Below are 56009 nucleotides of genomic sequence, written 5' to 3' on the forward strand. Positions count from 1 at the left end.
GCCGAACGCGGCATCAGCCAGCGTCCGAAAGCCAGGAAGGCCGCCCGGTCCTCCGGCGCGCCGCTCTCGATCGGCAATGTCCCGACAAGCTCTGGTTTCTTGTTCTCGGCCGCCCATACCACCACGCGCTGATCGCGGGAATGGAGCAGCGCCTCCGACCGCTGCAGCGCGGCATTGACGTCGGCGATGCGGGTCCTGAGCTCGGCATTTTCCGCCGAGGTGCGCGCCCTTTCGCGGATCAGAAAGATGGCCGACAGCAATGCCGCCCCCATGACGCCGACGAACATGGCGAGTTGCATGACCTCGACCGTGCTTACCGACAGCCCGGCCTTTTGCGCCACGCGGGTTTGGGCATGTGCAGTAAAGCCAAGCAGCGGACCAACCAGCGCGGAAGAAGCAAGCAGCACCCCGACACGGCTGCCGGCACGCCATAAAAGGCTGCCGCCTCTGGCAGCGGAGCCCGTGATCGAATCGTTATGGCCGCCGGAAACGGCCTGTCCCGCGCAAGGCGGGTTATCCCCCGGCATGTCTTGGTCCTCTTCGCCGCCTGAATGCAAGACCGCCCTGATGCGTGCGCCCGGGCCTCGTCCCCGGACCGCGAATCAGCACCATAGCGCTTGCGCGAATCGGCGTGAAGAATCAATCAGCGCAAAAATAAAGCCGGGCGAAAAGTCAATCGCCCGGCTCCAATATCTAGTAGCAAGTTTCGCCGTGGTTAATAGCGGTAGTGTTCCGGCTTGAACGGTCCCTGCGGAGTGACGCCGATATAGGCGGCCTGTTCGCCGGACAGTTCGGTCAGGCGGGCACCGAGCTTGTCGAGATGCAGGCGCGCGACCTTTTCGTCGAGATGCTTCGGCAGGACATAGACCTGGTTTTCGTACTGACCGGGCTTGGTGTACAGCTCGATCTGGGCCAACACCTGGTTGGTGAAGGACGCCGACATGACGAAGCTCGGGTGGCCGGTGGCGTTGCCGAGGTTGAGCAGACGGCCTTCCGACAAAAGGATCATCCGCTTGCCGTCCGGGAAGGTGATCATATCCACCTGCGGCTTGATGTTGGTCCATTTCAGGTTGCGCAGCGACGCCACCTGGATCTCGTTGTCGAAGTGACCGATGTTGCCGACGATCACCATGTCCTTCATCAGGCGCATGTGGTCGAGGGTAACGACGTCCTTGTTGCCGGTGGTGGTGATGACGATGTCGGCCGTCGGTGCCGCGTCTTCGAGCGTGACCACCTCGAAACCATCCATCGCCGCCTGCAGCGCGCAGATCGGATCGACCTCGGTGACCTTGACGCGGGCGCCGGCGCCCTTGAGCGAAGCCGACGAGCCCTTGCCGACGTCGCCATAGCCGCAGACGACCGCGACCTTGCCGGCCATCATCGTGTCGGTGCCGCGGCGAATGCCGTCGACAAGCGATTCCTTGCAGCCATATTTGTTGTCGAATTTCGACTTGGTGACGGAATCATTGACGTTGATCGCCGGGAACGGCAGCAGGCCTTTTTTCTGCAACTGATAGAGCCGGTTGACGCCGGTCGTCGTCTCTTCGGTGACGCCGCGGATCGCTTCCTTCTGCTTGGTGAAGAAGCCGGGCGATGCCTGCATGCGCTTCTTGATCTGGGCAAACAGGATTTCTTCCTCTTCGCTGCCCGGATTGGACAGCACATCCTCGCCGGCCTCGGCGCGGGCGCCGATCAGGATGTACATGGTGGCATCGCCACCGTCGTCGAGGATCATGTTGGAGGTGCCGCCATCGGCCCACTGGAAGATCTTGTCGGTGTAGACCCAATAATCCTCCAGCGTCTCGCCCTTGACGGCAAACACCGGAATTCCGGCCTCGGCAATGGCCGCGGCAGCGTGGTCCTGGGTCGAGAAGATGTTGCAGGAAGCCCAGCGGATATCGGCGCCGAGCGCCTTAAGCGTTTCGATCAGCACCGCCGTCTGGATGGTCATGTGCAGCGAGCCGGTGATGCGCGCGCCCTTGAGCGGCTTTTTGTCACCGAATTCCTCGCGGCAGGCCATCAGGCCCGGCATTTCGGTTTCGGCGATCTCGATCTCCTTGCGGCCCCAGCCGGCAAGCGCGATGTCTGCGACCACATAGTCCTTGCTACCCGTCATGGCAGTGCTCCGATGCGAATTGATTGCGGGACGCGCCCGCCCCGAAGGCGTGCCGGAGGGCGCGAGTTGCCGGCCTGACTAGCAGATCGAGAGTCGGACGACAATGGGATATAAAGAAATCTTTATCCGTGCATGTCTTAAGCGGCGACCAACACGTCAGCATTCCTCGCCAAAACGGGAAGCAACCAGTTGCTCCAGCGCATCGATGACCTCTTCGGCCTCCGGGCCGGTGGCGGTGACGCGGATCGAATAACCGGGGCTCGCCGCCAGCATCATCAGGCCCATGATCGAGGTGCCGCCGACCTTGACCCCGTCCTTCTCGACCTGGACCGTGGCGTTGAAGCCGCTGGCAATTTGAACGAACTTGGCAGAGGCGCGCGCGTGCAGGCCGCGCTGGTTGACGATCGGAAAGTCGCGAACGATCTTGTCCTTTTCCGGCAACAGCGCACTCATTTACTGCTCAGGAGCTGACTGGCGACGTTGATGTATTTGCGGCCGGCAGCCTGCGCCTCATCCAGCGCGGCCGTCATGTTGTCGCCTTTGCGAACGCTGGACAGCTTGATCAGCATCGGCAGGTTCATGCCGGCAATGACCTCGATACGGCCGGATTCCATCACTGAAATGGCGAGGTTGGAGGGCGTGCCGCCGAACATGTCGGTCAAAACGATGACGCCTGATCCCGTATCGACGCGGCCGACTGCGTCGATAATGTCGCGGCGGCGCTGTTCCATATCGTCGTCGGCACCGATCGCCACGGTCTCGAAATTGTCTTGTGGCCCAACGACATGTTCCACCGCATTGCGGAACTCGGCGGCCAGTTGACCGTGCGTTACAAGCACGAGTCCGATCATTCTTTGGTGGCTCCCGTCATGGCCGCTTCACAGGCGCATTTTATGCTCGCCGACCGTTCCAGGTGGCGGGAGCGCTATCTTGTCGACGCAAGGCCCGTTGACAAGCCCAAAATTGCGCCGGCCCAGGCCAATTTGACGCATTGCAGCAAAAAATCGAAATCGGATCACAGGAAAGGCGCAATCGACAGGCGCGACATCACTGCCGGCAAGGCCGCCGCGACATTGCGCCCGGCAAGATCGATGCGCGGCACTGGTACGCCGAAAACGGGTTCGCTGCAGTCTTCCTGGAAGCGGGCCATTTTGCCGGCTGGCACCAGCCGGATAACGAGGTCGATCACGCAGCTTGGCTCGAACTGTATCGGCTTGGGGCCGAATCCCGGCACCTCGACGAGGCCGGCTATGCTGGCTGGTGCGCGGCAGACCAGCCGCCCCTCGCAATCGGCGGCATAGAGCTGGTCATCGCCGATCAGCCGGGAAAACAGCCCGCGCTGGCTGCAATGATCGATCAAGGCGAGCGCCAGCGTCGTCTTGCCCAAGCCGGACGGTCCGGTGATGAGAATGCCGCGATCACCTATCAGGATCGCGGTGCCGTGAATATTTTCAGGCTGCACAATAGGACCAGGCGTGATTGGAATTCATCCGTCAGCCTTCGGCCGGCAGCGTCACCACGAAGCGCGCGCCCTTGATCTCGCCGGGCTTGGTGCCCGGAATGTTCTCGGCGCTCAGCGTGCCGCCATGGGCTTCGACGATCTGCCTGGATATCGACAGGCCAAGGCCCGAGTTCTGACCGAACGCCTCGCCGGCCGGCCGATCGGTATAGAACCGCTCGAAAATGCGATCGATGTTATCGGCCCGGATGCCGGGCCCATTGTCGTCGACGGTGACGATGTTGAACTTGCCGGCGCGCGCCAGCGATATGGTGATGTGGCCACGTTCTTCGGGGACGAAAGAGCGGGCATTCTCGATCAGGTTGGTGATCACCTGGCCGATCCTCAGATCATGGCCGACGACGAAGTAGCCTTTCACGCCCTGCGGCAGTTTGGCGACCTTGAATTCGATCTCGACCGCCTTCTTGTTGCGCGTGGCCTCGCGCGAGACGGCGACCAGATCGGTGATGAACTTCTTCAGATCGACGGTTCCCGCGTCTTCCCGCGCCAGTTCGGCATCGAGACGGGAGGCATCGGAAATATCGGTGATCAAGCGGTCAAGCCGCCTCACATCGTGCTGGATGATATCCATCAGCCGGCTACGCGAATTGTCGTTCCTGGCCAGCGGCAATGTTTCCACCGCGCTGCGCAGCGAGGTGAGCGGGTTCTTCAACTCGTGCGAGACATCCGCGGCAAAACTTTCGATCGCCTCGATGCGGGCGTAGAGTGCATTGGTCATGTCGCGCACGGCGATCGACAGATTGCCGATCTCGTCCTGGCGGTCGGAGAAGTCGGGGATTTCCTCACGGTTCTTGACGCCGCGGCGAACCCTGACCGCCGCCGCCGAAAGCCGGCGCAGCGGGTTGGCGATGGTGGAGGCCAGCAGCATCGACAGGATGGCGGTAACCAGGGCGGCAATGCCGAACACGCGCAGGATCGCCTTGCGCTCGGCCGCGACGATCTTGTCGATGTCGCCGCCTTCGGTCGACAGCATCAGCACGCCGAGAACGGCACGGAAGCGCTGGATCGGCACCGCCACTGAAACGATCTGCTCGCCCTGCTCCGAGATCCGCACGATCGTCGACGGACTGCCGGTAAGCGCCTTGACCACTTCCGGAAACGCGGCACCGTTGCCACCCGGCTGCTCGCGATAGACCGGCAGCTGCTTGTTGCGGAAGAAATCAAAGACGAATTTCTGGATGCGCTCCAGAAGGTCCGGCTGCTCCTCTTCGACCGGCGGCAGGTCGTAGCGAAGGATCTGGCCGCGCGAATAGAGATGGCGGGAATCGAGCAGCAGGTTGGCGTCGCGGTCGTAAATGCGGGCGCGTGTGCGCGTCGGCGAGATCAATCGCCTGAGCACCGGCGCCACGCGCTCCGGATTGATCGGGAAATCGAGGTTGTCGAGCTGGTCGGAGCCGGGGCCGAGGCTTTCGCCGGCCTGCAACTCGAGCAGCTTCTCCGGATCGATGCTGATCGAATCGGTCTCGACCGTCGCCGAGGCGGCGATCGCGCCGGCGATGATCTCGCCTTGAGTCATCAGGCTCTCGACACGGGCGTCGATCAGCCCGTCGCGAAAGGTGTTGAGATAGAGAATGCCGGTGACCAGGACCGCAAGGCCGGCAAGGTTGAGAAAGAGGATGCGCCGCGTCAAGCTGGAAAAGATGTGATGGCCGAGAAACCGGCGCATCGGCACCGTAATTTTCGACACGAAGGCGGGCAGAATCCGCGGCGGGCGCCTGGCGGCGCCCGACCGTCTCACTCGCTCAACTTGCACTGCCATCGAATAGCAGCCCCCGCTCAGTCTTTAGTTTGATGCATGCCGTTGCCCCAAAACCGGGACCACTTTTGGGCGACATGCATTAGCGTTTTGATGCATGTCGTTGTCCCAAAAACCGGGACCACTTTTGGGCGACATGCATTAACTCATGCTTCGCGGAACCGATACCCGACTCCGTAAAGGGTTTCGATCATTTCGAAGTCATCATCGACGGCCTTGAACTTTTTGCGCAGCCGCTTGATGTGACTGTCGATGGTGCGATCATCGACATACACCTGCTCATCATAAGCCGAATCCATCAGCGCATCACGGCTTTTTACGACGCCCGGACGTTGGGCCAGCGAATGCAGGATGAGGAACTCGGTGACGGTAAGCGTCACCGGCTCGCCCTTCCAGGTGCAGGTGTGGCGCTCCTGGTCCATGACAAGCTGGCCGCGCTCAAGCGACCGAGCCTGCTGGTTGGGCGCCTTGGCCGCCGCCTCGCGGGTGCTGGCGCGGCGCAGCACGGCGCGGACGCGTTCGACCAGAAGACGCTGCGAGAAGGGTTTGCGGATGAAGTCGTCGGCGCCCATCTTGAGGCCGAACAGTTCATCGATCTCATCGTCCTTGGAGGTCAGGAAGATTACCGGCAGGTCGGATTTCTGACGCATCCGGCGCAGCAGCTCCATGCCGTCCATGCGCGGCATCTTGATGTCGAGGATGGCGAGGTTCGGCGGGCGCGCCGCCAGTCCCTCCAGCGCCGACGCCCCATCCGTGTAGGTTTCGACCCGATAACCCTCGGATTCGAGGGCGATCGAAACCGAAGTCAGAATGTTGCGATCGTCGTCGACAAGCGCGATTGTTGCCATTTCAAGCGGCTCCCTCATGAGCTGTCCCTTCTTTCGTCGAGAAGGGGCTTTTGCAGGACAAATTAGGTACAAAATGTGGCATAGGTTCTATCCGCTGTCACGCGCGGCATGCCGGCGGCCACAATTGTACCTCGATATGGATTGGACGAATGAACATCGCCAATCCTTTGGGCAACCATCGGTGTTTTTGCACATATAAACGATTTAAACAACTTTCAAAATATTTAAATCGATTAATGATTTGATATCATTCGCCTTTTCTGGTTTTGACGTTTTTAGCTCCTGCAATGGGGGTTCCGGAATTCGCCGGTAAAGACGCGGTAAATCGAAGAGGGGACACCCATGTCGGAAGCCGGCAAACGCAATCCTGCATGTGCAATCGATCGGATCGGCCTGAGAACCACCGGCGTGGCGCGCTATAATTTCGGCGCGGCCGCGCTCTACGAAGAGGCAATCCGCCGTGGCGAGGCCCGACTCACCGCGCATGGCGCGCTTGCCGCCGAGACCGGGCAGCACACCGGCCGCTCGCCCAGGGACAAATTCGTGGTGCACGACGAAAGCACGGCGCCGCATGTATGGTGGGACAACAACAAGGCGATTTCGCCAGGACAGTTCGATACGCTGCTTGCCGATTTTCGCGCCCATGCGGCTGAAAAGGACCTTTATGTGCAGGACCTGATCGGCGGTGCCGACGAGGAGCTGAAGCTGCCAACCAGGGTGATCACGGAGCTTGCCTGGCACTCCTTGTTCATCCGCAATCTGCTCATTCGACCGGCAGCCGCCGAACTCGAGCATTTCATGCCCGATTTGACGATCATCGACCTGCCGTCGTTCCGCGCCGATCCCGCCCGCCACGGCACGCGCGGCGAAACGGTGATTGCCGTCGATCTTTCGCGCATGATCGTGTTGATTGGCGGTACCTCCTATGCCGGCGAGATGAAGAAGTCGGTGTTCACCGTGCTCAACTATCTGCTGCCGACAAAAGGCGTGATGCCGATGCATTGCTCGGCCAATGAAGGGCCGGCCGGCGACGCGGCCGTTTTCTTCGGCCTTTCCGGGACCGGCAAGACGACGTTGTCGGCCGATCCGTCGCGCACGCTGGTCGGCGATGACGAGCATGGCTGGGGACCGCACGGCATCTTCAATTTCGAAGGCGGCTGCTATGCCAAGACGATCAAGCTTTCGGCCGAAGCCGAGCCGGAGATCTTCGCCACCACCCAGCGCTTCGGCACGGTGCTGGAGAATGTGGCGCTCGACGCCGGTCGCGTGCCGGATTTCGACGACGGCGGGCTGACCGAAAACACGCGCTGCGCCTACCCGCTCCACTTCATCCCCAACGCCAGCAAGACGGGGCGCGCCAGCCACCCGAAAAACATCATCATGCTGACCGCCGATGCATTCGGTGTGATGCCGCCGATCGCGCGGCTGACCCCGGCGCAGGCTATGTACCATTTCCTCTCCGGCTATACCGCCAAGGTGGCGGGGACCGAGAAGGGCGTTACCGAACCCGAAGCGACATTTTCGACATGCTTCGGCGCACCGTTCATGCCGCGGCATCCATCGGAATACGGCAATCTGCTGCGCGAGCTCATCGCACACCACGGTGTCGATTGCTGGCTGGTCAATACCGGCTGGACCGGCGGCGCCTACGGCACCGGCAAGCGGATGCCGATCAAGGCAACGCGGGCGCTGCTTGCGGCAGCGCTCGACGGCTCGCTGAAAGCGGCCGACTTCCGGACCGACGCCAATTTCGGTTTCGACGTACCGGTGACGGTTGCCGGCGTCGACCGCGCCATTCTCGACCCGAGATCGACCTGGATCGACAAGCCCGCCTATGACCGGCAGGCGGCAAGGCTGGTCGGCATGTTCGTCGACAATTTCGAAAAGTTCGAGGCCCATGTCGACGCCACCGTGCTCGGCGCTGCACCACGCATGCAGGTAGCGGCTGAATAGCCGTCGCCCCTGGTGATGCTTCAAGGCCCGGCTTCGATCGGGCCTTTTCTTTTTTCGCCTGCCGCGCCATGACTGCGGCATGAACGCCGACGACAAGATCATCATCACCGACGATGCGGTGATTAATCCGGGCGACCTGCACGAGGACTTCATCCGTTCGTCGGGCCCGGGCGGCCAGAACGTCAACAAGGTGGCGACGGCGGTGCAATTGCGATTCGATGCCGCCAATGCTCCAGGCCTGTCGGAGCGTGTGCGCGAACGGACCATCAAGCTCGCCGGCCAGCGCGCCACCAAGGACGGCGTCATCGTCATCGAAGCCGGACGCTTCCGCACCCAGGAGCAGAACCGGGCGGACGCCCGGGCGCGGCTGACGGCACTGGTCGCCAAGGCCGCCGAACCACCACCACCGCCGCGCAAGAAGACAAGGCCGTCCAAGGGCGCGGTCGAAAGACGGCTGAAGACCAAGGCCGGGCGCGGTTCGATCAAGAAACTGCGCGGCCGGGTCGGGGATGACTGACAGCCGAAGCGGCTTCGGATTCCAGATCGCCGGTTAAAGCGCGCAGCCACCGTCGGAGGCGGCTTTCGGGGTCACCGTTTTCGTTTGACGGTGGCATTCTGATTTCTCCAGACCAACGGATCAAGCGACGCGATGCTCGTACTGCCCAAAGGCGTCCGCCATATGCCCGGCTACCTGTCGCGCGCCATGCAGGAAGTGCTGGTGGAAGACATCAGGCAGGTCGTGCAGGAGGCCCCACTGTTCGTGCCGGCGATGCCGCGCACCGGCAAGGAGATGAGCGTGCGCATGACCAATTGCGGCCCGCTTGGCTGGGTCACAGACAAGGAGCAGGGCTATCGCTACCAGCCGACTCACCCCGTGACCGGAAGGCCGTGGCCGCCGATCCCGGAGATGCTGCTCGAACTGTGGCGGGACGTAGCTGCCTATGCGCACCCGCCAGAGGCGTGCCTGGTCAATTTCTATTCGCAGGATGCCAAGATGGGTCTTCACCAGGACCGCGACGAGAGCGATTTCTCCGCGCCTGTCGTGTCGGTGTCGCTCGGTGACGACTGCCTGTTCCGGGTCGGCCAGACGACGCGCGACGGCGCCACCAAATCGTTCAGATTGAAGAGCGGCGACGTCGTCGTGCTTGGCGGCGAAGGGCGGCTCTGCTTTCACGGCGTCGACCGTATCTACCCGTCGACGTCGGCATTGCTCAGGAGTGGCGGCCGCATCAATCTGACGCTGCGACGGGTGACGATGCCGAAATAGGCTGTTCGGGTGGCCGGTGGCCCGGGCGGACATAATCGTCGCGCAGATAGATGCGCTCGGTCTCGTCCTCGACGAGAATGCGGTAGTGCGCCAGGACGGCGTCAAAGCCAAAACGCCCCATCAGTTGGCTTGTCCACATTGTGTTGTTTTTCTTGAAAACGACGATATCCGGGCGCAGACGCGCGAACTCTTCGCGTTTGCTTTCGACGTAGCGCGCCATGATGGCTTGGTAACGCATGGCTTCGGCGGTGTCACCCGAGAGAGCTGCCTGCCGGGACAGGGAAAGTGCGAACGCTCCAAGCCAATCGCTGACGTGGGTCGAAACGAAATGCCCATCGATCATACGGTTCAAGGGATGTCCCGAGGAAATGTCCGAACTGACCAACGCCACGGTCGGCCGATCGGTGGCGGCGCGAATGGCGGCAACCAGCGCCGGCCCTGGTTTCTGGGTGCTCCAGTACGGCAAGAAAGCGATTGCCACCGCCGCCAGGGCCCAAGCTCGCAAAGGAGCCGTCACGAACGCCAACAGCTTCGACGGCTGCTGCACGATCCTGGGCACCGCCAGCAGGCAGAAAATAGCTGCCACAGCGCAAAAGATCGCGGGATAGGCGTGATAAGACCAGCCTTTCGCTTGGTAGAACAGGGGAAACATGCCGGCGATCGATGCCGCCAACGCTACCGCCGCCAGCTCTGGAAACCGCATGGCAGGCCACAGCCGCCAGATCAGGAAGACAAGGAAACACCACGAGAAACCGTAGCCGATCACAATCGGCCAAAAGATGCCGATCTTTCCATAAACATCGGCCAAGAGGGGATAGATATCGCGCATGAATTCCGGATGGATCAGCGTGACCGTGCTGAGATAGACAACGCAGATGCCGCCAATGACCCAGTGTTCCAGGGCGAAGATCGATTTCAGACTGCGCCGGCGCACTGCAACGACCAGCGCCGGCGCCAACACCATGATCGCATAGTAGGGCTTGACCAGCAGCAGAATGCTGCCCGACAGGCCGGCGAGTAAGGCAAGCCGCGGGCCTGGTTGGGCAGCTGCATCTCTGCGCGCGCGCCAGGCATGAAGCGCCAGCAGCGGGATGAAAAGCGCCATGCCGATATGCTCCCGCTCGCTGAAGGCGTTGCCGGGGAAGATCACCAACATTGCGCAAAACGCCGGCCCCAGTGCAAACAATGATGCAGTTTCGGTGAAACCCGCACGCTTGACGATCACGCCCGAGAGCGAAAGTCCGATAAGCACGGCAAGGTATGTCCAGGCCTCAACCAGGATTTCCGGCGCGGCGCCCAGCAATCTGGCCGCAGCCACTGGCGGCAGATAGAGCCAGACGCTGAATGGGGGATTGGTCTCGTAGATTTGCGAGTAAAGCCGCTCACCGGACAGCATCCGCTCGCAGACCGTGATCAGCCAGCTAGTATCGGAAACAGTCCCCCAACGCCGCTGCCAGACGATCGAGAAGACGGTGACGGCGGCAATGGCTAGGACATTGCGGCTAGGAAGCAGCGACGCTGCGATATCCCGGCCGCGCCAGCGGCTCAAGCCGCCAATGTCGTTCGAGACGCTCATGATGTTGCACCGACGCTCTCGAGATCGAGCCATATGTCGTCGAGCGGAGCGATTGGATCCAGCCCTGCCATGGTTTCCGAAAGCCTCTGCTCAATCGGTCTGGAGCGGCGCGGGCGCCGCGTAACGAAGATAGACAGTAATTTCCGGCTCGGCGTGCAGCAGACGATAGCCGGCCAAGGCGGCCTGGATCCGCTTGTCCTGCAGCATCAGGGCAGTCCACGCGGGCGAGCCTGACAGCACGATATCGGGCTTCTTCGCTGATACCTCGGCGGCGTATTCGCCGATCACCCGATCGCGGATGCTTTCAAGTTCCCGTCTCCGTTCGAGATCGCTGGTGACGCGGGCGAGCGTGTCCGCGTTGGAGACCGTCCAGGCGCTCGGATGGCGTGATATGAACCTGCCGCCGACCAGCCTGGCGAGGGGATGGGCAACCTGCATCTGGTCGGCAATCGACATGATGGTCGGGGTTTCGACCGTCGAGCGGATCGCGGCGACAGACCGGGCGATCGGGCCGTCGTCCGTCGTCAGCGCCGCGTACTGTGCCCTGACCGCTATTTGCAGCACCAGCACGCAACCGAAGATCAGGGCGGCCTTACGAACGAAGCCTGCACTGCGGAATGTGCCGAACCGCACAAGCTGGATGCCAAATGCAAGTGCTGCAACAACGACCATCGGCAACGCGTGATTGGGCCAACCCTTGCCCATGATGATGAAGGCCGGAATGAACCCCAGTGCGGTCAGAAGCGGAATCCTGACGTCCCAGCTCGTCTGTCTCAGGCCGCCGGCCACAAGCACGGTGGCGGCGGCCAGAAGCAGCACCACTTTTGGCCAGTTTGCCAGCATATCGGCGGAAGAGGCCCTCAACGGAAGATAGACCTCCCTGACCAAGGGCAGGACGTCGTAGACGTAAGCGCGGTCGAAGAGCGCGATGGACGCGACATAGGCGGCCACGATCGCAGCGCCAAGCACGTTCTCCACGACGAAGAGCGGTTTCAGCGACCGCCTTTCAACCGCAAGACAGAGTGACGGCAACATGAAGGCCAGCGCAAAATGGGGCGGCTTGACGATGACCACGACCGCCGCGCCGAAGCCCGCGACCATGTGCTCCAGGCGCGAGCCCGCGCTGAAATCCGGGGTCCGCTGACGTGTGCATTGCAACGCCAGCCAAGGCAAAATGGCAATCAATGCGAAGTGCTCGCGTTGGCCGAATTGATCCGGCATGAAACAGAGGATCAAAAACAGGGCCGCCGCTGCCGCCCACAGCGCATGGGGCTGCCGGTAGACCGGTTCATCGCGCGCGAGAATGCGGACGAAAACGAAAAGACTGGCCAGGCTCAGGCAAACGACGCCAAGCGTCAGCCAGAATTCCGCACGTATGCCAGTGAGCTTTTCCAGCAGCATGAACGGCATGTAGAGCCAGATCGAGAAAGGTGGGTTGGTCTCCACGATGTCCGTGTTGAGCCGCTCCCCGCCAAGCAGGCGGTCGCAGACGACCAGAAGCCACGACACGTCGACATTGGCCGGAATTGCAACGGTCGATAGCCAGACGGCGTATGTGACGACCAGGCTGGCCAGCAGCAACGGAGCACCCGCTACGCCCGCAAACGGCGCGAAGCGGTTGGCGCCGGCCAGCAGTTCACTGAGCGATCGCGCGCTAGAAACCACGAAACACCCAGCGCCCGAGGACGACATAGTTGATGACCGGCACGGCAATGCAGGTAAGCAGGATCGGGACTGCGGCAGGGACGCCGAGCATCTGGGTCAAAAGCCCCGGCAGGGCGATCGCGACAGCGAGGCCGGAAGCGGTGAGCAGGAGAAAGCGGGGCAGTTCCATCGCGTGGCTGCCGCCCGAGGTGAAGGTGAAATATTTATGTCCGGTGTAGGAGAACAGCGCGGCAACGGCGTAGGCCGCAAACGATGTGAGCGCCGCCGGCAGGGCCGCCGTTGCCTGCCCACGCGACAGTAGGAAAGCACAAACGGCATAGATCAGCGTCGACGCAATGCCAATTAGCGCAAAGCGCGATAGTCGACGATACGAGCCGGTGCCCATTACGCGGTCAAGCTGCCAATTTCTCGTCGAGGCGACCGGTTTCGACGCGTCGTCCTTGCGGAATACCGCCAGCAGCGAAACACCGAAGGGCAGGCTTGCATTTGGTATGATGCGGCCTTCCGCCGAAAACACTGCCTTCATCGCCGCATTCAGTGGTTTCGGCGGCGTGGCATGGCCGGCTGGCAAGGCCGACTTGCGCAACCTGTCCACCAGCCGTGCCAGCGCCGCTACAGGAAAGAGTGCGGCATTTGTGTAGCTCAGCCGGTCGATCGTGAAACCAGCCCTTTCAATTCGTTCACGCAGCAGATTGCGTGAATAGCGCCGCATATGATGCAGCCCCACATCATGCGTGCTCCACAACCATTGGTGTGCGGGCACCGTAAGGATGACGCTGCCGGCTGGTTTCAGCATCTGGCGGATCGCCGCAAGCGACGCCTCGTCTTCGGCGACATGTTCCAGCACGTCGAACAGGCAAACCAGGTCGCAGCTTTGCGGCGCGACAGGAATGTTGTCCGGCAGATGTCCGGCAAGGAAGTCGCGGCCGGTCTTTTCCCAGGCAATCCTGCGCGCGAGATCGCTCATCTCGACTGCCGTCACGGCGCCGAACTGCTCCAGCATCCTGATGTTGCCGCCGGTGCCGGCGCCGATCTCGACGATGCGCGCCTTTTCGGGCAGGTCGATGCTGCGAATGACCGCCTCTGCGATGGCGCGACGCCCGCAGAACCACCAATGCTCGTCTTCGGTGGCGGCCATCTGTCGGTAGGCGTCGAGCTCCATCAGCTCATTCCCTCATATTTGCGGCGCACAATGTAGATCGGACGCTGCTTGATCTCCGCGTAGACCCTGCCGAGGTACTGTCCGATGATGCCGATGCCGAGTAACTGGATGCCGCCAAGGAAAAGAACACTGACCAGCAGCGAGGCGTAGCCGGGAACATCAACGCCAAAGATCATTGTCTTGGCGACGATCAGCAGGCCGTAGAGGAACGACAGTGCGGAAATCGTTGCGCCGACATAGGTCCAGATTTCAAGCGGAGCGGTGGAGAAGCTGGTAATGCCTTCGAGCGCGAAGTTCCACAGCTTCCAGCCGGAGAATTTCGACTGGCCGGCGATGCGCTGATCGCGGACATATTCGACGCTTGCGGTGCGGAACCCGACCCAGGCGAACAGGCCCTTCATGAAACGACGGCGTTCGGGCAAAGACCGCAGCGCCTGGATGACCTGACGGTCGATCAAACGGAAGTCGCCGACATCGTGCGGGATCTTCTGCTGCGCGATCCAGTTGTGAACGCGGTAGAACATCGAGGCGGAGCGCTGCTTGAGAAAACTGTCGCTCGACCGGTTGGCTCGCTTGGCCAGAACGACCTCGAAACCCTCGCGCCACTTTTCCACAAGCAGCGGAATGACATGCGGCGGATCCTGCATATCGACATCCATCGGAATCGCTGCATCGGCATCGCAGCTGTCGAGACCCGCGGTCATCGCCGCTTCCTTGCCGAAATTGCGCGAAAGGTCGATTACGTGGATGCGTGGATCGGTTTGTTGAGCTTCGATCAGCTTTTCGAGCGTCGTATCGCTGCTGCCGTCGTTGACGAAGATGAACTCGAGGGCAACGCCTTTGTCCTTCAGCGGAGCAGTGCTTTCACACACGGCCTTCAGGAAGGGGGCAATCGCGCCTTCCTCATTGTGGACCGGCACGATCAGGGCAATCGTTGCGGCGCCGCTGCCCGGACGTGCGGCGCGGCCAGCTGCCGGCCGATCAATATTTAGGAATGGCGCATTCATTGTTTGCCGAGCCCGCAGATCAAGCCCGACAATAGGAAGACTGGGTTAAGATGACTTTAAGGAATGCCTCAGGATTTCAAAGTTTTCGGAGCGCCACTTCCTCGACCAGATGGTTGGCGCCCTTGCGCAGGATGAGATCGGCTCGGGCGCGGGTCGGCAATATATTCTCGCGCAAATTCTTCAGATTGATGTTGGTCCACAGGCCCTCGGCGATGGCGCGGGCCGCATCCTCGGAAAGTTGCGAATAGCGATGGAAGAAGGAAGCCGGGTCGCGGAAGGCGGTTTCGCGCAGCCGCATGAAGCGGGCGATATACCAGTGATGGATCAGCACCTCCTCGGCATCGATATAGATGGCGAAATCGAAGAAATCCGACAGGAAAGGCACGATCTTGCCGTCCTTCGGCAGCTTGCCCGGCTGCAGGACATTGATGCCTTCGAAAATCAGGATGTCCGGCCGGTCAATGGTCTGGAACTCGCCCGGAATGACGTCATAGGTCAGGTGCGAATAGACTGGCGCGAGGACGTTACGCTGCGCCGATTTGATGCCGGACAGGAAGCGCAGCAGCGCGCCGACGTCGTAGCTGTCGGGAAAGCCCTTGCGCTCCATCAGATTGTTGCGGCGCAGTACTTCGTTCGGCAGCAGGAAACCGTCGGTGGTGACCAGGTCGACCTTGGGACTCGACGGCCAGCGCGCCAGCAGCTCCTTTAGGACGCGCGCCGTGGTCGATTTGCCGACCGCCACGGAACCGGCAATGCCGATGATGAACGGTGTCTTGGCCACGTCCAGCGCGTTGAAGAAGACCTGGCGTTGCCTGAACAGGAGTTGACTGGCTTCGACATGGGCCGACAACAGCCGTGACATCGAAAGGTAAATGCGCTCGACCTCGTGGAGATCGACCGGATCGTTCAGCGACCGCAGACGATGGATCTCGTCTGCGGTCAGCGTCATCGGCGTATCGGCGCGGAACCGCGACCATTGCTCGGCCGAGAAGAAACGATAGGGTGAATACTTCTCGGTAGGAGCGAGCTGGTCCATCGAGTTCCTCCGCAGCGATCAGCCCCGGTCCAGCCGAGACGCCTTTTCGGCGATGCCCGAACGACCGGTGCGGCGTTCAAGCTCGTTGAGCACATCGCTCAGCGGAATGCCCGCTACGCCAAGAACGACAAGCCAATGATAAATGAGATCGGCGCTTTCCGAAACAAGCGCGGCCCTGTCGGCGCTGACGGCTGCGATCACCGTTTCGACCGCCTCTTCGCCGAGTTTCTGCGCTGCCTTGCTCATGCCGCGCTGAAAGAGCTTGGCCGTCCACGAATCCGGATCGCCGGAACGTGCGCGTTCGCCAATGATCTTCTCCAGATCGGAGAGCGAGAACTCAGTCATGACGGCGTTTACAGCCTCTTCTTAGCCGGAAAGGCTCTAGGACCGATTACCCGGCGAGTCCAGCCGCATCGGCAGTCCGGCCTGAGCCATATGCAGCTTGGCCTCGGCGATGCTGTAGGTGCCGAAATGGAAGATCGACGCCGCCAGCACCGCGCCGGCATGGCCATCGCGAATGCCTTCGACCAGGTGGTCGAGCGTGCCGACGCCGCCGGAAGCGATAACCGGCACGCGTACGGCGTCGGCGACCGCGCGGGTTAGGGCTATGTCGTAGCCGGCCTTGGTGCCGTCGCGGTCCATGGATGTCAGCAGGATCTCGCCGGCGCCGAGATCGACCACTCGCCGAGCGAACTCGACGGCATCGATGCCGGTCTTCTCGCGGCCGCCATGGGTGAATATCTCCCAGCGATCAGCCTCGCTCGCAGCGGACACTTTCTTGGCATCGATGGCGACGACGATGCACTGGTTGCCGAATTTGTCGGCAGCCTCGGCGACAAAATCTGGGGTCTTCACCGCCGCCGTATTGATCGACACCTTGTCGGCGCCGGCCAAAAGCAGCTTCCTGATGTCGGCGACCTGACGGACGCCACCGCCAACGGTCAGCGGCATGAAACATTGTTCGGCGGTGCGGGCGATGACATCGAAAATGGTCTCGCGGTTTTCCGACGAGGCGGTGATGTCGAGAAAGCAGAGCTCGTCGGCGCCGGCCGCATCATAGGCTTTTGCTGCTTCGACGGGATCGCCGGCATCGACCAGGTCGACGAAATTGACGCCCTTGACGACGCGGCCGTTCTTGACGTCGAGACAGGGGATGACGCGGGCTTTCAGCATCAGATCCTCTCGATCGCCGCAAGAAAATCGACAAGCAGCTGGCCGACGATGGGCGGAACCTCGGCCTGGGAATCAAAGGCCGGGTCGTAGGCCGAGAGCGTCACGCCGACGATCGGGATTGACCTGGCCAGTCCGCAGGCAAGCTGCCGTAGCTGTTCCGGGCTCGGGCCGCCCGGATGCGCGTAGCGGTTCACCTGCAACACATCTGGATCGAGGACATCCAGGTCGAGATGCAGATGTGCCCGCACAGCCCCTGCCGCTGTGAGCTTTCCGACTCTATCGAGTGCACCGGCACATTCGCTGCGCACGATCGGCAAGGTTTCCAGCAGGCGCTTTTCGTCGGGATCGAGGTCGCGGGCATCGACCAGCATGCAGCGCGCCGGGTCTATCGGCCGGAACCCCGGAATCGCTGCCGCCATCGGACGCCAGCAGAGCCCGAGCGTCGCCGCCAGCGCCATGCCGTCGAGAAAGCCGTAGGCCGACGTCTCCGGCGTGTTGAGATCGCCATGCTGATCGATCCAGATGATCGAATCCGCGGCTTCACCGGCAACCGCACCGGCGGCGGTCAGGCAATTTCCAGCAAGGATAATTGGGAAGCGTCCTCCATCGCGGGCGAGGTTAACCTTGGTCGCGACGGCGTTGCAGACGGCGAAGCCGGTTGCAATTTCGCGCCCCTGATCGTCTCCGACCTTGCCGATATCTTCGACGGCGACGTCATGGCCAGCCACGGTCAGGGCTTCGAGGAGCCCACCGCCGATGATGGCGTCCGGCCCCTCGCCGCACCCCTCGTGATAGTGCCCGCTGTCATAGGGGGCGAGGATAATCGAGACTTTCATGATGACGTCCCTGCCATCGGCTTGCCGCGCAGGATCGCCAGTGCCTCGGCCGGATCGATGCGGCCGTCGTAGAGCGCGCGGCCGGAGATCGCGCCTTCGAGCTTCTGCGCATCGGGCATGGTCATGCGCACGATGTCGGCGATCGAGGCGAGCCCGCCCGAGGCGATGACCGGGATCGACACCGCCTCGGCGAGATCGATGGTGGCGTCCCAGTTGATGCCGGTCAGCACACCGTCGCGATCGATGTCGGTGTAGATGATGGCGGCGACGCCGGCGCCTTCGAATTTCCTCGCCAGTTCGATGACGCCGAGGCTCGAGGCCTCGGCCCAGCCTTCGACCGCGACCTTGCCGCCCTTGGCATCGATGCCGACGGCGATCTTGCCCGGGAACGCCTTGCACGCCTGCCTGACCAGATCCGGATCGCGCACCGCCACCGTGCCAAGAATGACGCGGGCCAGCCCACGGTCGAGCCAGTCCTCGATTTGCGCCAGGGTGCGGATGCCGCCGCCGAGCTGCACCGGATTGTTCGTCGCCTTGAGGATGGCGCCGACCGCCGCGCTGTTGACGCTCTGGCCCTTGAAGGCGCCGTTGAGGTCGACGACGTGCAGCCATTCGAAGCCCTGCTCTTCGAAGGCGCGCGCCTGAGCCGCCGGATCGTCATTGTAGATCGTCGCGGTCGCCATGTCGCCATGCCTGAGGCGCACGCATTTGCCGTCCTTGAGGTCTATCGCCGGAAACAGAAACACCTTCAGGCGCCTTCGACGATGACAAAGTGGCCGGTCGAGCCGGCGAGCCTGTACTTCAAGGCTGCCCGGTATTCAGGCGAGCCGTAGCATTCCATCGCCTTTTCATAGGATTCGAATTCCACCAGCACGTGGCGATTGCCTGTCGGCCCTTCCGGGCTGGTATACCGCCCGGCGCGCACCGGGAACGTCGCGCCGTATTTCGCGAAAGCCGCGGCATTGGCCTCGATGTACTGCTTGTAGATCTCGGGATCGTGGACATCGACCATTGCCATCCAATAGCCCTTCTTGCTCATGGTTCAGGGCCTCCAGCCTAGGAAATTGGTGATCAGCGCCAGGCCCAGCGCCTGGCTCTTCTCGGGATGGAATTGCGTTCCGGCTAGGTTGTCGCGGGCGACAGCGGCCGTTACCGGGCCGGCATAGTCGGCAACCGCCAGCACCTCATCCTCCTTCCGTGCATCGAGATGGTAGGAGTGGACGAAATAGGCGTGCAGTCCCTTGCCGCCCGTCGCAATGCCGGAAAACAGCGGATGCTTGCGCTTCAGGTCAATCGTGTTCCAGCCGATCTGCGGGATTTTCAGTGTCGGATCCGCCGGCGTGATCTCCTTGACGTCGCCGGCGATCCAGCCAAAGCCCTTTGTGACGGTCTTTTCCAAGCCTCGCTCCGACATCAGCTGCATGCCGACGCAGATACCGAGGAACGGCCGAGCCTTGGCGATCGCCACCTCCTCGACCGCTTCCCACATGCCGGCGACCGCACGCAGCCCAGCGGCGCAATCGGCATAGGCACCGACGCCTGGCAGGACGATGCGGTCGGCGGTCCTGACCCGCTCGGCATCGGCGGTGAGTTCGATCGCGGCGGCAATGCCGGCTTCATGCGCGGCGCGCTCGAAGGCCTTGGTGGCCGAGCGCAGATTGCCCGACCCGTAGTCGATGATCGCGACCCGCATCTCAGGGCTTTCCCGGAATATGGTTCAGCCCCAGCGCCATGCCCATCTGCGCCGGCCGGGCAAGTGCTGCGTCCGGAACGATGCGTTGCACCGGCGGTTGTTCATCCGACTGGGCTTCGGCTTCCAATGCATAGCGGATGTCGGCGTCGTCGAGCCTGTCGGCCTCGACCACGCCCCATTCATGCCAGCCGCGACGGCGCAGGGCTGCGATCCGCAAGCCCTGCCCTTCCAGTCCGACAAAGAGCATGACAAGCAGGGATAAAAGCGAGCCGGCTGTTTCCTGGCCCAGCCTTTCGCCCAGCATCGACAGCAGCCCCATGGCGACAAAGGCCAATGCCGCCTCGACCCACAGCCGGTGCCAGGCCAGCCACAGCGGGGGTACCAGGAAGCCGAGCCAGGCAAAGCCATCGCGCACAAAGGTGGCGTCCACGCTTTCACTGCGGCCTGGCGGCTCCATCACGACATAGATGGCCATGGCGCTACCCTTTCAGGGATCCCTTGGTGGAGGGAACCGCGTCCGGCTGGCGCCGGTCGCGCTCAAGCGCCGAACGCAACACACGCGCCACGGCCTTGAAGCAGGTCTCGGCGATGTGGTGGTTGTTGGCGCCGTAATGATTGGTGACATGCAGCGTGATGCCGGCATTCTGCGCCAATGCGTGAAAGAATTCGCGCACCAGCTCGGTGTCGAACGTACCGATCTTCGGCGACGAGAAGGAAACATTCCAGACCAGAAAAGGCCGGCCGGAGACGTCGATCGCCGCCCGCGTCAGTGTCTCGTCCATGGCAAGATCGATCGACGCGTAGCGCATGATGCCGCGCCGCTCGCCCAATGCCGTGGCCAGCGCCTGCCCAAGCGCGATACCAGTATCCTCGACCGTGTGGTGGTCGTCTATGTGCAGGTCGCCCTTGGCCTTCACCGTCATGTCGATCAGCGAATGGCGCGACAACTGGTCCAGCATATGGTCGAAGAAGCCGACGCCCGTCGAAATGTCGGATTTGCCCGAGCCGTCGACCTGAACCGACACGGAGATGTCGGTTTCCTTGGTCTTGCGGCTTATCTCGGCGGAACGGGGCGCCATGACCTCATCCTTGTCTCAGATTTGCACGATTCAGGCGTTCACATGCCTGAAAACGAAAGCCTTCTAGCAGCATGATCCGGCGATTGCCAGTTACCGCTGCGGAGCACTATCCGGCCCGGCGGATGGCCGGTTTGCAATCGTCCGGCCTATGCATACATATGGCCGATCAAGTCACTCGTAACGCGCCGATCGCCTCGATGGGATCGGTGCTTATCGGAGCAGAAAATGTCGAATGAACTGACCATGCATGCCACGACCATCCTGACCGTGCGCAAGGGCGGCAAGGTGGTGATCGCGGGCGACGGCCAGGTCAGCCTCGGCCAGACCATCATGAAAGGCAACGCCAAGAAGGTACGCCGCATCGGCAAGGGCGGCAACGTCATCGCCGGCTTCGCCGGCGCCACCGCCGATGCCTTCACTCTGCTCGAGCGGCTCGAAGCCAAGCTCGAACAATATCCCGACCAGCTGACACGCGCCTGCGTCGAGCTCGCCAAGGACTGGCGCACCGACCGCTATTTGCGGCGGCTGGAAGCGATGATGCTGGTGGCCGACAAGTCGGTGTCGCTGGCGCTGACCGGCACCGGCGACGTGCTGGAGCCCGAATTTGGCGTCATGGCGATCGGCTCGGGCGGCAATTACGCGCTGGCAGCGGCACGCGCGCTGATAGATAGCGACAAGGGCGCAGAGGAGATCGCCCGCAAGGCGATGCAGATCGCGTCAGACATTTGCGTCTACACCAACAACAGCTTCGTCGTCGAAACCCTCGATGCCGCCTGAGCGGAGCCTCCGCTATGGTTTTCGGCCGGTGACCGAGAGGGACCTGCCGATGATCGCCGGCTGGCTTGCCGAGCCGCATGTCGCCGAATGGTGGAACGATCCAGAGGCCGAGATCGCGGAGATCCGCGAACATATCGACAGCATTTCGGTCGAGCCGCTGATTATCGAGCTCGACGGAAAGCCCATCGGCTATTTGCAGAGCTACGATCCGCATCTGGAGGACGGCCATCCCTATAGAGACCAGCCGTTCGGCACGCTCGGCATCGATCTGTCGATCGGCGTGCCGGGGCTTGTCGGGATCGGCCACGGCTCGGCGATCGTCCGGCAGTTCGTCAAACAGCTTTTCGAGGAAGGTGCGCCGCGCGTCATCATCGACCCGGATCCCGCCAATGCACGGGCTATCCGTGCCTATGAAAAGGCCGGTTTCACGGCTATCGATCGCAGGAAGTCGGAATATGGCGATGCCGTGCTGATGGCGATTGATGCCCCAGAGGGTGATGCCGGACAGGGTGATGCCGAACAGGGTAACGCAGAAGAGGGGCAATAGCAGCATGAGCGTATCCAGCGACAAAACCGTCTCGGCCTACGAAGACAGCTTGCGAATGGGGCTTCTGCTGGTTCTCGGCCTGGTCATCTTCCAGGCAGGGGTCCTCTACGGCATGGGGCGGACGCCGATTTGCACCTGCGGCTACGTCAAGCTGTGGCATGGCATCGTGCAGAGCTCGGAAAATTCCCAGCATATTTCCGACTGGTACAGCTTCTCGCACATCATTCACGGCTTCCTGTTCTATGCGCTGGCGTGGTGCCTTTTCCCGCGCTCGCCGATCGGGCTCAGGCTGGCCTTTGCGGTGGTGGTGGAGGGCGGCTGGGAACTGCTTGAGAACAGCCCTTTCATCATCGATCGCTACCGCGCCGGCACGATCTCGCTCGACTATTATGGCGACAGCATCATCAATTCGGTGTCCGACACGTTGGCCATGGTGCTGGGGTTTGTCATGGCGCGAAGGCTTCCTATATGGGTGATCGTAACCCTCGCCCTCATCTTCGAATTCGGTGTCGGCTATCTCATCCGGGACAATCTGACACTCAACGTGATCATGCTGCTGCATCCGTTCGAGTCCATTCGGCAGTGGCAAAGTGGAATTTAGTGACATGAGCACCTTCTCTCCCCGCGAAATCGTTTCGGAACTCGACCGCTTCATCATCGGCCAGAAAGACGCCAAGCGCGCCGTGGCGATTGCCTTGCGCAACCGCTGGCGCCGCCAGCAGCTCGAGGGCCAGATGCGCGAAGAGGTGATGCCGAAGAACATCCTGATGATCGGCCCGACCGGTGTCGGCAAGACCGAGATATCGCGCCGCCTGGCGCGCCTTGCCGGTGCGCCTTTCGTCAAGGTCGAAGCCACCAAGTTTACGGAGGTCGGCTATGTCGGCCGCGATGTCGAGCAGATCATCCGCGATCTGGTCGAGATCGCCATCGGGCTGGTGCGCGAGAAGATGCGCGAGGACGTCAAGGCGCGTGCCCACATCAACGCCGAGGAAAGGGTGCTCGAAGCCCTCGTCGGCAAGACGGCAAGCCCGGCCACCCGCGACAGTTTCCGCAAGAAGCTGCGCGACGGCGAACTCGACAACAAGGAGATCGAGATCGAAGTGGCCGATACCGGCAATGGCGGCATGCCCGGCTTCGAGATCCCCGGCATGCCGGGCGCCAATATCGGCGTGCTCAATATCAACGACATGCTGTCGAAAGCGATGGGCGGCAAGAAGACCAAGTTGCGCAAGACGACGGTCAAGGAGTCCTACGGGCTGTTGATCGGCGACGAGTCCGACAAGCTGCTCGATCAGGACGAAGTGGTGCGCAGGGCACTCGAATCGACCGAGAATGACGGCATCGTCTTTCTTGACGAGATCGACAAAATCGCCTCGCGCGAAGGCGGCATCGGTGCCGGTGTTTCGCGTGAAGGCGTGCAGCGCGACCTGCTGCCGCTGGTCGAAGGCACCACGGTTGCGACCAAATACGGACCGGTGAAGACCGACCATATCCTGTTCATCGCCTCGGGCGCGTTCCACGTCGCCAAGCCCTCCGACCTGCTGCCGGAATTGCAGGGCCGCCTGCCGATCCGCGTCGAGCTGCGGGCGCTTGAGAAGGACGATTTCGTCCGTATCCTCACCGAGACCGAAGCCAGCCTGATCAAGCAGTATATCGCGCTGATGAAGACCGAAGGCGTCGACCTGGTCTTCACCGATGACGCGATCGATTCGTTGGCCGGCATCGCCGTGGACCTCAACGCCAGCGTCGAGAACATTGGCGCCAGGCGGCTGCAGACGGTGATGGAGCGGGTACTGGACGATATCTCCTATGACGCGCCGGACCGCAACGGCACCTCGGTGACCATCGATGCCGCCTATGTCGAGAAGCACGTCGGCGACCTCTCCAGAAACACGGATTTGTCGCGTTTCATCCTGTAGGAGACGCTCCATCCTCGAAGAGGCGGGGGAATTGCTCCCGGTCTCCGCCTAAGTCGGCCCGGCCTCCCCGATGTGTGGCCAAATGGAAGCATCCGGCAAGCTTTCGTCCCGTCCGGTGCAGGCGTCTCTCGACTCCCGGTGGAGCATTACCTAGTTTGCCGGCGATTATTTGGGCGGCGGCGCATGAAAAAACTGATCCTCGTCATTTTGGGGCTGACGCTGGCGGCAGCCATGTTCGCCGCGCAAGCGGCAACGATGGTGCCGCCGGGCAACCGCAACACCGAGCAGCCCGACATACCGGGCGCATCGAGCCGGCGCACCCAGGCGACCAACACCACGTTCCAGGCGAAATACCGAAAAGTCTTTGCGCTGCTCCAGAACGATGCCGAACTGCGCGGCAAGATCAAGCAGGCAGCCGCGGCCTATGGCATCGACCCAATGCATATCGTTGGAGCCGTCGTCGGCGAGCATACCTATAATGTCGATGCCTATGACCGGCTGCAGACCTATTACGTCAAGGCGATCTCGTATCTGTCGAGCAAGCTCTCCTTTGCCTATGATGGCGAGGACATCACCGATTTCATGCGACGGCCCCAATTTGCGAAATGCGATGGGAAGTCCGACAGCTACGATCTTTGGGAGTGCCGCGAACAGGTGTGGAACCGGTCGTTCCGCGGCAAAACCGTCAACGGCGAGAGCTTTCCCAACGACCGCTTCGGCGCCACTTTCTTCCAACCTTATTATGCCGGCCAGACTTTTGGCCTTGGCCAGCTCAATCCGCTGACGGCGCTGCAGATGAGCGATCTCGTGCACAAGGTTTCCGGCCTGCCGGAACTCGACGTCGGCGACCCGAACGCGGTCTACAAGACCATCATGGACCCTGACCTGACCCTGCCTTATGTCGCGGCGACAATCCGGAAGTCGATCGACGCCTATGAAAGCATTGCCGGCTTCGACATCTCAGGCAATCCCGGCATCACGTCGACGCTCTACAATGTCGGCAATCCCGAACAGCGTGCCTATGCGCTGAAAGCCGAGAACGACAAGCGCCGCGCCGCGGGCGAGCCGGAAAAGCTGCCGGAGGAAAATTACTATGGCTGGCTGGTCAACGACAAGCTGCCGGAGCTGGAAGCGCTGTTTTAGCCGAACGCGTTCGGCCAACTATCCACGCGGCGGATCAAGCCGCCAGCAGCGACTTCAGCTTGATCGTTTGCGAGCCTAGCGCTTCCGGCGCCGGCTTTGCCTGCTTTGCAATCAGCATCTCGGCCAGCCTTATGTCGCGGGCGACCGCGTTGCCGGGGCCGATGCCGCTTGCCGCAACCAGCCTGCCGTCCTCGGCGAGATGGAACAGGATGAAGGCGCCGTCGCCGAGCTCGCGACGCACAATGCTGCGGCCTTCGTCCGACAGGCCGGCGATCTGCAAGGTCAGGCCGTACTGATCCGACCAGAACCACGGCACCGCCGCATGAGCCTCGCCGGCGCCAAGCATGTTCCTTGCGGCGAGCGCGCCCTGCTCCTGCGCATTGCGCCAAGCTTCGAGCCGCACGCGCCGGCCGCCATAGATGGCGAGCGGAAACGAACAGCAATCGCCGGCGGCAAAGATGTCCGGGTCGCTGGTGCGAAGCTCGGCGTCGACGGCGATGCCATTGTCGATGGTCAGCCCCGCCTCCGCGGCAAGTCCGGTCACCGGCGCGGCGCCGATGCCGATCAGGGCAAGATCGGCGACAATGTCGTGTCCACCGGCAAGCGCGATGCGCACTTCGGCGCCATTATCGGCAATGGCGGCGATGCCCTCGCCGCACAGGATTTTGACGCCTTCGGCTTCATGCGCCTGATGGATGATCTCGGCGATCTCGGCCGGCACGCCGCGCATCAGAATGCGCGGCTGCGCCTCGATAACTGTGACCGCCGCACCCAGTCTGCGTGCCGCCGCGGCAAGCTCAAGCCCGATGAAGCCGCCGCCAATGATGGCGATGCGATTTCCGGCGCTGAGATGGGCGCGAATGGCCAGCGCGTCGTTGAAGGTCCGCAGATAGACGCAGCGCCCGTCAAGGCCCGGCATCGGCAGCTTGCGCGGCACCGAACCGGTCGCCAGCAGGAGCTTGTCATAGGTCAGGACGGAACCGTCGGAGAGGCGCACGACATGCGCCGCGCGGTCGATCGCCACAGCCTGAAGCGAATGGATATGCCTGATCGATCTTTCGGCCAGGACCGCCTCACTGGCGATCGCCTTGATCAGGGGCGCGTCGGCGACCATCGCGTCTTTCGACAGCGGCGGCCGCTCATAGGGAAGATGCGGCTCGTCGCCGACCAGCGTCACCGGGCCATCATAGTCGAGTTCGCGCAGCGCAAGGGCAGCGCGCCCGCCGCATTCGCCGGCGCCGATGATGACCATTCCCTTCGTCATCATCAACCGATCCGGACAAGGACTTTGCCGGCGTCGACTTTGACCGGATAAGTTCTTAGATCGACGCAGACCGGCGCGCCCCTGGCAGCCCCTGTCTTGTAGTTGAAGCGGCCATTATGCTTCGGGCATTCGATGATATCGTCCATCACCAGCCCGTCCGCCAGATGCACCTTCTCATGCGTGCAAAGCCCGTCGGTGGCGAAATACTCGTCGTCGGGGCTGCGGTAGACGGCGAAGGTGCGGCCGCCATGGTCGAAGCGCATCACGTCCTCTTCGTCTATGTCCCCGGCGTCACAGGCCTCGACCCAGTCGCTCATTTACGCCTCCCCCCAATTCTTGGCGCCCTCGGCATGGGCTTGTCATTCGGCAGCCACAGCAGCGGCAGCGTTATCGTTGTGGAAATCCTCGCAATAGGGCCTCGCCATCGGCGGCAGTTCGCGCTTGATGAAATAATCCTCATTGCGCAGCTGGCGCAGGAAAGCCGGTATCATCTCGCGGTAGCCGGCCAGGATGGACGGCGTCGGCGCCGGCAGATCGTGCTTGATCAGTTCATGCAGCCTGGGCAGCGCATGATAGGGCACCATGGGAAACATGTGATGTTCGACGTGGTAATTCATGTTCCAGTAGATGAAGCGGCTTATCGGGTTCATGTAGACGGTGCGGCTGTTGAGCCGGTGATCGGTGACGTTTTCAGCCAGGCCGCCATGCTGCAGCAGGCCGACCATGACATGATGCCAGGCACCGTAAAGCCTGGGCAGACCGACCAGCATCAGCGGCAGGAACGAGCCCGTGTAGAGCGCCAGCGCAATGGTCGCGGCATAGATTGTCGTCCAGATGCGGGCAATGCGAATTGCCTTCGGCTGTTCCTGGTCGGGAATGAAGGTTCTTTCGGCCGGACTAATGATACCGGCTGCATTGCGAAGCATGTCGCTCATCGCATGCCAGGCGTCGAGAATGCCGACGAAGTTGAGAACGACGCGCAGCAGATCGGGCGGACGCATCACCGATATCTCCGGATCGCGGCCGACGATGATGGTATCGGTATGATGGCGCGTGTGGCTCCAGCGCCAGGTCACCGGGTTGCGCATGATCATGAAGCAGGCGACCTGATAGACCACGTCGTTCATCCACTGCGTCCTGAAAGCGGTGCCGTGGCCACATTCGTGCCAGCGTGAATCGGTGGAGGAGCCGTAGAGGACGCCATAGACGAAGAAGAACGGCACGCACCACCAACTGCCCCAGAACCAGGCGGCGCCGGCGCCGCTGAGGATCATGGCGCCGAGCCAGATGATGGTATCGCGGATCGCCGGGCCGTCGGAGCGCTGCATCAGCTCCTTCATCTGCTTGCGCGGCACGTCGGTGTGATACCACTCGGCCGCCGCCAGCCCGCTCTCGACGGCGAGCTTCGCGTCGCGGCCGATCAGGCTGTAGTCGCGTCGGGACGCCGCTGCGGAGGTCGTGTTCCCGGTTCGGAGTCCAATATCCACCATGGCGGAGGCCTCGATTGTGTTCTGCCACGCTCAAAATAACGCCGAGCCCTGATAGGCTCAATATCACAAAGATAGTTTCTATCATTTTCCATCAGAATGGTGTAAAAGGAGCCGAACAGTAGAGCGAGGCAGCGATGGCGAAACGGCCCACGATCACCGACCTGGCACGCATTTCGGGGGTCAGCGTTGCCACCGTCGACCGGGTGCTGAACAACCGCTTGCCGGTGCGCGAGGAAACCGCGCGCCGCGTCTACGAGGCCGCGACCAGCATCGGCTATCACGCAGCCGGATTGATCAAGCAGCGGATGCGCCATGAATTGCCCGAATACCGGCTCGGGTTCCTGCTGTTGCGGCGGGAGGATGTCTTCTACAGTGAATTTGCCCGCGAGCTTGAACTGGCGGTATCGCAGTCGCCGCGCTTTCGCGGCGTGGCGACCATCGACTTCGCCGCTTCGCTGGCGCCGGACGAGATCGTCGAGCGGATGCGCAAGCTGGCCGCCAAATCCAGGGCCGTCGCCCTGGTCGGGCCTGATCACCCGACGCTGACGGTCGCCGTCGAGGCTCTCAAAGCCAATGGCGTGCCGGTATTCTCCCTGCTTTCCGACTTTGCGTCCGGTATTCGCGAGGGCTATGTCGGCCTGGACAATCGCAAGGTCGGCCGCACCGCTGCCTGGATGATCTCGAAGGCCGCGAAGAGACCTGGCAGGGTCGCCCTCTTCGTCGGCAGCCATCGCTTCCATGGCCATGAGCTTCGCGAGATCGGTTTTCGCTCCTTCTTTCGCGAGCAGGCGCCGGAATTCACTCTCCTCGAGACGTTGGTCAATCTGGAAGCGAACCAGATCACGCATGATGCAATGATCGAGCTTCTGGCCGGCCACCCCGATCTCGCCGGTTGCTATGTCGCCGGTGGCGGCATGGAAGGCGCGATCTCGGCGCTGAGAGAGGCAAAGCCGGCTGAGATGCCGGCGGTCGTCTGCAACGAGATCACGCCCGACTCCCGCGCGGCGCTGGCAGACAATTTCCTGACGATGGTGATCTCAACGCCACTGGCAGCGCTTTGCCGCGAGCTTGTCGGGCTGATGGCGCATGCCATCGAGACCGGCGCTGCGAATGCGCCGGGCCAGACCTTTCTGCCCTTCGACATTTATCTGCCGGAAAACATCTGACGTCGCGGTCATCGGCGGCAGACATGATGTAATCTATCAGAACGCTTTCAGGCCTGGCTTGCGTTAGCGTCCGTCTAAAAGCGCTCGAAATGCCGAAAATCCATTCCTCATAGCGAAATCTCGCTTGACGCCCACGCGAAATGGAATAAATATTTCACCAACTGAGCATTTTGGTTCTTTCGTTCCGGAAGATCTGTTTCAGGCAAATGCCTTCCGGAACTGAAAATGGCAATCGGGAGAGAATTCCCTGCGAGATCGGGGATTCCGGGTAGATCGGTGCAGCCGGACACCAATGTGGAGGAGAGATAAAATGAAAAAACTGCTTTTGGGCGTCGCGTTCGCGGCGCTGATGAGTTCGTCCGCCTTTGCTGCCAAGATCGGCGTGTCGATGGCGTTGTTCGACGACAATTTTCTCACCGTGCTGCGCAATGGCATGATTGAGCAGGCCAAGGGCATGGACGGCGTCGAGCTGCAGGTGGAGGATGCGCAGAACGACGTCGCCAAGCAACTCGACCAGATCAAGAACTTCGCCGCCTCGGGCGTCGACGCCATCATCGTCAACCCGGTCGACACCTCGGCCACCCAGGCGATGTCGGACGCAGCCGCCGCTGCCAAGATTCCACTGGTCTATGTCAATCGCGAGCCGGTCAACGTCGACACGCTGCCCGAAAACCAGGCCTTCGTCGCGTCGAACGAAGCCGATTCCGGCACGCTCGAGACCAAGGAGGTCTGCCGCCTGTTCAAGGAGGCCGGCAAGACTGAAGCCAACGTCTATGTGATCATGGGCGAGCTGTCGAACCAGGCCGCGGTGCAGCGCACCAAGGACATTGACGACGTGATCGCCACGCCGGAGTGCAGTTTCATCAAGATCATCGACAAGCAGACGTCGAACTGGAAGCGCGAAGAAGCGCAGAACCTGATGACCAACTGGCTGTCGACCGGCAAGCCGTTCGACGGCGTCATCGCCAATAATGACGAAAGCGCCATCGGCGCCATCCAGGCGATGAAGGCCGCCAACATCGACATGAAGTCGGTTGTCGTCGGCGGCGTCGACGCTACCCAGGACGCGCTTGCGGCGATGCAGGCGGGCGACCTCGATGCGACGGTATTCCAGGACGCAGCCGGCCAGGGCGCCGGCGCGCTTGACGCAGCGCTCAAGCTGGCGAAGGGCGAGAAGGTCGAGCACAAGGTCTACATCCCGTTCCAGCTGGTCACGCCGGCAAACATCGACAAGTTCCTGAAGAAGAACTGAGGCGGACCTGTCCGATACGGAGCGGCGCGCCAAAGTAAGACAGCGCCGCTCCGCTTTTTCCCTCTCGGCCTGAACAGCGCCGAGTGGAGACCGTGGCTGACGGAGGAAGCACGATTGGCACAGACATCTCACGGCGTCGGCGGGCTCAGCTATGATGCGAAGCGGCGCGCATGGCCGGCCGAATTCAACGTCTTCCTGGCGCTTGTCATCCTGGTCGGCGCTTTCGAACTGATCGGCCGGGTTTTCCTTGGCGACAGCTTCCTGTTCAATACCCGCGACAATATCGACGCAATCTTCAACGAGGCGCGCCTGCAGATCATTATCCTGCAGGTGTCGATCGTCGGCATCATCGCTATCGGCGTGACGCAGGTGATCATTACCGGCGGCATCGATCTGTCCTCGGGTTCGATTGTCGGCGCCACGGCGATGATCGCCATGAGCTTCGCCCAGGTGGCGACGGTCAACGGCAACCCGAACCCCAAGGCAATGTTCATCGCCCAGGGCTGGACCGACCTGCCGGTGATCGTGCCGGTGCTGGTCGCGATCGGCTGCGGCCTGCTGGCCGGCCTGGTCAACGGTGCATTGATCGCCTACACGCGCATTCCGCCGTTCATCGCCACGCTCGGCATGATGGTCACCGCGCGCGGCATCGCCAAATGGTGGTCGAAGGGGCAGCCGATCTCGTTTCCGACCGAGAGTTTCGCCTCCATCGGCAAGGGGCTGATGCCGGTCATCATTTTCATATCACTCGCGGTGCTGTTCCAGCTGATCCTGAGCTACACCAAATATGGCAAGCACTGCTATGCAATCGGCTCCAATGAGGACGCCGCGCGCATGTCCGGCATCAACATCGCCAATCACAAGATCCTCGTCTACGTCATTGCCGGCGTCCTCGCCGCGCTCGCCGCCGTGGTGCTGAGCTCGAAAAATCTCACCGCCCAGGCCGGCATGGGTGTAATGTACGAGCTCGACGCGATCGCCATGGCAGTTATCGGCGGCGTGTCGCTGTCGGGCGGTCGCGGCTCGATTATCGGGACAGTGATCGGCTCGCTGATCTTCGGCGTCATCATCTCCGGCTTCACCTTTCTGCGCCTCGACGCCTATTATCAGGAGATGGTCAAGGGCGTGATCATCGTCGGCGCAGTCGTACTCGACCAGTGGCGCCAACGCCTGCGGGCAATGAGGGCTTGATCATGTCGGACATCGTCCTGAAGACCGAAAACCTGACCAAGTATTATGGCGGCGTCCATGCGCTGGAAGGTGCCAACTTCGAGCTGCGCAAGGGCGAGCATGTCGCCATCATGGGCGACAACGGTGCCGGCAAATCGACCTTCGTGCGCCAGATTACCGGCGTAGAGCAGCGCACCAGCGGCAGGATGTGGTTCGACGGCAAGGAAGTGAATTTCGCCGGACCTATCGAAGCCCGCGAGGCGGGCATCGAGACGGTGTTCCAGAACCTGGCGCTCGCCGACGACCTCGACGTACCGTCGAACCTATTCCTCGGCCGCGAGCGAGTGCTGTTCAATCTCGGACCCTTCTCGATCCTCGATCGCAAATTCATGCGCAAGGCGACCGAGGCAGCCTTGGTCCGCACCGCAGTCAAGATTCCCAATCTTTCCAACACCATCCGCCATATGTCGGGTGGCCAGCGCCAGTGCGTAGCGATCGCCAGAACCGCGACCTTTGCTTCCAAGCTCATCATCATGGATGAGCCGACGGCGGCACTCGGAGTGCAGGAGACGATGCAGGTCGAAAACATCATCCGCACGCTGAAGGAGAATGGCGAACCGCTGATCCTGATCTCTCACAACATGCGCCAGGTGTTCGATCTGGTCGACCGTATCGTCGTTTTCCGGCGCGGCCGCATCGTCGCCAATTTGCGCAAGCAGGACACCGACGGCAACGATATCGTCTCCTACATCACCGGTGCCAAGACCGGGCAGGCAGAACTTGCGGCGTAACGGCCAACACCGAGCCACAGGCGCTGACACGCCCTCCCTTTCGAACCATCCTCAAAGGAAAATTCTTCATGCCTCTTCGCTTTGCTCTTCTCGGTGCCGGCCGTATCGGCAAGGTCCATGCTCGCGCCGTTGGTTCCAATCCGCAGGCCAGACTGGTTGCGGTTGCCGACGCCTTCGAGAAGGCGGCGACCGATCTGGCCTCAGCCTATGGCGCCGAAGTGCGCAGCATCGATGCCATCGAGAAGGCCGGCGATATCGATGCGGTCGTCATCTGCACGCCGACCGACACCCATGCCGATCTGATTGAACGCTTCGCCAAAGCGGGCAAGGCGATTTTCTGCGAGAAGCCGATCGACCTCGACGCCGGCAGGGTGGAACAATGCCTGGCCGTCGTCGACAAGGCCGGCGCGACCCTGATGGTCGGGTTCAACCGCCGCTTCGATCCGCATTTTGCCGCCGTGCGCAAGGCGATCGACGACGGCGCCATCGGCACTGTCGAGATGGTGACCATCACCTCGCGCGATCCCGGTCCTCCGCCGCTCGACTATATCGGCCGCTCGGGCGGCATTTTCCGCGACATGACCATTCATGATTTCGACATGGCGCGCTTCCTGCTCGGCGAGGAGCCGGTGGCGGTCAGCGCGCACGCTTCGGTGCTGGTCGACAAAAAGATCGGCGAGGCCGGCGACTTCGACAGCGTCAGCGTCATCCTCGAAACTGCCTCCGGCAAGCAATGCGTCATCTCCAACTCGCGCCGCGCCACCTATGGCTACGACCAACGCATCGAGGTGCATGGCTCGAAAGGCATGATTGCGGCCGAGAATCAGCGGCCGGTGTCGATCGAACTGGCCAATGAAAAGGGCTATACGCGGCCGCCGCTGCACGATTTCTTCATGACCCGTTATCTCGACGCATATGCCAACGAGATCACTGCTTTCATCGCGGCAGCGACGTCAGGCAAGAAGGCGGCGCCGAGCGGCAAGGATGGGCTGGTGGCGCTCAGGCTGGCAGATGCGGCGCTGAAATCGGCCAAGGAAGGCAAGACCGTCCGCCTCGACAAAACAATCTGACTATCAAGCACAGGAGCAAGGCGATGAACGGTTCAGCCGGTCGCAATTCCGAAACACGCGCCATCGTCACCGGCGGCGCACAAGGCATCGGCTTTGCCGTCGCCGAAGCGCTGGCCGATGAGGGCTGCCAGGCGCTGGCGCTGATCGGCCGCTCGCAGGAGAAGGGCGACAAGGCTGTCGCCATCCTCAAAGAGGCAGGCGTCGATGCCATCTTCATCAGCGCCGACGTCTCAGAGGTGGCCGACTGCAAGCGCGCCATCCAAACCGCGATTGGCCATTTCGGCACCATCAACGCGCTGGTCAACGCCGCCGCCACCTCGGCCCGCGGCTCGCTGGTCGAGACCTCCGAGGATCTGTTCGACCAGATATTTCAGACCAATGTGCGCGGCCCGTTCTTTCTGATGCAGGGCGTGGTGACGCATTTGCTGGCGTGCCAGGCACCGGGCTCGATGGTCAACGTGCTGTCAATGTCGGCGCATTGCGGCCAGTCGTTCCTGGCACCCTATTCGTCGAGCAAGGGAGCGCTGGCGACGCTGACCAAGAATGTCGCCAATGCCTATCGCGGCAATCGCATCCGCTGCAATGCGGTGCTGCCTGGCTGGATGGATACCGAGGGCGAGGCGATCGTGCAGAAGAAATGGCACGACGCGCCGGACGACTGGCTGGAGAAGGCCGAGGCCGCGCAGCCGATGGGCCAATTGGTGAAGCCGGCGCAGCTTGCCCGACTGATCAGCTACATGATCAGCCCGCAGTCCGGCGTCATGACCGGGTCGCTTGTCGACTACGATCAGAACATCGCAGGGTCGTCGCCGGAATAGGATCGGCCGAGTAGCATCACGTTCAGAAGCAGCTCGGCCATGCGTCGGCCGAGATACCCGGAATATCAACGCGGGCGTGATCGGTTCCGACCAAACTCACCGGGAAGGGGCTCTGAAACCCTCTCCTTCCCTGTTGCCGCTACATCGCCATTCCCATATAGTCACGATAGTCAGAATGGTCATGGGAGGCCGAAATGCCGTCTGCGCCCAGAGAGGATACCAACTGGACGGTCGCCGGGGCAAAGGCCCGGCTCTCGGAGGTTATCGAGCGCGCGCAGTCTTCGCCGCAGACGATCACCAGAAACGGCAAACCAAGCGTGGTTGTCGTCTCGGCCGAGGAATGGCAGCGAAAGACCGCGCGCAAGGGTACGCTTGCGGAGTTCCTGCTGGAGTCGCCGCTGCGCGGCGCCGATCTCGACCTTGAGCGTCAGCGAGACGAACCGCGTGATCTGCCGCTGTGAGGCTACTGCTCGATACGAATATCCTGTCCGAGGTTACAAGGCCGACGCCGGACGCACGCGTTCTGGAGTGGCTGGACGGGCTTGATGAAGACCGCTCATTCATTAGCGTCGTGTCGATCGCGGAGATCCGGCGCGGCGTCGCCCTCATGGATGAAGGGCGGAAACGCGAGGCACTGGCCGAATGGCTCGCGCGGGACCTGCCGCAGCGCTTCGAGCAGAGGGTTCTTCCGGTGGACGAACCGGTTGCCTTGGCGTGGGGCGACCTGATGGGCCTTGCGAAGCGCCGCGGTCGCGGTCTGTCGTCGATGAACGGCCTGATTGCAGCCACGGCGATTGCGCAGGAGCTCACCTTGGCAACGCACAATATGAAGGATTTCGAAGGTTTTGGAATTGAACTCGTCGATCCCTGGACTGCATGACCGCTCGGAACTGCATGTTCAGCCTCGTAAGCGACCGATGTGCCCTCGTCACAAGAGAACGTCTCGATGCACCCAGTACTGGATAACGATAAGCGGTCACCCTGGTGTCGGCGTCACCGCCCGCTCGGAGGTCGATGCCCTCAAGCTTTTCTCGCTTGTCTTCGGGTCCGTCGAGAAGGTTGTCAGCATCGAGATCATCAAGGACATGAACGATCTCGACCAGAACCACGTCGTGCCCAATCTGGGGGCGGCCAACTGGTTTCGCCGGGGCATCTGGTATCCCCAGGGACAGGAGTACATTTCAGACTGACACTGGTTTCTCGGCTCGCGACAGGTCTGAGTTGCGTGTGCTCACACATCGCATTGCCTTCGCGATTAGCGAAACGCCCATCACTTCGTCATCCACGGGCGGAGCAAGGAGCGTAGCGACGCAGCGCAGACCCGAGGATCCACGCCGCGACTTCAACCCGTTGCCGCGGTGCAGAATTCCGCTCCGCTGCGGTCTTCGGCTAGGTTCACGGAATGGATCCCAGGGTCTCCGCGACGGAGCTTCGCTCCTGCCCTACGATGACGAAGTTCGGGGGCTTCGGCCAATCGCGAATGGGCTGCAGTAGACCTCCTCATCGGGCACGTGACAAGCGCCTCCACATCGACTATATCAGCCCTCATGATCAACCTGACCGCCACCTATTGGTACTTTATGAGCTCGCTGGCGGCGGGAGGATTGCGCTCGATCTGAAGATTGCAGCAACAACATCCGAACAGCCGCCAGACCTGGCGGCTTTTTTGTTTCAGCCGGCAGGTCTCCCAATCAGGAGCAGAATGCCGTGTTGACGACCACAGACGATCTTCGGGTCAAAGAAATAAGGGAATTGAGCACGCCGGACGAGGTGATGCGGGAGATACCGCGCACGTTGACTGCGACGCGCACCGTTGCCGCGTCACGCAACGCGATCCACGCCGTGCTGACCGGCACCGACGATCGGCTGGTGGTCGTCGTCGGCCCTTGTTCGATCCACGATCCGGCCGCTGCCGTAGACTATGCCAGCCGCTTGGCATCGCTGCGTGAAAACCTGTCGGATCGGCTGGAGATCGTGATGCGCGTCTATTTCGAGAAACCGCGCACGACGGTCGGCTGGAAGGGCCTGATCAACGATCCCGACCTCGACGGCAGCTTCAACATCGACAAGGGGCTGCGGATGGCCCGCAACGTGCTCGCCGCCGTCAACAATCTCGGTCTGCCGGCGGCGACCGAATTCCTCGACATGGCCACTCCGCAATATATCGCCGACCTCGTCGCCTGGGGCGCGATCGGCGCGCGCACGACGGAGAGCCAGATCCACCGCGAACTCGCATCAGGCCTGTCCTGCCCGGTCGGCTTCAAGAACGGCACCGACGGCAATTTGCGGATCGCGGCCGAGGCCGTGAAATCCGCCGCCCAGCCGCATCATTTCATGGCGGTGACGAAGGGCGGGCGCAGCGCCATCGCGACGACCACCGGCAACGAGGACTGCCACGTCATCCTGCGCGGCGGTATTGTGCCGAATTATGACGCGGCCAGCATTGCTGCTGCCGGCGCGGAACTCGGCCGGATCGGCGTGGCGCCGCGGCTGATGATCGATGTCAGCCACGCCAACAGCAGCAAGAAGCCGGAAAACCAGCCAGGGGTGGCGGCCGACGTGGCTGGCCAGGTCGCGGCAGGCGACGAACGCATTATCGGCGTCATGATAGAGAGCAATCTGGTCGCCGGCCGGCAGGACGTCATGCCCGGCAAGCCGCTCGTCTATGGCCAGAGCATCACCGATGGCTGCATCGACTGGGCAGCCACCGAGACGGTGCTATACGGCCTTGCCGACGCCGTCGAGCGGCGCCGGTCAGCACGACGCGCCATGATCGCCGGCCGTCCGGGAGCCGCCTGAGGCAGCCAATGCCCCTTCTCCCTTGTTGTGGGAGAAGGGGAACCGGCGCCCAGCAATTACCGCACCGCGATCCAGCGCTGTTCCGCGAACGAGCGCGCCATCGCGTGCACGGTGCGCTCGATCTCCAGGCCTTCGTCGAAGTCGATGATCCGCGCCGGCTTGCCGGCAAGCCGCGTCAACAGTTCCCGGCATTCGATAATCTTGAGGTCATTAAAGCCAAGGCCGTGGCCGGGCGCCGGCAGGAAGGCATCGTAAGGCCTATGGTGCGGGGCCACCAGGATGGTGCGATAGCCTTGCTCGGTCGGCCGGTCGGCTGTCAGATAGAGTTGGAACTCATTCATCCGCTCCTGGTCGTACAGGATCGAGCCCTTCGAACCAAAAATCTGGATGGCGATCCGGCCCTTGCGGCCCCAGGCCGAACGGTTGACCAGCAACGTGCCCGCAATGCCGTTTTCGAGATGCATCAGGATGCTGGCGATGTCGTAAGTCTCGACCGCGCGGCGCCCGCCCGAGGCGACGCGGCGGTCGGCATAGGGTTTGGCCATGTCGCACATGACGCGGGCAACGCGACCGAACAGCACGGCGATGAGCGACAGCGGATGTACGGCGAAATCGTCGAGCGCGCCGTAACCGGACGCCGCCTCGTGCTTCCAGAAGAACAGCGCCTCCGGATCGGCCATGAAGTCCTCGTCCATCTCGATACGCAGATGGTTAACCTCGCCGATGATCTTCTCGTCGAGCAGCGCGCCGATATGGCGGATCGCTGGGTTCTGAATATAGTTATAGCCAAGCGCGGCCACCTTGCCGGACTTTTGGGCCGCCGCAGCCATTGCTTGCGCCTCCGCAAAACTTGGCGCCATCGGTTTTTCACACCACAGATGCTTGCCGGCTTCGAGGATGGCGATGGCCATTTCCGGGTGGAACTGGTTCGGCGTGGTCAGCGAGATGACATCGACATCTGGATCATCGACCACCGCACGCCAGTCGCCGGATGCCTTGGCGAAGCCGAATTCGCTGGCGCGGCGTTTGGCAAGGTCCTCGTTGACCTCGCCCAGATGGACCAGCCTTGGCTTGTCGACATCGGGAAAGACGGTGCCGACCGCGTTCCAGGCAATGGCGTGGCACTTGCCCATGAAGCCCGTGCCGATAAGACCTACCCTGACCATCTGCCTTGCCTCCCTGTGTGCAAACTTATGTGGATGAATTAGTCCATTTTGTTTGCAAATGGAACGCTTGCCTCATTTTTTATGGTGTTCTTGCACGGGCCCGCTATGATGGGGCACAGAGGGAACTAACGATGAGCCTGGGCGGAGCGACGATGGACGAACGGGTGCCTCGCGATTTCGAAACGCTGCGGACGACGATCCTGGAGCGGCGTCAGAGTCTGCCGAAACGTATCGCCCAGATCGCCGCCTATGCGCTCGACAACCCCGACGATATAGCCTTCGGCACCGCTGCCAGCATCGCCGCCTCCGCCGGTGTCCAGCCTTCGACCCTGATCCGCTTTGCCCAGCAGCTTGGCTTTGATGGTTTCACCAGCCTGCAGCTGGTGTTTCGCGAGCGCCTGCGCGAGCGCAACTCATCCTACGATGAAAGGCTGGCGGCATTGCGCGCCAAGGCCGAGGAAGGCGCCGGCCACCGCGCGATTTTCGACGGTTTTGTCGCCGCAGCCAGCACCTCGCTCAACGACATTTCGCGCACGCTGAATGAAGACCATTTCGAAGATGCGATCGCCGTGCTGGCCAAGGCGGAAACCATTTATGTGCTGGCCAAGCGGCGCTCCTACCCGGTCGCCTCCTACATCGCCTATGCACTGGGTAAGCTCAAGATCCGTAATCAACTGATCGAATCGGCCGCCGGGCTCAATGCAGAGATGATCGGCTTTGCCTCTCCAAGGGACGCTGTCATCGCCATCAGCTTTTCACCCTATGCCCCGGCCACCATCGAAGAGGCGCGCGTCATTTCGGAGCAAGGCGTGCCGATCGTGGCGATTACTGACAGCTCCTTTTCGCCGCTCGCCCAGTTCGCCAGGGTCTGGTTCGAGGTCGCCGAAGCCGATTTCGCCGGCTTCCGCTCGCTGTCGGCGACGATGGCTTTGGCCATGGCGCTGACCGTGGCAGTCGGCGAGAAGCGGCGCGACAGCGGCAAGAAGCGCACGCCTTAGATCACCTCTATTGCCGTTTCGCCTCCTGTCAAAAGCCGCGCTGCGTCGCGGGCGGGCGGCGATCCGAACTGGCGGGCATACTCCCGGCTGAACTGGGAAGCACTCTCATAGCCGACAGCGAAGGCGACACGCGCCACGTTGCCCGGCTGGGCAATCAGCAAATGGCGGGCTTCCAGCAAGCGGATTTGCTTTTGATACTGGATTGGGCTCATGGCCGTCGCCGCCTTGAAGTGACGATAAAACGCAGCGCTGCTCATATGGGCGATTTCGGCCAGATCGCCGACCCGGACCGGATGACGGGAATGCGAACGGATCCAGGCGATCGCCTGGCCAATCCGGGACAGATGGCCATCGGCATGCGCAAGTTCACGAAGCTTTCCGCCTTGTCGGCCTTGCAGGAGCCGAAACAGCATCTCCCGCTCGAGCATGGTCGCGAGCACGGGAATCTCCGCTGGCCGGTCAAGCAGCCGCAGCATTCGACGCAACGCGTCGAGCAGGTCGTCATCAACGGGAGAGGTGGAGAAGAAACTGTCGCCGCCGAGGGCTGGCGCGTGCTCGACGAGGAGCGCGGCGACGGCTTGCAGGTCAAGGGTCAAGCCAATGGCCAGATAAGGACGTGCCGCGCTCGCTTCGACTATCTGGCTGATGGTGGGCGTCTCGACAGTGTAGATGAAATAGCTGGCCGGCTTGTAACGAAGAGCCCGATCGCCGATCAGAACCGTTTTCGCGCCCTGCAATACGAATAAGATCCCCGACCCCCACACCCCTGGCAATGGCGGCGTGGCAACTTCGCTGCGGCCGATCGAAACGCGGGGAACCGCCGTTCTTGTTCGTCGCCCGCGCGCATGGCGGCCGGCGATCTCGATCAACTCCTGCAGCGCCTCGCTCATTGCGCCAGCATCGCGCATTCGCACCGGCCGCGCAACAGCGTGAGAGGATTAGGCAAGAGCCTGAGAATTTCCGGCGCGCGGCGCCCGCTGCCTCGCGCCATTTGTGGTCTTCCACAAGAAAAATGGAGACACCGAAATGACGACTTCGAAGACCGCGCTGGTGACCGGCGCCAACAAGGGTATAGGCCGCGAAATCGCCCGGCGACTGGCGACCATGGGCTTCAAGGTCTGGCTCGGCGCCAGGAGCGCCGAACGCGGCATGGCGGCGGCGCAGGCATTGCGCGCGGAAGGCCTCGACGCAGAGTGGCTTGAACTCGACGTCACGCGGGATGACAGTGTTGCGGCGGCAGCCAAGGCACTCGGGCAGGCCAGCCCCTGCCTCGACGTGCTGGTGAACAACGCCGGCGTCGCCATCAATTACGACCTGCCGCCGAGCCAGCAGCGGATCGCCGACATCCAGGCCACCTACGACGTCAATGTCTTCGGCCCGATCCGCGTGACCCAGGCATTCCTGCCGCTGCTGCTGGCAGCACCTGCTGCCCGGATGGTGATGGTGAGCAGCTCCACCGGGTCCATCGGCCGGGCGCTCGATCCCGCCACTGCGAACCACGCAGTCAACATGATGGGCTACGGCAGCTCCAAGACAGCCTTGAACGCCATCACCGTGGCTTTCGCCAGGGAACTCGCGCCCCAAGGCATCAAGGTCAACGCCGCGGCGCCCGGCTACACCGCCACCGATCTCAACGGGTATAAAGGTCACCGCACGGTGCAGCAGGCGGCCGAAATCGTCATTCACCTGGCGACCTTGGACGCCGATGGCCCGACCGCCGGGTACTTCAACGATGATGGCCCGCTTCCTTGGTAAATCAGCTGGTTTCAGTGGTAGACCCTTGACGTTCGTCTGACCTCAAAGTTTCTGAACGCGCGAGCCTTGCACAGCACTTTTCAGCCTTGGGAATGCTCGTTCCATATTGACTATGGATTGGAATTATTATTTCATATTGCCGGCGCCACGCTGCCGCTCGCGCGTGTTACCCAAGACAACAAGCCGATGGGAGGTTCGAATGGGCGAAGCCGTGGAAGCGAGACATGCGCCGCTCGACATCATCACGATCGGCCGCGCTTCCGTCGATCTCTATGGTCAGCAGATCGGCTCGCGCCTCGAGGACATTACTTCCTTTGCCAAGTCGGTCGGCGGCTGTCCGGCCAACATCGCGGTCGGTACTGCCAGGCTCGGCCTGCGCTCGGCGCTGCTCACCCGCGTCGGCAATGAGCAGATGGGCCGCTTCATCCGCGAGCAGCTGACCCGCGAGGGCGTTTCGGTCCAAGGCCTCAAGACCGACCCAGAGCGGCTGACCGCCCTGGTGCTGCTGTCGGTCGAGGATGAAGGCGTCTCGCCGATGATCTTCTATCGCAGCGATTGCGCCGACATGGCGCTTTCGGAAGACGACATCGATGAGGCGTTCATCGCTTCGGCACGCGCCGTCGTCGTCACCGGCACGCATTTTTCGCGGCCCAACAGCGACGCCGCCCAGCGCAAGGCGATCCGTGTCATGAAAGCCAAGGGCGGCAAGGTGGTGTTCGACATCGACTACCGCCCCAACCTATGGGGCCTCGCCGGCCACGCCGAAGGCTTCGAGCGCTATGTGAAATCCGACCGCGTCTCGGCACAGTTGAAGACGGTGCTGCCCGATTGCGATCTCATCGTCGGCACCGAAGAGGAAATCATGATCGCCTCCGGCGCAGACGATTGCCTGAGTGCGCTGAAAACCATCCGCTCGCTGTCGGCGGCAACCATCGTGCTGAAACGCGGCGCCATGGGTTGCATCGTCTATGACGGGCCGATCAGTGACGACCTCGAGGACGGTGTCGTCGGCAAGGGGTTTCCGATCGAGGTCTACAATGTGCTCGGCGCCGGCGACGCCTTCATGTCGGGCTTCCTGCGCGGCTGGCTCGGCGAGGAAAGCCTGGCGACGGCGGCGACCTGGGCCAATGCCTGCGGCGCCTTTGCCGTATCGCGGCTGCTCTGCGCGCCGGAATACCCGACCTTCGAGGAATTGCAGTTCTTCCTGAAAAACGGCAGCAAGCACCTGGCGCTGCGCAAGGACGAGGCGATCAACCACATCCATTGGGCGACCACGCGCCGGCGCGACATCCCCTCGCTGATGGCGTTCGCCTGCGACCACCGCGTCCAGCTCGAGGATGTCGCGGCAAAAGCCGGCGCCGATCCGTCGCGAATCCCAGCTTTCAAGGTGCTGACGGTCAAGGCTGCGGCCAAGGCCGCGGCCGGCCGCGGCGGCTATGGCATGCTGCTCGACGAAAAATACGGACGCGAGGCGATGTTCGAATTCGCCCACCATTCCTTCGCCTGGCTCGGCCGGCCGGTCGAGCTGCCGGGTTCGCGGCCGCTTCGCTTCGAGTTCTCGCAGGACATAGGTTCGCAACTGACCGAATGGCCGGTCGACCACTGCATCAAGTGCCTGTGCTTCTATCATCCCGATGATCCGGCGGAGCTGAAAGCCGAACAGCAGCAGAAGCTGCGCGCTTTGTTCGAGGCCGCGCGGAAAGTGGGCAGAGAACTTCTGGTCGAGATCATCGCCGGCAAGCACGGCAAGCTCGACGACATGACCATCCCGCGCGCGCTCGAGGAACTCTACGCACTCGGCATCAAGCCCGACTGGTGGAAGCTCGAGCCGCAGGCATCGGCCGGCGCATGGGCAAAGATCGAGGCGGTGATCGTGAAGCACGATCCGTGGTGCCGCGGGATTGTGCTGCTCGGTTTGGAAGCGCCGCAGGACGAACTGGAAGCGGCCTTCGCCGCGACCGCCAAGGCGCCCATCGTCAAGGGCTTTGCAGTCGGCCGCACTATCTTCATCAACGCGGCCGAACAATGGCTTGCCGGCAAGATGTCGGACGATGAAGCGGTTGCCGACATGGCAGCTCGCTTCGAGCGACTGACCGAGGCATGGCTTGCGGCGCGCGGCCGCAAAGCAGCATAAGAAGGCGCGGCATAAGGACTGCGGAGGAACCGACATGACCAAGACAATCCGCCTGACGATGGCGCAGGCGCTGACCCGCTTTCTTGCCCGGCAGATGACCGAGGTGGAGGGGAAGAAAGTGCCGATCTTCGGCGGCGTCTGGGCGATCTTCGGCCACGGCAATGTCGCCGGCGTCGGCGAGGCGCTCTACCAGGTTCGCGACGAGCTGCCGACCTTCCGTGCCCATAACGAGCAGGCAATGGCACATGCAGCGATCGCCTACGCCAAGGCCAATTTCCGCCGCCGCTTCATGGCGGCGACAAGTTCGATCGGCCCCGGTGCGCTCAACATGGTGACGGCGGCTGCACTTGCGCACGTAAACAGGTTGCCTGTCCTGTTTCTCCCCGGCGACATCTTCGCCAATCGCATTCCCGACCCAGTGCTGCAGCAGGCCGAGGATTTTTCCGACGGCACGGCGACGGTCAATGACTGCCTCCGGCCGGTGTCGCGCTATTTCGACCGCATCACGCGGCCTGAGCAGATCATGCCGGCGCTCAACCGCGCCATGCAGGTGCTGACTGATCCCGCCGAATGCGGCCCGGTGACCCTGGCGCTGTGCCAGGATGTACAGGCCGAGGCCTATGACTACCCCGAGAGCTTCTTTGCCGAGCGACTCTGGACCCAGCGCCGGCTGCGCCCGGACCGCCAAGAGCTAGCAGCTGCAGTGACCGCGCTGAAGAGCGCGAAGAAGCCATTGGTGATTGCGGGCGGTGGCGTACTCTATTCGCAGGCGTCCGAGGAACTGGCAAAACTGGTGCAAGGCGCCGGCATTCCGGTTTGTGAGACGCAAGGCGGCAAATCCTCGCTCCCCGACGATCATCCGTTGAACATGGGCGCGGTCGGCGTCACCGGCACTTCGGCGGCCAACGGGCTGGCCGAAGAGGCGGACGTCGTGCTTGCCGTCGGCACCAGACTGCAGGATTTCACCACCGGCTCCTGGGCATTGTTCAAGCATGCCGGCAGGACCATCATCGGGCTCAACGTGCAGCCCTTTGACGCCGGAAAGCACCAGGCGCTGCCGCTGGTCGCCGATGCGGCGGAAGGGCTCGCCGAATTGGCTGCCGCGCTGAAAGGCTGGAAAGCCCCTTCAGGCTGGACCGACAATGCGATCACGGGCAAGAAGGACTGGCAGGCGGATGCCGGCAAAGTGACGACGTCAACCAATGCCGCCTATCCATCCGACGCGCAGGTGATCGGCGCCGTACAGCGCGCCATGGGCTCCGGCGTGATACTGCTCCATGCCGCCGGCGGCTTGCCCGGCGAATTGCACAAGCTATGGCAGGCGGGCGCGCCCGGCTCCTACCACGCAGAATACGGCTTCTCGACAATGGGCTATGAAATCGCCGGCGGGCTTGGCGTCAAGATGGCCAAGCCGGACGAAGAGGTAGTCGTGATGATCGGCGACGGCTCCTACCTGATGCTCAATTCCGAGATCGCGACGTCGGTGATGCTTGGGCTCAAGCTGACCATCGTGCTGCTCGACAACCGCGGCTATGGCTGCATCAACCGGTTGCAGGTCGCGACCGGCGGCGCCAACTTCAACAATCTGTTGAAGGACGCTCGTCACGAGACCTTGCCCGAGATCGACTTCGCCGCGCATGCTGCGAGCATGGGTGCGATTGCCGAAAAAGTCGCGTCGATCGCCGGGCTGGAAACTGCGCTGGCGCAAGCGAAGAAGAATACGCGAACGACCGTGCTGGTCATCGACACCGACCCACTGGTTTCGACCGAGGCCGGTGGAAGCTGGTGGGATGTCGCAGTGCCGGAAGTCTCGGCACGGCCGCAAGTGAATGCGGCGCGCAAGAAATATGAGGAAGCGCTGAGCGGGCGGCGATTTTAGCGCCCGCCAACGCCTCGAATGTCAGAAACTGGAGTGACGACTTGAAAGCCAAACTGGGCATGTCCCCCATTGCATGGTGGAACGACGATCTTGCGGAAATCAGCGATGATGTGTCGCTGGAGGAATGCCTGCGCCAGTCGCGTTCGGCCGGCTTTACCGGCATGGAAATGGGCCGCCGCTTTCCCAACGATCCGAAAATCATGCTGCCGATCCTCAGGCAGGCCGACGTGACGCTTTGCGGCGGCTGGTTTTCGGGAACGCTGGTCGACGAAGACATGGCGAAAAACAAGGATCGCATCCAGCCGATGATCGATCTGTTCAAGGCGGTGAATGCGCCCTGCATCGTCTATGGTGAAGTCGGCCGCTCCATCCAGGGCGACCGCTCGAAACCGCTTGCCAGCAAGCCCAGGCTTTCGGACGAGGAGATGAAAGCCTATGCGAAGCGGCTCACGCAGTTCGGGGAATGGTGTGCCGAACAAGGCATGCCGCTCTCCTATCATCATCATATGGCCGCAGTAGTGGAGACCGAGCCAGAGCTCGACGCCTTCATGCGCTATTCGGGAGAAGGCATTCCATTGCTGCTCGACGCGGGTCACCTGGCCTTTGCCGGCGGCGATGTGCTGCGCGCGATAGACAACCACCACCGGCGCATCAACCACGTGCATGTGAAAGACGTGCGCATGGAGGTGATCGCGGGACTGGATCGCGAGAAGCAATCCTTCCTCGATGCGGTGGCACTTGGCGCATTCACCGTGCCGGGAGATGGTTCGCTGGATTTTGGCGCCATCGTCCAGAGGCTAGCTGACCATGGCTATGAAGGCTGGTTCGTGGTCGAGGCCGAGCAGGATCCGAAGAAGAACCCGCCGCTCAAGATGGCGCAGGTCGGCTACAAGGAATTGATGCGGGTGATGATGGCGGCGGGCTACACGGTGGAGACACAGGGCTTTCCCAATGCTTGAGGCTCGCGAGGAAGGGCTGATCCGATGCCCGGGGGTGATCCGATGAAAGACTCCGAGCACCCGTTTTTCCGGCCGCTGTGGCGGCGCGTTGCCGTTGTCGCGGTCTGCCTGGTCTGGTCGGTGATCGAATTCGCTACCGGCACACCGTTCTGGGGCGTGATCGCGCTCGGCTTCGCCGGCTATGCCGTCTGGCAATTCTTCTATCTCTACAAGCCGGCTGACGAGGACAAGCCATCGGCGGACGCCAAACCGAAGGAATGACCATGTCTAAGCTGCTCGTCAAAGCCAATAAGGGCCACGGCCGCGTCGCCCATGTGACGCCGCAGAGCGCCGGCTGGACCTATGTCGGCTTCGATCTGCACCGGCTGCGGCCCGGCGAGAGCGCTTCCGGGCAAACCGCGGATCGTGAGGTCTGCCTTGTGTTCGTCACCGGCAAGGGTAAGGCCAAGGCCGGCGGCAAGGAACTCGGCCTGCTCGGCGAGCGCATGTCGCCCTTCGAAGGCAAGCCGTGGTCGGTCTATGTGCCGCAGGGGTCGGAGTGGTCGGTGAGCGCCGATACCGATCTCGAACTTGCCGTCTGTTCGGCGCCAGGACTGGGCGGCGGTCTGCCGGTCCGTGTCATCGGACCTGACGATCTCGGCCAGGAGGTTCGCGGCAAAGGCACCAACACGCGCTACGTCACCAACATCCTGCCGGAAGGCAAGCCGGCCGATTCCCTGCTGGTGGTCGAGGTCATCACGCCCGGCGGCCACACATCGAGCTATCCGCCGCACAAGCACGACCAGGACAATCTGCCGGCTGAATCCTATCTCGAGGAAACCTATTATCACCGCCTCAACCCGCCACAGGGCTTTGCTTTCCAGCGCGTCTACACCGATGCCGACGAGAGCGGTGCTCGTTCGCTCGACGAGGCGATGGCGGTCGAGGACGGCGACGTCGTGCTGGTACCCAGGGGTTATCACCCCTGCGCCGCCTGCCACGGCTATGATCTCTATTACCTCAACGTCATGGCCGGACCGAAGCGGACGTGGAAATTCCACGACGCGCCCGAGCATGAATGGCTGATGAAGGCCTAACCACTTCCCCTTCGCCCCAACGCTGGTCCAAGCGAAAAATCGTCGGCTAACGACCCGGCCGTGTGGTTTTGTTACCGAAAACGCCGCAAAGCTTCGTCAATTCGTCATGGAAATCACCTATGGCAGCGGGGCTGACGAGGACTTTCGATGCGCTACGCTATCTATTTCACCCCCCGACAGGACGAACCGCTGGCACGGATCGCCGCCAACTGGCTCGGTCGCGACCCATTCGGTGCCGCCACAAAGCCGGTCGAGGCTGCGGGCGAGTTGTCGGCGGCAGAAGTTGCCTTCCATACCGCCTCGGCGCGCCGCTATGGCTTTCATGCGACGCTGAAGGCGCCTTTCCGCTTGGCTTCCAACGAGACGGAAGCCTCGCTTCGCGCAGCACTCGACGATTTTGCCGAGGCGACGCCGGTGGTGACCATCCCGCGCCTGATCGTCAGCCAGATCGACGGCTTTTTCGCGCTGGTGCCGGAAGCGCCGCTGCCGGCGCTCAACCGCTTCGCCGACGACGTGGTGCACGACTTCGACCGCTTTCGCGCGCCGTTAACCGAAGCCGAGATCGAGCGGCGCAGCCCCGATTCGCTGAAGCCCGACGAGTTCCGCAATCTCTGCCAGTGGGGCTACCCCTATGTCTTCGAGACGTTTCGCTTCCATATGACGCTGTCCGGCCGGGTCTCGTCACAGGAAAGTCCTCGTCTTCGCCTAGCAATCGACAGCCTGTTTGCGGACGTGCTGCAACGGCCGGTGCCGGTGGACGCGCTGACGCTGTTTGTGGAAACTGAACCGGGTGCGCCGTTCATGGGGCTGTCGCATCACGCGCTCGGGCGCCGCCCGGCCAGAAGAACTGCCTGACCAGAAGAACTGCCTAAGTGACTATTTGCTTCAACCGCATGGTACGACGCCAATTCATTTTCAATTGGCTGCAATGCTCCGAGGACTGCCTGAAATGACCGCCGAGACCGTTCTTGACAATGCCCGCATCGTGCTTGCCGACCAGATCGTCGAAGGGTCGATCGTACTTCGCGACGGCATGATCGCCAGCATCGATGCCGGCCCCGGCCGGAGCGGCGAGGACATGGGCGGCGACTTCATCATCCCCGGCTTGGTCGAGCTCCACACCGACCATCTCGAAGGCCATTACGCGCCGCGGCCGAAAGTGCGCTGGAACCCGATCGCAGCTGTGCTCGCCCATGACGCGCAGGTGGCGACCGCCGGCATCACCACCGTGCTCGACGCCTTGCGCGTCGGCATGGACGAGGATGCCGACCTGACGGCCGCCGACATACGCAAGCTGGCCGACGCGATCGAAGACAGCGTGCAGCAGGACCGGCTCAGGGCCGACCATTTCCTCCATCTGCGCTGCGAGGTTTCGGCGCCGGACTGCCTCACAGCCTTCGCCAATTTCGACGGCGACGAGCGGGTCAGGCTGGCGTCGCTGATGGACCATGCGCCGGGACAGCGCCAGTTCGTCAATTTGGAAACCTACGCCTATTACTACCAGCGCAAGCTGAAGCTGACCGATCGCGATTTCCAGAAATTCTGCGAAAAGCGGATGGCGGAATCGGCGAGGAACTCAAGCCCGAATCGCAGCTTCATCGCCGCTGCCTGCCAGGAGCGCGGCATCGTGCTCGCCAGCCATGACGACGCAACCGTCGGCCATGTCGACGAAGCGATCGAGCAAGGTGTGCGCGTCGCCGAGTTCCCGACCACCGAGGAGGCGGCACGGGCTTCAAAAGAGGCAGGGCTCGGCGTATTGATGGGCGCGCCGAACGTCATGCGCGGCGCCTCGCATTCGGGCAATGTCTCGGCCCGCACGCTGGCCGGCGACGGCCTGCTCGATATCCTGTCATCGGACTACATTCCGTTCAGCCTGATCCAGTCGGCCTTCTTCCTCGGCGACGTGGTCGAGGGCATTTCCTTGCCACAGGCGGTGGCGATGGTCTCGAAGAACCCGGCCGAGGCGGTCGGCCTCACCGACCGCGGCATCATCGAGCCCGGCCGGCGCGCCGATCTGGTTCGCGTGCGTGTCGACGACCATGTCCCGGTCGTCCGCACAGTCTGGCGGCAGGGACGCCGGGTCGCATGATGGTGTCGGCATCGGTCGAGCGTGAATTGTCCGCAGCGGGATTTCCGATCCGGGACGGCGTCTTCGTCGCCGTCGTCGGGCCGAGCGGTGCCGGCAAGGACACGGTGATCGGCTATGCGCGCGCCGTGTTTGCCGACGAGGGCCGGCTGGAGTTCGTGCGCCGGGTGATCACCCGGCCGAGCGATGCGGCCACCGAGGATCACGATACCCTAGCCGACGCTGCCTTCGTCGAGGCCGAAGCGGATGGCGCCTTCGCGATTTCCTGGGAGGCGCATGGCCTGCGCTACGGCATCCCGGCCGAAGTCGACTGGTCGGTCTCCAACGGCCGTGTCGCGATCGCCAACGTCTCGCGCGCGATCATCCCGGCCCTGCGGGACCGCTACGCCAATCTGGCTGTCGTCGAGATCACGGCTACACCGCAGATCCTGGCCGAGCGGCTGGCATTGCGCGGTCGCGAGTCGCGCGGCGAAGTGCTGGCACGGCTGGCGCGCAGTGCCAATGTGGCGCTGTCCGGACCGGGTGTCACCTCGATCGACAATAGCGGTCCTCGTGAAGCCGCCGGCGAGCGCTTCGCCGAGGTGCTGCGCAAGGCCATGGCCTTCTCCGATATGTCGGGCCTTATCTAAAGCGCGCCCATCCCGGGATGGGTGCTACTTGTCTAACCATATTTTTTGGAAACCGGTATCCACTTTTCGGGATTATGGCCTCATGCGGCGTGCCGGTCCCGACCAGCGTGATGAGTATCTGTGCCAGTGGTTGTCGAAGGCTTCGCCGGCGCATCCGCTGGTGTGTCCAGAACTGCAACGTGATGGCGATACACCATTTCCCAGCCCTTCCAGCCGGTAAACAGCAGTATGCAGACCACTATGAACGACAACAGCGCGCCCCATGGTCGGACCGCGGCTTCGGCGCCTTGCGCATAGCGAAGATAAAAATTCACCAGTGCCACAACGACCGCGGTCAGATTGCCCAGCATGTGATACCAGGCGTCGGCCAAGGCGCGAATGCGCGGCTCGTTGAGGAAGTCGATAAAACCGGCTGTCGCAGCGAGAAGGGCCATTACTATGGCTGCCCCGATCAGCCACATCGATGCCCGTGCCCAGAAGGCATCGGCAGTCCCCCAGAAAACCATGTCGGTGACAAACGCACCGACAAGAAACGCGACAGGAAAAGGTATCAGCATCGGGTGGAGGGGGTGAGTTCCTACCTTTGCGGTACTTACTGGATTCGTGGGCATGGGACGCCTCCGCGTAGCAAAGCTTAAATAAACGCTTAGATACGGGTTTCGTTCCAAATAGAGATTAACCTGAACTGCTGTTGCGAAGCTCAGGCTGACTTTTTCCCACTACCTGCCAATGGCAGCCAGCGTATTTTATCCAGTTATTTTTGCGTCATTCCGCGGCAGCACCCGCCACGCCCTTACGGGTAGCTTCCAGCATCCGCCGCCGCGCCCTGAACACGCCCCATTGCTGGTCGACCAGCACGCCGATGAGGATCACCCCGCCCATGACGGCGAAGTTGAGCGAGGACGGGATGCCGAGCAGGTTGACCAGGTTCTGCAGCTCCTGCAGCAGCACCGTGCCCAGGAGGACGCCGATCAGCGAACCTTCGCCGCCACGCAGCGAGAAGCCGCCGAGCACCGCTGCCGCGATGGCGTAGAGTTCGTAGAACTGGCCGTGGCTCGCCGGCGAGATCGAACGTGTGTACATGGCGAAATAGATAGCCGACAGCGCCGTCAGCACGCCGCAGATGACATAGGCGGCCATGACGATGCGGCCAGTGCGGATGCCGGAATATTTTGCCGCTTCCTCGTTCTTGCCGATGGCGTAGAGATAGCGCCCGAACACAGACCGGTGCAGCACCACCCACATGACGACGGCGATGACGATCAGCGCGATGAAACTGTTCGGCACGCCCCAAGACCGCCCGGCCGTCAGGAATTCGAGTTCCGGGAAGTTCTGCCCAAAGGCAAAGCCGGCGGTGCCGTCGGCGGTGTAGAAGCGCGCCACGCCGCGATAGATCAACAGGCCGCAGAGGGTGACGACAAACGGCTGCAACTTCAGCCGGGTGATCAGCCAGCCATGCATCAGGCCGATGATGGCGCCGAGCGCGATGATCAGCACGAAGGCCAGCGGCCACTCCATCTCCCGCACGGCGATGAAATCGATGAACAGCGTACCGAGTAGCGCAACCACCGAGCCGACTGACAATTCGATGCCGCCGGTGATGATGACGAAGGCCTGGCCGATCGACAGGATGCCGAACAGCCCGATCAGGTTCGAGGTGTTGGCGAGATTGATGGGCAGCAGGAAGCGCGGGTTGATGATCGCCACCACCGCGCCGACCACCAGGATCAGGATCAGCAGGCCGAGATCTTTCTTGCTCATCGTCTTCTCCCAATGCCTGCGAATTATTTCGGCTGCTTGCCGACCGCCAGCAGCAGCACGTTTTCCTGGCTGAACCGGTCCTTGTCGAGAATGCCGGAGATCTGGCCCTCATGCATAACGGCAATGCGGTCGGAAACGCCGATCACCTCCTCCATGTCGCTGGAGATCATCAGCACGGCGACGCCGGCATCGGCCAGCGCCCGCATCAGCCCGTAGATCTCGGCCTTGGCGCCGATATCGATACCGCGCGTCGGCTCGTCGAGGATCATCACCTTCGGCTTCATCGCCAGCCATTTGGCCAGCACGACCTTTTGCTGGTTGCCGCCCGACAGCGTGCCGGTTCGCGTCTGGACGGAGGGCGCCCTGATGCCGAGATCGGTCTTCTGCTTCTCGGCGGTGGCGGCCTCGGCGCTGGCCGAGACCAGCGAGCGCCGCGAATGCGCCGGCAGATTGGGCAGCGAGATATTCTGGGCAATCGACAGATCGAGCAGGATGCCGGTCAGCTTGCGATCCTCGGGGACGAGGAAGATACCATTGGCCACTGCATCCGCGGCCGAACCAAGAACCAGATCTTTTCCGTCAAGCTGGAACGAGCCGCCAAAGCTCCTGTCGATGCCGAACAGCACGCGCGCCAGTTCCGTCCGGCCGGAGCCGACGAGGCCGGCCAGGCCGAGGATCTCGCCATGCCTGACGTCGAGGTCGACGGGCCGGTCAGGATAGGCGGCGGTGCGAATGGCCTTGACCGAAAGCGCGACAGAGCCCGGCGGGCGCGCCGATTCTGCGGCCTTCTCGCGCTCCTTCAGCATGCGGCCGATCATCAGCTTGACCATCTGGTCGTGATTGATGGCGCTCTTCGGCAAGGTTCCGGCGAGCATGCCGTCCCTGAGCACGACGACGCGGTCGGCGACGCGCTCGACCTCGTGAAGGCGGTGCGAGATAAAAATGACACTGATGCCGTCTGCCTTCAGCGCCTTGATGACACCGAGGAGCTTGTCGGTTTCGGCGATCGGCAGGCTGGACGTCGGTTCGTCGAGGATAACCAGTCTCGCCTCGATCGACAGCGCCTTGGCGATCTCGACCATTTGCTGCTGCGCCAGCGACAGCGCCGACACCGGCGTATCGGCCGAGAAATTGGCGCCCACGCGTTTGAGCAGCGGCGCCGCCTGCGCTCGCAGCCTGGCGCGGTCGACGAGCTTGAGCGGCCCGGCGCGCAGCGGTTCGCGGCCGAAGAAGATATTGGCGGCCACGTCGAGGTTTTCGAACAGGTTGAGTTCCTGGTGGACGAAAGCGATGCCCGAGCCGATGCTGGCCTCGACGGTCAGCCCGTCATGGGTGACGCCATCGACGGTGATGGTGCCGGTGTCCGGCCTGGTGACGCCACCGAGGATCTTCATCAGCGTCGATTTGCCGGCGCCGTTTTCGCCGACCAGGCCGATGACCTCGCCGGGCCTTACGTCCATCGAGAATCCGTCCAGCGCGACGACGCCGGGATAGGTCTTGCGCACACCGTCGAGGCTCAGGAACGGAGCGTCCGTGGATGCAACGATGGATGGGTCGGAATAATTCATCACGCCTGACAGCAGCCGGTGAGCCGTTTGGCCTCAGACTGACGAGCCTCGCGAGGCCCGTCAATAGAACGCCGGCTCAAGGCGAACCTTGAGCCGGCGCAACTAATTCGCTCAGTTTCCAGACATCGCCTTGAGGCTGGCGGCGTAGGCGTCGACATCGTCCTTGCCGATGATCTTGGTCGGGATGATGATCAGTCCATCGGCGGGAATGCCCGACTTGTCGCCTTCGAGATAGGCGGCCATCAGCTTCATGCCCTGATAGGCCCATTCGAAGGGCTGCTGCACGACGGTGGCGGCGACGGTGCCTTCCTTGACGCCGCCCAGCGTGATCGGATCGTCGTCGAAGCCGACGACAGTGATCTGGCCGAGCTTGCCGGCATCGCGCAGTGCTTCATAGATGCGAGGCGTGTTGTAGGAATAGAAGCCGACCATGCAGGTGACGTCGGGGCTGGCGACCAGCGCGTCCTCGACGTTCTTCTTGGCGCGAGCCTGATCGATGTCGTCGCCACGCACGTCGACCAATTCGATTTTGGTGCCGGCGAGGCCGTCCTTCATGCCCTGGATACGTTCCTTGGCGTTGTCGGCGCCGAGCAGGCCGACGAAGCCGAGGCACTTGCCGCCGTCAGGCATTGCCTTCTTGGCGATCTCTGCCGCCTGCTTGCCGGCATCGACATTGGACGAGCCGATATAGGCGACACGCTTGGTCTGCGGCGCGTCGCTGTCGGTGGTGAACAGCGCCGTTTCCGAGGCGATCTTGTTCAGCCCGTCGGTCGACGTCTTGGGATCGACGGCCGAGACCATGATCGCCTTCACGCCGGCCGTCACCAGATCGTCCATCAGGCGCTGCTGGATGGCGACTGAGGACTGCTCCGGATATTTGAGTTCCAGATTGTAATTGGGCAGTTCGCCTTGAGCCTTCTTGACGCCGGCTTCGGCCGCCTTCCAGAAATCGGAAGCGCCGTTGACGACGAAGGCCAGTGTCGGCTTGTCGTCGGCCCGCGCAATTGCGCTGGCGGACAGGCCGAGCAGCAGGGCTGCAGCGGCGACGGACGCATTTCGTATCGCAGATTTCATATTCAACCTCCCATTTGACTCAATAATTTTCGCTGATGGTGAACTTGCCGGCGCGGCTTGGACGCCCTCCTCCTCAAGGGTTTCCGGCAGCGAAGAACGACGCCATTCCAGCCGCAATCGTCGACTTTAGAGACTCATTCGCCGTTCGTAAATAGTCCGATTTGTCTGACATTTCCCGGAGCGGCAGGCAAGCTTCGGCTGACGGGAACCAGGCTGGCTTGCGTTCCGAACATGCGCGGTCCGATGTCGTCCGGCATGATGGATTGACGTTATAGGGATGCCAGATATTAGTAAAGAGTATTAGTTGGTCGGGATTCTCGCCACAAAGGAGAGAGGCCTCCCCAGTCGCTACCGTTTCGGATCGGGGACTAAATCGGCTTAAGAGGGTCGATTATATCTATTAGTATCGCTTCGCCCTATAAATGCGAGATTCGAGGGACCAATGACATGAACGAACCCCTGCGTGATCCCGTCCTTGAGGGTACCAGGCGGCGCAAGCTGTCCGGGAAAAACCCCAAGGGCCGCGTTACCATGACCGACATCGCCAGGGCCGCAGGCTGTTCGCAGGCGACGGTTTCGTTCGTGCTCAACAACACGCCGGGCATCAGGCTGTCGCAGCAAACCCGAGAGCGGGTGATCGAGACCGCGCGAACGCTGGGCTATTCGCCGCCGGTGTTTTCTGCCTTGCGAGCCCCGGTTGCCGCATTCGACGGGCTGGATGGCGTGATCGGCTTCGCCGTCGACCAACTGGCGACCAGCCCGGAGGCGGTCGTCGCCATTGAAGGGGCGCGGCAAGCCTCGTGGAACGCCGGCAATGTGCTGCTGGTGGCGCAGACCATGGGCGACGAGGTGATGGAGCCCCGCGCCATCGCGGCGCTGACCAAGCGGGGCATTTCGGCGCTGATCTACATGACCATCTTCACCCGCGAGATCGTCGCGCCGGATTATCTCTACGGCCTCGACATTCCGGTCATCCTGCTCAACTGCTACACCGCCGACTATGCCTTCCCCGCCGTGGTGCCGAGCGAGATCGCCGGCGGGCAGAGCTCGACCCGGCACCTGATCAGCCATGGCCACAGGCGTATCGCCACCATTACCGGCGAGCCCTGGATGCAGGCGGCGCAGGACCGGTTGAAGGGCTACCGCCGGGCGCTGGCGACAGCCGACATCCCGTTCGACCCGGCGCTGGTCGTCGAAGGCGATTGGTCGGCGAGCGCCGGCTATGCCGCGACCGTCAAGCTCTTGGGGCTGAAGGACCGGCCGACCGCCATCTTCTGCCAGAACGACCGCACCGCGATCGGCTGCTACGAGGCGCTGAAGGAGGCCGGCCTGCACATCCCCCAGGATATTTCGGTGGTCGGTTATGACGATGAGGAGATCGCGCGGCATCTGTTCCCGCCGCTTACGACATCGATCCTGCCGCATATGGCGATGGGGCAATGGGCGATCGAGCAGCTGGAAGTCCCCGCCCCACCCGGTCGCGGCCGCTATCCCATCACCAAGCTCGAATGCCCGCTGGTGGAGCGGGAGTCGGTTGGCGCTATGCCGGGCTGAGGCGAAGCGGGCGGCGATCGACAATGGCACAGGCTTGACATCAGCCCCGGCATATACCCGATTGACTTCATGAGATTGCAAAGCTGCTATAATTTTCAGGACTTTCGCCGGCTGGCAAAACAGCGCCTGCCAGGCCCGATCTTCAACTATATCGATGGCGGCGCGGACGACGAGACGACGCTGCGGCGCAACACGGCGGCGTTCGAGGACTGCGATCTCGTCCCCAACGTCCTTGCCGGCGTCGGACAGGTCGACATGTCGGTCACCGTCATGGGCCAGAAGCTGGCGATGCCGGTCTATTGTTCGCCGACGGCTCTCCAGCGGCTGTTTCACCATAGCGGCGAGCGCGCCGTTGCCGCGGCGGCGGAGAAGTTCGGCACGATGTTCGGCGTCTCGTCGCTTGGGACGGTCAGCCTAGAGGAAGTTCGCAAGCACAGGACGCCGCAGGTCTATCAGTTCTATTTCCATAAGGATCGCG

The 56009-nt window shown here is 62.4% G+C and carries 59 protein-coding genes (2 of these 59 cut by a window edge); 30 read left to right on the forward strand and 29 right to left on the reverse strand.

Going from position 1 to position 56009, the window contains the following annotated elements; all coding sequences use genetic code 11:
• The 7 genes from RQ479_RS19750 to RQ479_RS19780 all read right to left on the reverse strand — a co-directional run.
• Nucleotides 1-527: the beginning of an ATP-binding protein gene (locus RQ479_RS19750; protein WP_376702307.1), read on the reverse strand. The gene continues 2035 nt to the left of window position 1, outside the view; the window shows 527 of its 2562 coding nt (coding positions 1-527); it begins with the start codon at nucleotides 525-527; its stop codon lies beyond the left edge, outside the window.
• A gap of 188 nt (nucleotides 528-715) precedes the next feature.
• Nucleotides 716-2116: an adenosylhomocysteinase gene (gene ahcY / locus RQ479_RS19755; protein WP_023677552.1), complete on the reverse strand. Its 1401-nt coding sequence runs from the start codon at nucleotides 2114-2116 to the stop codon at nucleotides 716-718.
• Between the two features lie 156 nt (nucleotides 2117-2272).
• Nucleotides 2273-2569: an HPr family phosphocarrier protein gene (locus tag RQ479_RS19760; RefSeq protein ID WP_023677551.1), complete on the reverse strand. Its 297-nt coding sequence runs from the start codon at nucleotides 2567-2569 to the stop codon at nucleotides 2273-2275.
• Entirely contained in the window at nucleotides 2566-2967 is a 402-nt protein-coding gene (locus RQ479_RS19765; RefSeq protein ID WP_254815942.1) for a PTS sugar transporter subunit IIA, read from the reverse strand. The genes RQ479_RS19760 and RQ479_RS19765 overlap by 4 nt, the downstream gene beginning before the upstream one ends.
• Before the next feature lie 164 nt (nucleotides 2968-3131).
• The gene (locus RQ479_RS19770; protein WP_376702308.1) at nucleotides 3132-3578 is read right to left on the reverse strand and encodes an HPr kinase/phosphorylase; all 447 of its coding nucleotides are present in this window, start codon (nucleotides 3576-3578) and stop codon (nucleotides 3132-3134) included.
• Nucleotides 3579-3609: 31 nt separating this feature from the next.
• Nucleotides 3610-5394 carry a sensor histidine kinase gene (locus RQ479_RS19775; RefSeq protein WP_352464664.1) on the reverse strand — a complete coding sequence of 595 codons (1785 nt, stop codon included), beginning with the start codon at nucleotides 5392-5394 and terminating at the stop codon, nucleotides 3610-3612.
• Between the two features lie 143 nt (nucleotides 5395-5537).
• Nucleotides 5538-6239 carry a response regulator transcription factor gene (locus RQ479_RS19780; RefSeq protein WP_023677547.1) on the reverse strand — a complete coding sequence of 234 codons (702 nt, stop codon included), beginning with the start codon at nucleotides 6237-6239 and terminating at the stop codon, nucleotides 5538-5540.
• Nucleotides 6240-6581: 342 nt separating this feature from the next.
• On the opposite strand from RQ479_RS19780, the gene RQ479_RS19785 reads away from it, so the two are divergent.
• From RQ479_RS19785 to RQ479_RS19795, 3 genes are all read left to right on the forward strand, one after another.
• Entirely contained in the window at nucleotides 6582-8192 is a 1611-nt protein-coding gene (locus tag RQ479_RS19785) for a phosphoenolpyruvate carboxykinase (protein WP_376702309.1), read from the forward strand.
• A 79-nt stretch (nucleotides 8193-8271) separates the two neighbouring features.
• Nucleotides 8272-8709, forward strand: a complete 438-nt coding sequence (gene arfB, locus RQ479_RS19790; protein WP_352464667.1) for an alternative ribosome rescue aminoacyl-tRNA hydrolase ArfB — start codon at nucleotides 8272-8274, stop codon at nucleotides 8707-8709.
• Between the two features lie 132 nt (nucleotides 8710-8841).
• Nucleotides 8842-9459: an alpha-ketoglutarate-dependent dioxygenase AlkB gene (locus tag RQ479_RS19795; RefSeq protein ID WP_376702310.1), complete on the forward strand. Its 618-nt coding sequence runs from the start codon at nucleotides 8842-8844 to the stop codon at nucleotides 9457-9459.
• On the opposite strand, the gene RQ479_RS19800 is transcribed toward RQ479_RS19795, so the two are convergent.
• The 13 genes from RQ479_RS19800 to hisB form a co-directional block, all read right to left on the reverse strand.
• The gene (locus tag RQ479_RS19800; protein WP_376702311.1) at nucleotides 9422-10762 is read right to left on the reverse strand and encodes a hypothetical protein; all 1341 of its coding nucleotides are present in this window, start codon (nucleotides 10760-10762) and stop codon (nucleotides 9422-9424) included. The genes RQ479_RS19795 and RQ479_RS19800 overlap by 38 nt on opposite strands.
• 363 nt (nucleotides 10763-11125) lie before the next feature.
• Entirely contained in the window at nucleotides 11126-12700 is a 1575-nt protein-coding gene (locus RQ479_RS19805) for a hypothetical protein (protein WP_376702312.1), read from the reverse strand.
• Nucleotides 12690-13862, reverse strand: a complete 1173-nt coding sequence (locus RQ479_RS19810) for a GtrA family protein (protein ID WP_376702313.1) — start codon at nucleotides 13860-13862, stop codon at nucleotides 12690-12692. The genes RQ479_RS19805 and RQ479_RS19810 overlap by 11 nt, the downstream gene beginning before the upstream one ends.
• Nucleotides 13862-14869: a glycosyltransferase family 2 protein gene (locus RQ479_RS19815; RefSeq protein ID WP_352464679.1), complete on the reverse strand. Its 1008-nt coding sequence runs from the start codon at nucleotides 14867-14869 to the stop codon at nucleotides 13862-13864. The genes RQ479_RS19810 and RQ479_RS19815 overlap by 1 nt, the downstream gene beginning before the upstream one ends.
• A gap of 76 nt (nucleotides 14870-14945) precedes the next feature.
• On the reverse strand, nucleotides 14946-15905 hold the full coding sequence (coaA, locus tag RQ479_RS19820) for a type I pantothenate kinase (protein WP_292660333.1): 960 nt from the start codon (nucleotides 15903-15905) through the stop codon (nucleotides 14946-14948).
• Between the two features lie 18 nt (nucleotides 15906-15923).
• A complete protein-coding gene (locus tag RQ479_RS19825; protein WP_292660336.1) occupies nucleotides 15924-16250 on the reverse strand; it encodes a phosphoribosyl-ATP diphosphatase in 327 nt (108 codons plus the stop codon).
• 36 nt (nucleotides 16251-16286) lie between these two features.
• On the reverse strand, nucleotides 16287-17081 hold the full coding sequence (hisF, locus tag RQ479_RS19830) for an imidazole glycerol phosphate synthase subunit HisF (protein ID WP_352464788.1): 795 nt from the start codon (nucleotides 17079-17081) through the stop codon (nucleotides 16287-16289).
• Entirely contained in the window at nucleotides 17078-17914 is an 837-nt protein-coding gene (locus RQ479_RS19835; protein ID WP_376702314.1) for an arginase family protein, read from the reverse strand. Before RQ479_RS19835 ends, hisF begins: the two co-directional genes overlap by 4 nt.
• Entirely contained in the window at nucleotides 17911-18660 is a 750-nt protein-coding gene (gene hisA / locus RQ479_RS19840) for a 1-(5-phosphoribosyl)-5-[(5-phosphoribosylamino)methylideneamino]imidazole-4-carboxamide isomerase (RefSeq protein ID WP_376702315.1), read from the reverse strand. Before hisA ends, RQ479_RS19835 begins: the two co-directional genes overlap by 4 nt.
• Nucleotides 18661-18662: 2 nt before the next feature.
• Nucleotides 18663-18953, reverse strand: coding sequence for a DUF1330 domain-containing protein (locus RQ479_RS19845; RefSeq protein WP_376702316.1), 291 nt, complete (start codon nucleotides 18951-18953; stop codon nucleotides 18663-18665).
• A 3-nt stretch (nucleotides 18954-18956) separates the two neighbouring features.
• Complete coding sequence (gene hisH, locus RQ479_RS19850; protein ID WP_376702317.1) at nucleotides 18957-19607, reverse strand: imidazole glycerol phosphate synthase subunit HisH; 651 nt, start codon at nucleotides 19605-19607, stop codon at nucleotides 18957-18959.
• Nucleotide 19608: 1 nt separating this feature from the next.
• Entirely contained in the window at nucleotides 19609-20082 is a 474-nt protein-coding gene (locus RQ479_RS19855) for a DUF2628 domain-containing protein (RefSeq protein ID WP_352464687.1), read from the reverse strand.
• Between the two features lie 4 nt (nucleotides 20083-20086).
• Nucleotides 20087-20686 carry an imidazoleglycerol-phosphate dehydratase HisB gene (gene hisB / locus RQ479_RS19860; RefSeq protein ID WP_376702318.1) on the reverse strand — a complete coding sequence of 200 codons (600 nt, stop codon included), beginning with the start codon at nucleotides 20684-20686 and terminating at the stop codon, nucleotides 20087-20089.
• 225 nt (nucleotides 20687-20911) lie between these two features.
• On the opposite strand from hisB, the gene hslV reads away from it, so the two are divergent.
• From hslV to RQ479_RS19885, 5 genes are all read left to right on the forward strand, one after another.
• The gene (gene hslV / locus RQ479_RS19865; protein WP_352464691.1) at nucleotides 20912-21463 is read left to right on the forward strand and encodes an ATP-dependent protease subunit HslV; all 552 of its coding nucleotides are present in this window, start codon (nucleotides 20912-20914) and stop codon (nucleotides 21461-21463) included.
• Entirely contained in the window at nucleotides 21453-22010 is a 558-nt protein-coding gene (locus RQ479_RS19870) for a GNAT family N-acetyltransferase (protein WP_376702319.1), read from the forward strand. The genes hslV and RQ479_RS19870 overlap by 11 nt, the downstream gene beginning before the upstream one ends.
• Nucleotides 22011-22014: 4 nt before the next feature.
• Complete coding sequence (locus tag RQ479_RS19875) at nucleotides 22015-22611, forward strand: DUF2585 domain-containing protein (protein WP_376702320.1); 597 nt, start codon at nucleotides 22015-22017, stop codon at nucleotides 22609-22611.
• A gap of 4 nt (nucleotides 22612-22615) precedes the next feature.
• Complete coding sequence (gene hslU, locus RQ479_RS19880; RefSeq protein ID WP_352464697.1) at nucleotides 22616-23929, forward strand: ATP-dependent protease ATPase subunit HslU; 1314 nt, start codon at nucleotides 22616-22618, stop codon at nucleotides 23927-23929.
• Between the two features lie 183 nt (nucleotides 23930-24112).
• Nucleotides 24113-25072, forward strand: a complete 960-nt coding sequence (locus RQ479_RS19885) for a DUF1402 family protein (protein ID WP_376702321.1) — start codon at nucleotides 24113-24115, stop codon at nucleotides 25070-25072.
• A 34-nt stretch (nucleotides 25073-25106) separates the two neighbouring features.
• Here RQ479_RS19885 and RQ479_RS19890 read toward each other — a convergent pair whose 3' ends face one another.
• Genes RQ479_RS19890 through RQ479_RS19900 form a run of 3 tightly spaced genes read right to left on the reverse strand, consistent with a single transcriptional unit; the run spans nucleotide 25107 to nucleotide 27826 of the window.
• Nucleotides 25107-26336: an NAD(P)/FAD-dependent oxidoreductase gene (locus RQ479_RS19890; RefSeq protein ID WP_376705978.1), complete on the reverse strand. Its 1230-nt coding sequence runs from the start codon at nucleotides 26334-26336 to the stop codon at nucleotides 25107-25109.
• A gap of 2 nt (nucleotides 26337-26338) precedes the next feature.
• Entirely contained in the window at nucleotides 26339-26653 is a 315-nt protein-coding gene (locus tag RQ479_RS19895; protein ID WP_352464700.1) for a MocE family 2Fe-2S type ferredoxin, read from the reverse strand.
• 42 nt (nucleotides 26654-26695) lie between these two features.
• On the reverse strand, nucleotides 26696-27826 hold the full coding sequence (locus tag RQ479_RS19900; protein ID WP_376702322.1) for a fatty acid desaturase family protein: 1131 nt from the start codon (nucleotides 27824-27826) through the stop codon (nucleotides 26696-26698).
• 134 nt (nucleotides 27827-27960) lie between these two features.
• Between RQ479_RS19900 and RQ479_RS19905 the strand changes: the two genes are divergently transcribed.
• The 10 genes from RQ479_RS19905 to RQ479_RS19950 all read left to right on the forward strand — a co-directional run bounded on the left by RQ479_RS19905 (nucleotide 27961) and on the right by RQ479_RS19950 (nucleotide 36892).
• Entirely contained in the window at nucleotides 27961-28992 is a 1032-nt protein-coding gene (locus RQ479_RS19905) for a LacI family DNA-binding transcriptional regulator (RefSeq protein ID WP_376702323.1), read from the forward strand.
• Between the two features lie 310 nt (nucleotides 28993-29302).
• The gene (locus RQ479_RS19910; RefSeq protein ID WP_352451673.1) at nucleotides 29303-30244 is read left to right on the forward strand and encodes a sugar ABC transporter substrate-binding protein; all 942 of its coding nucleotides are present in this window, start codon (nucleotides 29303-29305) and stop codon (nucleotides 30242-30244) included.
• Nucleotides 30245-30358: 114 nt separating this feature from the next.
• Complete coding sequence (locus RQ479_RS19915) at nucleotides 30359-31435, forward strand: ABC transporter permease (RefSeq protein ID WP_352911732.1); 1077 nt, start codon at nucleotides 30359-30361, stop codon at nucleotides 31433-31435.
• Between the two features lie 2 nt (nucleotides 31436-31437).
• A complete protein-coding gene (locus RQ479_RS19920) occupies nucleotides 31438-32205 on the forward strand; it encodes an ATP-binding cassette domain-containing protein (RefSeq protein WP_254815918.1) in 768 nt (255 codons plus the stop codon).
• A 68-nt stretch (nucleotides 32206-32273) separates the two neighbouring features.
• A complete protein-coding gene (iolG, locus tag RQ479_RS19925) occupies nucleotides 32274-33275 on the forward strand; it encodes an inositol 2-dehydrogenase (protein WP_376702324.1) in 1002 nt (333 codons plus the stop codon).
• 23 nt (nucleotides 33276-33298) lie between these two features.
• Nucleotides 33299-34093 (forward strand): SDR family oxidoreductase, encoded by a 795-nt coding sequence (locus RQ479_RS19930; protein ID WP_376702325.1) that lies wholly within the window; start codon nucleotides 33299-33301, stop codon nucleotides 34091-34093.
• Nucleotides 34094-34287: 194 nt separating this feature from the next.
• Nucleotides 34288-34554, forward strand: coding sequence for a type II toxin-antitoxin system prevent-host-death family antitoxin (locus tag RQ479_RS19935; RefSeq protein ID WP_376702326.1), 267 nt, complete (start codon nucleotides 34288-34290; stop codon nucleotides 34552-34554).
• On the forward strand, nucleotides 34551-34973 hold the full coding sequence (locus RQ479_RS19940) for a type II toxin-antitoxin system VapC family toxin (RefSeq protein WP_376702327.1): 423 nt from the start codon (nucleotides 34551-34553) through the stop codon (nucleotides 34971-34973). Before RQ479_RS19935 ends, RQ479_RS19940 begins: the two co-directional genes overlap by 4 nt.
• A 37-nt stretch (nucleotides 34974-35010) precedes the next feature.
• Nucleotides 35011-35283, forward strand: coding sequence for a hypothetical protein (locus tag RQ479_RS19945; protein ID WP_376702328.1), 273 nt, complete (start codon nucleotides 35011-35013; stop codon nucleotides 35281-35283).
• 517 nt (nucleotides 35284-35800) lie between these two features.
• Complete coding sequence (locus RQ479_RS19950) at nucleotides 35801-36892, forward strand: 3-deoxy-7-phosphoheptulonate synthase (RefSeq protein ID WP_376702329.1); 1092 nt, start codon at nucleotides 35801-35803, stop codon at nucleotides 36890-36892.
• A gap of 56 nt (nucleotides 36893-36948) precedes the next feature.
• On the opposite strand, the gene RQ479_RS19955 is transcribed toward RQ479_RS19950, so the two are convergent.
• Entirely contained in the window at nucleotides 36949-38058 is a 1110-nt protein-coding gene (locus RQ479_RS19955) for a Gfo/Idh/MocA family protein (RefSeq protein ID WP_376702330.1), read from the reverse strand.
• A 152-nt stretch (nucleotides 38059-38210) separates the two neighbouring features.
• On the opposite strand from RQ479_RS19955, the gene RQ479_RS19960 reads away from it, so the two are divergent.
• Nucleotides 38211-39056, forward strand: a complete 846-nt coding sequence (locus tag RQ479_RS19960; protein ID WP_376705979.1) for a MurR/RpiR family transcriptional regulator — start codon at nucleotides 38211-38213, stop codon at nucleotides 39054-39056.
• Here the strand turns inward: RQ479_RS19960 and RQ479_RS19965 are convergent.
• Nucleotides 39053-39946, reverse strand: coding sequence for an AraC family transcriptional regulator N-terminal domain-containing protein (locus tag RQ479_RS19965; protein WP_376702331.1), 894 nt, complete (start codon nucleotides 39944-39946; stop codon nucleotides 39053-39055). The genes RQ479_RS19960 and RQ479_RS19965 overlap by 4 nt on opposite strands.
• 136 nt (nucleotides 39947-40082) lie before the next feature.
• On the opposite strand from RQ479_RS19965, the gene RQ479_RS19970 reads away from it, so the two are divergent.
• The 9 genes from RQ479_RS19970 (at nucleotide 40083) to phnN (ending at nucleotide 49574) form a co-directional block, all read left to right on the forward strand.
• Complete coding sequence (locus RQ479_RS19970; protein WP_376702332.1) at nucleotides 40083-40811, forward strand: SDR family NAD(P)-dependent oxidoreductase; 729 nt, start codon at nucleotides 40083-40085, stop codon at nucleotides 40809-40811.
• Nucleotides 40812-41010: 199 nt separating this feature from the next.
• Nucleotides 41011-42945: a 5-dehydro-2-deoxygluconokinase gene (gene iolC, locus RQ479_RS19975; RefSeq protein ID WP_376702333.1), complete on the forward strand. Its 1935-nt coding sequence runs from the start codon at nucleotides 41011-41013 to the stop codon at nucleotides 42943-42945.
• A gap of 34 nt (nucleotides 42946-42979) precedes the next feature.
• Complete coding sequence (iolD, locus tag RQ479_RS19980) at nucleotides 42980-44824, forward strand: 3D-(3,5/4)-trihydroxycyclohexane-1,2-dione acylhydrolase (decyclizing) (RefSeq protein ID WP_376702335.1); 1845 nt, start codon at nucleotides 42980-42982, stop codon at nucleotides 44822-44824.
• A gap of 41 nt (nucleotides 44825-44865) precedes the next feature.
• Nucleotides 44866-45783, forward strand: a complete 918-nt coding sequence (iolE, locus tag RQ479_RS19985; RefSeq protein ID WP_376702336.1) for a myo-inosose-2 dehydratase — start codon at nucleotides 44866-44868, stop codon at nucleotides 45781-45783.
• A 42-nt stretch (nucleotides 45784-45825) separates the two neighbouring features.
• A complete protein-coding gene (locus tag RQ479_RS19990) occupies nucleotides 45826-46044 on the forward strand; it encodes a DUF3329 domain-containing protein (RefSeq protein WP_254815905.1) in 219 nt (72 codons plus the stop codon).
• Nucleotides 46045-46046: 2 nt separating this feature from the next.
• Complete coding sequence (iolB, locus tag RQ479_RS19995; RefSeq protein WP_376702337.1) at nucleotides 46047-46859, forward strand: 5-deoxy-glucuronate isomerase; 813 nt, start codon at nucleotides 46047-46049, stop codon at nucleotides 46857-46859.
• Between the two features lie 147 nt (nucleotides 46860-47006).
• Complete coding sequence (locus tag RQ479_RS20000; protein ID WP_376702338.1) at nucleotides 47007-47714, forward strand: DUF1045 domain-containing protein; 708 nt, start codon at nucleotides 47007-47009, stop codon at nucleotides 47712-47714.
• A 94-nt stretch (nucleotides 47715-47808) separates the two neighbouring features.
• Complete coding sequence (locus tag RQ479_RS20005; RefSeq protein WP_352517609.1) at nucleotides 47809-48948, forward strand: alpha-D-ribose 1-methylphosphonate 5-triphosphate diphosphatase; 1140 nt, start codon at nucleotides 47809-47811, stop codon at nucleotides 48946-48948.
• Nucleotides 48945-49574 (forward strand): phosphonate metabolism protein/1,5-bisphosphokinase (PRPP-forming) PhnN, encoded by a 630-nt coding sequence (gene phnN / locus RQ479_RS20010; RefSeq protein ID WP_376702339.1) that lies wholly within the window; start codon nucleotides 48945-48947, stop codon nucleotides 49572-49574. Before RQ479_RS20005 ends, phnN begins: the two co-directional genes overlap by 4 nt.
• A gap of 80 nt (nucleotides 49575-49654) precedes the next feature.
• On the opposite strand, the gene RQ479_RS20015 is transcribed toward phnN, so the two are convergent.
• The 4 genes from RQ479_RS20015 to RQ479_RS20030 form a co-directional block, all read right to left on the reverse strand.
• Nucleotides 49655-50185, reverse strand: a complete 531-nt coding sequence (locus tag RQ479_RS20015; protein WP_352517611.1) for a DUF2231 domain-containing protein — start codon at nucleotides 50183-50185, stop codon at nucleotides 49655-49657.
• A gap of 154 nt (nucleotides 50186-50339) precedes the next feature.
• On the reverse strand, nucleotides 50340-51335 hold the full coding sequence (locus RQ479_RS20020) for an ABC transporter permease (RefSeq protein ID WP_352490501.1): 996 nt from the start codon (nucleotides 51333-51335) through the stop codon (nucleotides 50340-50342).
• Nucleotides 51336-51358: 23 nt separating this feature from the next.
• Nucleotides 51359-52903, reverse strand: coding sequence for a sugar ABC transporter ATP-binding protein (locus tag RQ479_RS20025; protein ID WP_376702340.1), 1545 nt, complete (start codon nucleotides 52901-52903; stop codon nucleotides 51359-51361).
• Between the two features lie 111 nt (nucleotides 52904-53014).
• Complete coding sequence (locus RQ479_RS20030; protein ID WP_352769650.1) at nucleotides 53015-53977, reverse strand: sugar-binding protein; 963 nt, start codon at nucleotides 53975-53977, stop codon at nucleotides 53015-53017.
• Nucleotides 53978-54508: 531 nt separating this feature from the next.
• Here RQ479_RS20030 and RQ479_RS20035 point away from each other — a divergent pair.
• Both RQ479_RS20035 and RQ479_RS20040 read left to right on the forward strand, forming a co-directional pair.
• Complete coding sequence (locus RQ479_RS20035) at nucleotides 54509-55531, forward strand: LacI family DNA-binding transcriptional regulator (protein WP_376705980.1); 1023 nt, start codon at nucleotides 54509-54511, stop codon at nucleotides 55529-55531.
• 69 nt (nucleotides 55532-55600) lie between these two features.
• A protein-coding gene (locus RQ479_RS20040; RefSeq protein WP_376702341.1) for an alpha-hydroxy acid oxidase crosses the window boundary here: on the forward strand, nucleotides 55601-56009 show its start. It continues 734 nt past the right edge of the window; 409 of the gene's 1143 nt are visible here — the first part of the coding sequence; its start codon is at nucleotides 55601-55603; its stop codon lies off the right edge, out of view.

This window comes from Mesorhizobium sp. ISC25 (assembly GCF_042295465.1).
In the GTDB taxonomy this organism is placed as follows: Bacteria; Pseudomonadota; Alphaproteobacteria; order Rhizobiales; family Rhizobiaceae; genus Mesorhizobium.

Excerpts from the sequence above, each read along its gene's own strand:
- ahcY (WP_023677552.1), bottom strand. The coding sequence starts at position 2,116 with ATGACGGGTAGCAAGGACTATGTGGTCGCAGACATCGCGCTTGCCGGC.
- iolB (WP_376702337.1), top strand. The coding sequence starts at position 46,047 with ATGTCTAAGCTGCTCGTCAAAGCCAATAAGGGCCACGGCCGCGTCGCC.
- coaA (WP_292660333.1), bottom strand. The coding sequence starts at position 15,905 with ATGGACCAGCTCGCTCCTACCGAGAAGTATTCACCCTATCGTTTCTTC.
- RQ479_RS19875 (WP_376702320.1), top strand. The coding sequence starts at position 22,015 with ATGAGCGTATCCAGCGACAAAACCGTCTCGGCCTACGAAGACAGCTTG.
- RQ479_RS19785 (WP_376702309.1), top strand. The coding sequence starts at position 6,582 with ATGTCGGAAGCCGGCAAACGCAATCCTGCATGTGCAATCGATCGGATC.
- RQ479_RS19905 (WP_376702323.1), top strand. The coding sequence starts at position 27,961 with ATGGCGAAACGGCCCACGATCACCGACCTGGCACGCATTTCGGGGGTC.
- RQ479_RS19895 (WP_352464700.1), bottom strand. The coding sequence starts at position 26,653 with ATGAGCGACTGGGTCGAGGCCTGTGACGCCGGGGACATAGACGAAGAG.
- RQ479_RS19775 (WP_352464664.1), bottom strand. The coding sequence starts at position 5,394 with ATGGCAGTGCAAGTTGAGCGAGTGAGACGGTCGGGCGCCGCCAGGCGC.
- iolD (WP_376702335.1), top strand. The coding sequence starts at position 42,980 with ATGACCAAGACAATCCGCCTGACGATGGCGCAGGCGCTGACCCGCTTT.
- RQ479_RS20030 (WP_352769650.1), bottom strand. The coding sequence starts at position 53,977 with ATGAAATCTGCGATACGAAATGCGTCCGTCGCCGCTGCAGCCCTGCTG.
- RQ479_RS19845 (WP_376702316.1), bottom strand. The coding sequence starts at position 18,953 with ATGAGCAAGAAGGGCTATTGGATGGCAATGGTCGATGTCCACGATCCC.
- RQ479_RS19765 (WP_254815942.1), bottom strand. The coding sequence starts at position 2,967 with ATGATCGGACTCGTGCTTGTAACGCACGGTCAACTGGCCGCCGAGTTC.
- RQ479_RS19935 (WP_376702326.1), top strand. The coding sequence starts at position 34,288 with ATGCCGTCTGCGCCCAGAGAGGATACCAACTGGACGGTCGCCGGGGCA.
- RQ479_RS19810 (WP_376702313.1), bottom strand. The coding sequence starts at position 13,862 with ATGGAGCTCGACGCCTACCGACAGATGGCCGCCACCGAAGACGAGCAT.
- RQ479_RS19825 (WP_292660336.1), bottom strand. The coding sequence starts at position 16,250 with ATGACTGAGTTCTCGCTCTCCGATCTGGAGAAGATCATTGGCGAACGC.
- iolG (WP_376702324.1), top strand. The coding sequence starts at position 32,274 with ATGCCTCTTCGCTTTGCTCTTCTCGGTGCCGGCCGTATCGGCAAGGTC.
- RQ479_RS19780 (WP_023677547.1), bottom strand. The coding sequence starts at position 6,239 with ATGGCAACAATCGCGCTTGTCGACGACGATCGCAACATTCTGACTTCG.
- iolC (WP_376702333.1), top strand. The coding sequence starts at position 41,011 with ATGGGCGAAGCCGTGGAAGCGAGACATGCGCCGCTCGACATCATCACG.
- RQ479_RS19990 (WP_254815905.1), top strand. The coding sequence starts at position 45,826 with ATGAAAGACTCCGAGCACCCGTTTTTCCGGCCGCTGTGGCGGCGCGTT.
- hisB (WP_376702318.1), bottom strand. The coding sequence starts at position 20,686 with ATGGCGCCCCGTTCCGCCGAGATAAGCCGCAAGACCAAGGAAACCGAC.
- hslV (WP_352464691.1), top strand. The coding sequence starts at position 20,912 with ATGTCGAATGAACTGACCATGCATGCCACGACCATCCTGACCGTGCGC.
- RQ479_RS19970 (WP_376702332.1), top strand. The coding sequence starts at position 40,083 with ATGACGACTTCGAAGACCGCGCTGGTGACCGGCGCCAACAAGGGTATA.
- RQ479_RS19945 (WP_376702328.1), top strand. The coding sequence starts at position 35,011 with ATGTGCCCTCGTCACAAGAGAACGTCTCGATGCACCCAGTACTGGATA.
- RQ479_RS19900 (WP_376702322.1), bottom strand. The coding sequence starts at position 27,826 with ATGGTGGATATTGGACTCCGAACCGGGAACACGACCTCCGCAGCGGCG.
- RQ479_RS20015 (WP_352517611.1), bottom strand. The coding sequence starts at position 50,185 with ATGCCCACGAATCCAGTAAGTACCGCAAAGGTAGGAACTCACCCCCTC.
- RQ479_RS20000 (WP_376702338.1), top strand. The coding sequence starts at position 47,007 with ATGCGCTACGCTATCTATTTCACCCCCCGACAGGACGAACCGCTGGCA.
- RQ479_RS19955 (WP_376702330.1), bottom strand. The coding sequence starts at position 38,058 with ATGGTCAGGGTAGGTCTTATCGGCACGGGCTTCATGGGCAAGTGCCAC.
- RQ479_RS19815 (WP_352464679.1), bottom strand. The coding sequence starts at position 14,869 with ATGAATGCGCCATTCCTAAATATTGATCGGCCGGCAGCTGGCCGCGCC.
- RQ479_RS19835 (WP_376702314.1), bottom strand. The coding sequence starts at position 17,914 with ATGAAAGTCTCGATTATCCTCGCCCCCTATGACAGCGGGCACTATCAC.
- RQ479_RS20005 (WP_352517609.1), top strand. The coding sequence starts at position 47,809 with ATGACCGCCGAGACCGTTCTTGACAATGCCCGCATCGTGCTTGCCGAC.
- RQ479_RS19960 (WP_376705979.1), top strand. The coding sequence starts at position 38,211 with ATGGACGAACGGGTGCCTCGCGATTTCGAAACGCTGCGGACGACGATC.
- hslU (WP_352464697.1), top strand. The coding sequence starts at position 22,616 with ATGAGCACCTTCTCTCCCCGCGAAATCGTTTCGGAACTCGACCGCTTC.
- phnN (WP_376702339.1), top strand. The coding sequence starts at position 48,945 with ATGATGGTGTCGGCATCGGTCGAGCGTGAATTGTCCGCAGCGGGATTT.
- RQ479_RS19760 (WP_023677551.1), bottom strand. The coding sequence starts at position 2,569 with ATGAGTGCGCTGTTGCCGGAAAAGGACAAGATCGTTCGCGACTTTCCG.
- RQ479_RS19930 (WP_376702325.1), top strand. The coding sequence starts at position 33,299 with ATGAACGGTTCAGCCGGTCGCAATTCCGAAACACGCGCCATCGTCACC.
- hisH (WP_376702317.1), bottom strand. The coding sequence starts at position 19,607 with ATGCGGGTCGCGATCATCGACTACGGGTCGGGCAATCTGCGCTCGGCC.
- RQ479_RS19855 (WP_352464687.1), bottom strand. The coding sequence starts at position 20,082 with ATGGCCATCTATGTCGTGATGGAGCCGCCAGGCCGCAGTGAAAGCGTG.
- RQ479_RS20025 (WP_376702340.1), bottom strand. The coding sequence starts at position 52,903 with ATGAATTATTCCGACCCATCCATCGTTGCATCCACGGACGCTCCGTTC.
- RQ479_RS19910 (WP_352451673.1), top strand. The coding sequence starts at position 29,303 with ATGAAAAAACTGCTTTTGGGCGTCGCGTTCGCGGCGCTGATGAGTTCG.
- RQ479_RS19890 (WP_376705978.1), bottom strand. The coding sequence starts at position 26,336 with ATGACGAAGGGAATGGTCATCATCGGCGCCGGCGAATGCGGCGGGCGC.
- RQ479_RS19920 (WP_254815918.1), top strand. The coding sequence starts at position 31,438 with ATGTCGGACATCGTCCTGAAGACCGAAAACCTGACCAAGTATTATGGC.
- RQ479_RS19885 (WP_376702321.1), top strand. The coding sequence starts at position 24,113 with ATGAAAAAACTGATCCTCGTCATTTTGGGGCTGACGCTGGCGGCAGCC.
- RQ479_RS20035 (WP_376705980.1), top strand. The coding sequence starts at position 54,509 with ATGACCGACATCGCCAGGGCCGCAGGCTGTTCGCAGGCGACGGTTTCG.
- arfB (WP_352464667.1), top strand. The coding sequence starts at position 8,272 with ATGAACGCCGACGACAAGATCATCATCACCGACGATGCGGTGATTAAT.
- RQ479_RS19795 (WP_376702310.1), top strand. The coding sequence starts at position 8,842 with ATGCTCGTACTGCCCAAAGGCGTCCGCCATATGCCCGGCTACCTGTCG.
- RQ479_RS19870 (WP_376702319.1), top strand. The coding sequence starts at position 21,453 with ATGCCGCCTGAGCGGAGCCTCCGCTATGGTTTTCGGCCGGTGACCGAG.
- RQ479_RS19965 (WP_376702331.1), bottom strand. The coding sequence starts at position 39,946 with ATGAGCGAGGCGCTGCAGGAGTTGATCGAGATCGCCGGCCGCCATGCG.
- RQ479_RS20020 (WP_352490501.1), bottom strand. The coding sequence starts at position 51,335 with ATGAGCAAGAAAGATCTCGGCCTGCTGATCCTGATCCTGGTGGTCGGC.